The following is a 48,792-nucleotide window of genomic DNA, read 5'->3' on the forward strand; positions in this document are numbered from 1 at the left end:
GTGATACCGAGGACCGGCAGTACGTATTTCATGTGATGAGTCTGACAGACAAGGTAAACCAGCCCGACGTGCTGGAAGGCCGGATGCCCGAGAAGGTGGGCGAGTGTCTGATGGATGCGGATATGGGATATAAGGTGGGTGATACGGTGACGTTAAAGTCCGGCACCGGTGACCCGCTGGAGGATACGCTGAAGACAGATACCTATGAGATCGTCGGGCTGGCCAGCAGCCCCTGCTATGTCTCTTTTGAGCGGGGAAGCGCCACCATCGGAAGCGGAAGTATCAGCGGATTTATGCTAGTGCCGTCCAAAACATTTGCCATGGAGACCTATTCTGAAGCGTACATAAAAGTGGCCGGCGCGGCAGACGAGATTGCCTATACGGATGCTTATGAAGATAAGGTACAGAAAGTGTCGGACCGGATCGAGGAGATCACCGGTGAGCGGGGACGGATCCGGAAGCAGGAGATCCTCGCGGATGCGCAGGAAGAGATCGACGAGGGACAAAAGGAACTGGAGGACGGACGCGCGGAGGCGGATCAGGAGCTTTCTGACGCGGCCGCCCAGATTGCTGATGGAGAAAAGCAGCTTGCCGACGCCAAAGTACAGCTGGAGGATGGAAGAAAGCAGCTGGAAGACGGCAAAGCACAGCTTACCGCAAGCCAGAAAGAGATTGACAACGCAAGGAGCCAGTACGAAAGCGGCCTGTCGCAGTGGAAGGCGGGTCAGGCGGAGTATGAAAGCGGCCTGGCGGAATATGAGGCAAGGAAGCCCGGGGCCGAGGCCCAGATCCAGCAGGGAGAAGAGGAGCTTGCAGCCTCCCGGCAGCAGCTGGATGAGGGCTGGGCCGGGTATCAGCAGATGGCTGACGGACTCGCCGGGTATGATGCGGGGATCGCGGAACTGGAAGAAAATATACAGAAGATCAAGGATCTGTTGGCGGCCATGGGTGAGAATCCGGGCGGAGAGGCTGGTGAGAACCCAGGCGGAGAGACCGGTGAGAATCCGGACGGAGAAGGGCAGGTAACGCCTCCCTCTAAGGAAGAACTGGAACAACAGCTGGCAGTTCTGGAGGCAACTCTGACACAGACGCAGACAGAGCGGGCAGAACTTCAGGCGACGGCGGATACCGCGAAAACGCAGCTGGAGGAAGGCGAGGCTGGCTACCAGGCGGGACTTCAGGAAATAGAGGCGGCAAAGAAGCAGCTTTCTGACGGCGCAGCTCAGTTGTCTTCGGCAAAAGCCACCCTGGATGCTTCGAAAGCGCAGCTGGACAGCGCGCTTGGTCAGATCCAGTCCGGCCAGCAGCAGATCGATGATGGCTGGGCCGAGATTCGGACCCAGGAGCAGACGTTAAAGGACGGGGAGGCCAAGATTGCCGAGAGCGAGCAGGAGCTTGCCGATGCAAAGAAGGAATATGAAGAGGGAAAGGCGGAGGCGGAGGCCGAGTTTGCTGATGCGGAGCAGGAGATTGCCGACGCTCAGGAAGAGATCGATAAGATCGAAGACCCGGACTGGTATCTGTATGACAGAGGAAATCTGCCGGAGTACGACGGATACGGAGAGAATGCGGACCGGATGCGGGCGCTGGGACGGGTGTTCCCGGTGCTGTTTTTCCTGGTGGCGGCGCTGATCAGTCTGACCAGTATGACCCGTATGGTAGAAGAGCAGCGGATCGAGATCGGAACCATGAAGGCGCTTGGGTATGACAAATCCGCGATCGCCGCCAAATATCTGGGGTATGCGTTCGTGGCTACGCTGGGCGGAAGTATCCTGGGCGTGCTGTTTGGAGAAAAAGTGCTGCCATACATTATCATTTACGCTTATGGCATTATGTATCAGCACATTCCGGAGATCCTGGTGCCCTACGACTGGGGGTATGCGGCTATGGCCTCTCTGGCAGCTCTGGCCTGCACCATGTTTGCCACCTGGTACGCCTGCTACAAAGAACTGGGCGATCAGCCTGCCGCGCTGATGCGGCCGCCGGCGCCCAAGATCGGCAAGAGGGTCTTCCTGGAGCGTGTAACATTTATCTGGAAGAGATTGAGCTTCACCTGGAAATCCACGGTCCGCAACCTGATGCGTTATAAGAAGCGGTTCTTTATGACCATATTCGGGATCGGCGGATGTATGGGCCTGATGCTGGTGGGCTTTGGCCTGCGGGATTCCATCTATGAGATCGCGGACATTCAGTATGAAGAGATCCAGACCTATGACGGCAGCGCCTACCTGCAGGACGATGTGACGGAGGAAGACCGGGAGAATCTGGATGCATTTATGAAGAAAAATCCGGACATCAGCCATTATATGGACGGCTATATGATGAATGTAACCCTGGAGCATGGAAGATACGAGCATGACGCATATCTGACGATCCTCGCCGACACCGGCGAAGTGGGAAGATATTTTAATTTCCATGACAGAGTCAGCCAGGAGGAATATCATCTTTCCGACAACGGGGCTATTATCAGTGAGAAGACAGCGAAGCTTCTGAACGCGGAGGAAGGCGACACCATCGAGCTTGTGGATGAAGACACCGGAACCCATGAACTGAAGATCGAGCATATCTGCGAAAACTACATGGCACATTACCTGTACATGACGCCGGAGTATTACGAACAGGTGACAGGAGAAGCTCCGGAATATAACTGCATCTTCTTCCAGACGGACCCGGAGGATTCCAAAGAAGAGATCGAAGATGCCGGCGAAAAGCTTGTGGCACGGGACGAAGTGTTAAGCGTAACCTACATGCATGACATCGAAAAACAGCTGGACGACATGCTGGGAAGCCTGAACCTGGTCATTGTGGTACTGATCATCTCTGCGGGAATGCTGGCATTTGTGGTACTGTACAACTTAAATACCATCAATATCACAGAGCGGCAGCGGGAACTGGCAACCCTGAAAGTGCTGGGATTCTACGATCTGGAGGTAGCAGAATACGTCTACAGGGAAAATATCCTGCTGACCTTTATCGGCGCAGGCGTGGGCGTAATCCTTGGAAAAGTCCTTCACATCTTCGTGATCGAGACCGTAGAAGTAGACGCCGCCATGTTCGGCCGGGTCATCAACATGCCCAGCTACCTGTACAGTCTGGCCTTTACCATCGCATTCTCCATGATCGTAAACTTCGTTATGTTTTACAAACTGCGGAAGATCGATATGGTAGAGTCACTAAAAAGTATCGAATAAAATGAAAATATGGATGGGGACGGGGGATTTCTGAAAATCCCCCGTCCCCATCCATTGTTAGCACTCATTAAAAAAGAGTGCTAATTTTCTATTGACTTTTGTTTTTGCTGGTATTATCATATCCTTTAGATGAAAAAAACGGGAGTTTCCCGTGATGATCATAATGAATAATAGGAGTGATAATGATGGCAGCAAAAAAAGGTAGCTTATCAATTAGCAGTGAAAACATTTTTCCAATTATAAAGAAATGGGTTTATTCGGATCATGATATTTTCGTCCGTGAGATGATTTCCAATGGATGCGATGCGATCACCAAGCTGAAAAAGCTGGATGTGATGGGTGAGTACCAACTTCCGGACGACTATAAGCCGGCGATCAAGGTGGAGGTCAACCCAGAGGAAAAGACGCTGAAGTTTATCGATAATGGTCTTGGTATGACCGCTGACGAGGTGGAGGAGTATATTACCCAGATCGCATTTTCCGGCGCGACAGAGTTCCTGGAGAAATATAAGGACAAGACGACGGAGGATGACATGATCGGCCACTTCGGACTGGGTTTCTATTCTGCATTTATGGTGGCGGATGAAGTGCATATCGACACGCTTTCCTATAAAGAAGGCGCAAAGCCGGTGCACTGGGTCAGCCAGGGCGGCACAGAGTATGAGATGGACGAAGGCTCCAGAACAGAGGTGGGATCAACCATGACCCTCTACCTCAATGACGACAGCCTGGAGTTTGCCAATGAGTACCGTGTCAGAGAGGTGCTGGAGAAATATTGTTCTTTCATGCCGGTGGAGATCTTCCTGTCCAAAGAAAATGCGGATCCGGAGTATGAAACCATCGATGAGGCGGATCTGAAGGATGACGATGTAGTGGTTGAGCACATCCATGAAGACGCTAAAATGGAAGAAAAAGAAAATGAAAATGGCGAAAAAGAGATGGTAGAGGTAGAGCCGGCAAAGGAGAAGGTAAAGATCCAGAAGCGCCCGGTATCATTAAGCGATATCCATCCTCTGTGGACCAGACATCCCAATGAGTGCAGCGATGAGGATTACAAGGACTTTTACCGCAAGGTGTTCCTGGATTACAAGGAGCCATTGTTCTGGATCCACCTGAATATGGACTATCCATTTAATCTGAAAGGAATCCTGTACTTCCCGCGGATCAATACGGAGTATGACTCTATCGAGGGAACCATCAAGCTATACAATAACCAGGTATTTATCGCGGATAATATCAAAGAAGTGATCCCGGAATTCCTGATGGTATTAAAGGGCGTGATCGACTGCCCGGATCTGCCGCTGAACGTGTCCAGAAGCGCACTGCAGAATGACGGATTTGTTAATAAGATCGCGGATTATATTGCCAAGAAGGTGGCAGACAAGCTGGCCGGCATGTGCAAGACCAAGAGAGAAGACTATGAGAAATACTGGGATAGCATCAGCCCGTTTATCAAGTTCGGATGTCTGAAGGACGAGAAATTCTGTGACAAGATGAAGGACGCCATCCTCTTTAAGAACCTGGATCATAAATATCTGACACTGAAGGATTATGTGGAGGCAAACGGCGGAACTCTGGAGAAGCCGGAGGAAGAAAAGAAAGAAGAGACCGGCGAAGGATCTGGCGAGACCGGTGAAAATGGTGAAAAGGCGGAGGAGCAGAAGACCACGATCTTCTATGTGACCGACGAGATCCAGCAGAGCCAGTATATCAATCTCTTTAAGAGCCAGGGACAGGATGCGGTGATCCTGGGCCACAACATTGACTCCCCGTTTATCACTCTTCTGGAACAGAGATATCCCACAATCCAGTTCCAGCGCATTGACGCTGATTTGAGTGATCAGTCCAAAGAGGAAGTGGGCGAGGAAGAAAAAGAAGCATTCCAGAAGAAGGCGGACGATCTGACCGAGATCTTCCGCAAGGAGCTTGGCAATGACAAACTGGAAGTCAAGACCGAGAAGCTGAAAGATGAAAAAGTAGCTGCCATGATCACCCTGTCCGAGCAGAGCCGCCGGATGCAGGAAATGATGAAGATGTACGGCATGGCCGATATGGGCATGGGAATGGGCGGAGAGGTTACGCTGATCCTGAACGCCAACCATCCGCTGGTACAGTATGTATCTGAGCATAAGGACGGAGAAAACACCGGCATGATCTGCAAGCAGCTTTATGATCTGGCTATGCTGGCCCACAAGCCGCTGAGCCCGGAAGAAATGACTGCATTTGTACAGAGAAGCAATGACATTATGATGCTGTTGACAAAGTAAAATAACAGAACTTATAAGGGAAAAGAATCCCGGAAACGGAGTAAAATCGCTGCCGTTTCCGGGATTCTTTTATTGATGCCAGAGAACCAATCCCTTGACTTTCCTTTGTTTGACGGACAGTTCTCGTTATTCTTTATCCGTAACCGTGCTTCCAGCTGCTGCCATACGGTTATGTTCTGCCTTTTCGTTTAGCAGCCGTGCTCATTCGACCTGATATACGGTTGAAACTGAAATTTCTCGGATATGGCCGTACATGTTACGCTTTTTATACGGTTAGAAGTTTGTTTTGGATAACAAACCGTATTTTCCAAAAAAAAGTACGGTTAAATGAATCATTATATCAGCATAGCGGTATCTTTCAGGATTTGGTACGGTTTATATTGGAATCTTCTTCCAACGCGGTTCCCGGCGCCATTTTTTCCAGCATCTTTTCTGCGTACCGGTCCCATTCCCGCTCCAGATCCTTGTCCAGGCGGAAGGTGTGAAGGGATACGCCGGAGACGCAGGTCAGGCTGCTTCCGTCATAATGGAAGTTCAGGTACAGCCCCTGGACCTCTTCCGGACGGTAGGAAGAAAGGCTGCGGGAGTTAAGGAAGGCGGCAAACTGCTCCGGAGGCAGCGACAGAACGATCTTGAAGCTCAAAGGGGTCCGTTTCCCCTTGATGAGCCGGAAACAAAAGTCCCGCACATCCTTCCAGCGGGAGTAGGCGGATTCCGGCGGAGTGTCGAAAAAGTCTTTCTGCAGAAAACCGTCTATTTCAAAGGTATTAAAGGTTGTGATCTTTCCTTCGATAAAGAGGAAGCGGTCGAAGGTCTCCAGAAGAAGGAGATGGGACATACAGATTTTTGGTGATAAGGTGATGACATTCATGTGGTCGGGCTCCTTTTTGTATATCTGATAGATGTGGGATATGCACCCCATTTTTATGCTCATGTGGATTCTGACATTCTATTATAACATAAGTTTGACTTTTGTGGGAGTAAATAGTATAATAAAATGAAGTATGTGTATATGTCGTACTGTGTCGAAGAATCGGCGTATTGCATGCGGAAATAACAGGAGAAAAAGTGATCAGTCATGAAAATAGACAGAAGAAAACAAGCGGCCATCCGGGTGGTGGTCCCGGCGGCGGGAATCCTTTTGATCGTCGGGATCATTCTTTTGGTGGTCTGGCTGATGAATCAGAAAGTAGATACCAGCGAAGGCCTGAAACGTCTGGCGAAGATGGAAGAGACAGACGTAACAGAAGTCGATAAAAAGATCCAGGAACTGGAAGCAGAGGAACGGGAGTCGGATGAAGAATGGGCGAACCGGCCTCCAAGTGAAAAATTTGCCAATGCGGTGGTTCTTGGCGATTCGATTGCCCAGGGACTTTCTGCATATGAGGTGCTTAACACAAGCCAGGTACTGGCAGAGAAGGGCGCAGGAGTGGTAAATGGAAACGGCGACCTGATGAGAAGCCAGGTGGAGCAGGCAAAATCACTGGCACCTCAGGTAATCTTCCTTTCTTACGGAATGAACGACATGATGGTGACAGACCAGCAATCTTTCCTGGACGCTTACCGTCAGGTGCTGGAGGACCTGAAGTCCTCCCTTCCGGATACAGCCATCTATGTAAACAGTATCCTTCCGGTACAGCAGGCCAAAGCCGAGGCGGAGCCGCCGTATGCCAATATCCCTCAGTATAATGAGGGGCTGAAGGCGCTCTGTGAAGAACTGGAGATTACCTTTATTGACAATACAGACCTGGTGAAAGAAGAATACTATTCGCAGGACGGCGTACATATGGCGCCGGAGTTTTATACGGAATGGGTAAACCGTATGGTGGAGGTTGCAGGATTATAATGGGAGTACATAAGGACGGCAGGCTGGATCTGCTGAATATACTGAAATATTTTATGGTTCTGGTTTTTATCGGATACATCGTGTTCCTTCTTTCCAGAGAAAGTGCGGATGATGTGCCGATTAAAACCCTGGAGGAAAATACACTTGCGGTCATATCCCAGGAGGGGATGGATAAAGGGACCACACAGGATCTGAAGCGGTTCTATGGATTGAACGTCCAGGATCTTGACGGCGCGGCGCTCTATATTCCTAATGATATCATGAGTGTGGACGAGCTTTTGATCGTAAAGATGAAAGATGAGTCGCAGGCCGAGCAGATAGAGGCGGCGGCCGAGCAGAGACTGGAAACGCAGAAGACCAGTTTTGAAGGCTATGGCGTGAACCAGACGAAGCTTCTCAATGCCGCGATCCTGGATACCAGAGGAAATTATTTCCTGTTTGTAGTTTCCAAGGATGCAGATAAGGCGCTGGAAGCGTTTAAGAAAAGTTTGTAAAGGAATCAGGTTGGCATGTTATTCAGCAGTATCGTATTTTTATTTACGTTTTTACCAATTGTATTAATTTTATATTATGTGCTGCCAAGGCAGTTTAAAAATCCGGTGCTCCTTCTGGCCAGTCTTCTTTTCTATGCCTGGGGAGAGCCGATCTATCTGTTCCTGATGATGTTTTCTATCCTGTTTAATTACATCAGCGGACTGGATATCGCAAGAAATCTGGGAAATAAGCGGGCGGCCAGAAAAAGCCTGATCTTTAATGTGGTGGTAAATCTGTGCGTGCTTGGATTTTTCAAATATGAAGGATTTGTACTGAACAGCCTGAATGCGGTGCTCCCGGTGGAGATCCCGTTCCAGGAAGTGGCGCTTCCGGTAGGAATTTCCTTCTATACATTCCAGATTTTATCATACATTATAGATGTATACTGGGGAAATGTTCCCGTGCAGAAGAACCTGATGGATTTTGCCCTGTATGTTACGATGTTCCCTCAGCTGATCGCGGGACCTATCGTAAAGTATGCGGAGATTGACGAGCAGCTCCATGTGCGTGAGGAGAACTGGGGAAGGTTCGGAGAAGGCGTGATGTATTTTATCCGCGGCCTTGCAAAAAAAGTACTTCTGGCCAATACGGTGGGCATGATCTATACCAATGTATCCGGCATGGCGCCGGAAGATGTGTCCGTAGTGACGGCGTGGCTGGGATGTCTGGCTTATACCTTCCAGATCTATTTCGACTTCAGCGGATATTCCGATATGGCGGTGGGCCTTGGTAAAATGTTTGGATTTGAATTCCCGTGGAACTTTAACTATCCGTATATCGCCCAGAGCGTGACGGAATTCTGGAGGAGATGGCATATCTCCCTGAGCAGCTGGTTCCGGGAGTATGTCTATATTCCGCTGGGCGGAAACCGTGTGCCCGTACCAAAGCATATCCGCAATCTTCTGGTGGTATGGCTGTTGACCGGTCTGTGGCACGGAGCCGCATGGAACTTTGTGGCATGGGGTCTTTATTACGGTGTGATCCTGATTTTTGAAAAGTATTTCTTCCACCGTGTGCTGGATAAACTTCCGGAAGTATTGAGGCACATTTACAGTCTGGTCCTGGTTATGGTCGGCTGGGTGCTGTTTTTCAGTCCGTCCTTTGCAGGAGCGCTGGAGTATCTGAAGCTGATGTTTGGAGCAGGCGGCCACGGATTCATGGACGGGGAAGCGTTGTATCTTCTGATCTCGAACCTGGGGCTTTGGGTGATTGCGATCGTGTCTTCGACACCGCTGGTATACGGTGTATATGAAAGATATGTGGGACGGCGTAAACCGGTGGCAGATGTGGTGATCTATGCGGGAATGTTCCTGCTGTGCGTTGCATATCTGGTAACCGAAACCTATAATCCGTTCTTATATTTCAGATTTTAGGAGCAATTATGGAAGAGCGTAGAAAGAGAAGAAGAAATTCTAGGAATAAGAGAGCAAAAAGCAGAAAACTCTGGATGGCCAGGATGTTTCTTATCCTGCTGTTCCTGATCTGCCTTTTAAATATTGTATGGCCCAGCAGAGAATTTTCTGAAAAGGAAAACCGTATGCTGGAGCAAAAACCGGAGCTTACGCTTTCCGGCATTGAGAGCGGACGGTTCATGGAACAATACGAGTCTTACCAGTCCGATCAGATCGCCGGCCGGGATCTGTGGGTACAGTTAAAAACAAGGGTGGATCTTCTTATGGGCAAACGGGAGTCCAACGGCGTCTATAAAGGGAAGAGCAAGTATCTGATGGAGGACATCAAGACTCCGAATCAGGAGCAGATGGAGCATAACCTTGCGTCCATGTGCAGTTTCCAGGAAGCCTATCCGGATATTCCCATGTATATGATGCTGGTGCCCAACGCAGCAAATGTATTGTCAGATAAGCTGCCGTCTTTTGCGGTGACCAGAGATCAGGACAAGGATTTTGCCGAGATCCAGAAGGCGCTGAAAGGTCATCTGACCTGGGTGGACGTCAGCTCGGCGATGAAAGATCACAAGTCGGAAAATATTTATTATCATACGGACCATCACTGGACTTCACTGGGGGCGAAATATGGATATGAGGCGCTTGCTGAGGCGCTCCAGCTGGATACCTCCAAGGAAGTGGAACTTAAGCCTTACGCAGTCAGCGATTCCTTCAATGGCACCCTGTCTGCAACCAGCGGCTATGAGACCGGCTATGAGGAACCCATGTATGTATATCTTCCCAAGGAAGAGGGAACCGGGCCGGAGGTTGTAGTAAGTTATGTAGAGGAGCAGGAAAAGAAGGCAACTCTTTATGATACCTCCAAATTAAAGGAAAAGGATAAATATGCCATGTTCCTTGGCGGTAACAGCGGACTGATCGATATCCGCACCACAGCGGACAGCACAGACCGGCTGCTGATCGTAAAGGATTCTTACGCCAACAGTCTGGTGCCGTTCCTGACGCCTTACTACCGGGAAATCTTTATGGTGGATCCCCGTTATTATTATGGGGATATCCATGAGATTATGGAGAATAATAAGATTACCAGTGTATTGTTCCTGTATAACGGAAACACGTTTGTGGAAGATAACAGTATCAGCGGAGTGTTGGAAAATGCCGAGACTGAATAAATACCTAAGTGAAGCGGGGGTCTGTTCCCGCCGGGAAGCGGACCGGCTGATCCAGGCCGGCAAGGTGACGGTAGACGGCCGGAAGGCGGTGCCGGGCATGCAGGTGGAGCCCGGGCAGGTGGTGAAAGTCGGGAAAAAGGAGATCCGGGAGAAAAACCGCAAGGTTGTGCTGGCAGTCTATAAGCCGGCAGGGATCGTGTGTACCGAAGACCGCAGAGAAAAAAAGAATATTATCCGTTACCTGGACTATCCGATCCGGGTAACCTATGCCGGGAGGCTTGATAAAAATTCAGAAGGGCTTCTCATCATGACCAATGACGGGGATCTGATCAACGGGATGATGAGGGCCCGATTTCTGCATGAAAAGGAATATCAGGTGAAGGTAGACCGTCCGGTGACGGAGGAGTTCCTGAAAAAGATGCGGGAAGGCGTGCATATTCGGGATGAGGAAAAAGGACTGGATGAGGTGACCAGGCCCTGCCAGGCAAAGGCTATTGGAAAGTATACCTTTTCCATTACCCTGACCCAGGGGCTGAACCGGCAGATCCGCCGGATGTGCGAAGCGTGCGGATACAAGGTGGAACGGCTCCTTCGGGTGCGGATCATGAATATCCGCCTTGGAAATATGAAGCCCGGAGATGTCAGAGAATTAAGTGAGCAGGAGTTAAAGGAGTTATATGGAGAAATCAAAGCTGGCCAGGATGCAGGAACTGGTAGAGATCTTAAATAAAGCGGGGAAGGCGTATTATCAGGATGCCGAAGAGATCATGAGCAATTATGAGTACGACCGCCTCTATGATGAACTTCTGGATCTGGAGAAAGAGCTGGGGACTACACTTTCCAACAGTCCCACCGTCAATGTCGGGTACGAAGTGTTAAGTGAACTTCCAAAAGAACGGCATGAGAGGCCCATGCTCTCCCTGGATAAAACCAAAGACGTGGCGGAGCTGGAAGCGTTCGTCGGGGAACAGGAAGCCTTAATGTCCTGGAAGATGGACGGGCTGACGATCGTTCTCACTTACCGGGAGGGAGCGCTTTACAAAGCCGTGACCAGAGGAAACGGCGAAGTGGGCGAAGTGGTGACGGCCAATGCCCGGGTGTTCCGCAATATTCCCCTGAAGATCCCCTATCAGGGAGAGTTGATCCTCCGGGGCGAGGCGGTGATCGGCTACCGGGATTTTGAAAAGATCAATCAGGAGATCGCGGACGCCGACGCAAAATATAAGAATCCGCGGAATCTCTGCAGCGGTTCGGTGCGGCAGTTAAATAACGAGATCACAGCCAGGAGAAATGTAAAATTCTACGCATTTACGCTGGTACAGGCGGATGGCGTGGAGTTCCATAATTCCAGGAAGGCGCAGATGGAGTGGCTGAAAAGCCAGGGGTTCCAGGTGGTAGAATACCGGATGGTGACAAGAGATACGGTGCGCGCTGCGGTGGAGGAGTTTGCGGCCAGGATCGCAGACAATGATTTCCCTTCCGACGGACTGGTGCTGACCTATGATGACATTGCCTATGGCGCGTCCCTTGGAAGAACTTCCAAGTTCCCCCGGGATTCCTATGCCTTTAAGTGGGCCGATGAAGTGCGCAAGACCCGGCTTCTGGAGATCGAGTGGAGCCCTTCCAGGACCGGGCTTATCAATCCGGTGGCGATCTTTGAACCGGTGGAGCTGGAAGGAACCACAGTCAGCCGTGCCAGTGTCCACAACATCAGCATCATGGAGGATCTGGAGCTTGGCGCAGGCGATACCATCGAAGTCTACAAGGCCAACATGATCATTCCGCAGATCGCCCGGAATCTGACCAGGAGCGGAGTAAAAGATATCCCGTCTGCCTGTCCGGTCTGTGGCGGCAAGACAGAGATCCGCCAGGATGGAAACGCCAGGACTTTGTATTGCACCAATCCGGACTGTCAGGCCAAGCATGTAAAATCCTTTGCGCTGTTTGTCAGCCGGGACGCCTTAAATATCGAGGGGCTGTCAGAAGCAACACTGGAAAAATTCATCGGGATGGGTTATATTAAAGAATATGCAGACATTTTCCATCTGGACCGTTACCAGGAGGAGATCTGTCAGATGGAAGGATTTGGCGAAAAGTCTTATCAGAATCTGATGGACAGCATTGAAAAGGCCAGAACCACCACTCTTGCGCGGGTGATCTACGGGATCGGGATCCCGGGCATCGGCCTTGCCAATGCGAAAATGATCTGCAGAGAATTTCATAACGATGTGGAAACGCTGCTCCAGGCAAAAGAAGAGGATCTAAGCGCCATTTCCGGTGTGGGAGAAGTGCTGGCAGGCGCCTTTACCGGGTATTTTGCCCAGAAAGATCATGTGGAAAGATTCCGGAACCTGTTAAAGGAACTGGTGATCCCGGAGGAAGAGGCCGGCGAAGCAAAGCAGATCTTCGCAGGAGTGAATTTCGTCATTACCGGAAGTGTGGAGCATTTTGCCAACCGAAGCGAGGCCAAGGAACTGATCGAGAGCCTGGGGGGAAAGGTGACCGGTTCGGTGACATCCAAAACCAATTATCTGATCAATAATGATGTGACATCCACATCTTCCAAGAACAAAAAAGCAAATGAACTGGGGATTCCCATTATCTCAGAAGAGACCTTCCTTCAGATGGTCCGCGAAGGAGGGACCGCGCAGGCCGGCGAGTGATGGGAAGCGGCTGGAAAAGAACCAGATTTTAGAAAGAGGGTTAAACATGTCAGAACAGGATAAAAATGAACAGACAGAAGTAGAAACCATCGATACTGCCGGGAAAGAGACCGGAGAAGAGAATCACCATAAAGAAGACGCATATGAAAAGATCTGTTCCGTCTGCCACCGGCCGGAAAGTGTGGCCGGTAAGATGATCGACCTGCCGGGAGGATTTTCCGTGTGCAGCGGCTGTATGCAGAGAAGCTTTGACGCCATGAAAAACGGGCAGATCGATTACAGCCAGCTTCTGAATATGCCGGGTGTGCATTTTATGAATATGGCGGATCTGGAACAGGCGATCCCGAAGCAGCAAAAGATCAAGAAGAAAAAAGAGGGCGAAGAGCACAAGCCGCTTATTGATATCCGCAAGATCCCGGCGCCGCACAAGATCAAGGCCAGCCTGGATGAATATGTAGTGGGTCAGGAGTACGCTAAAAAAGCCATGTCCGTGGCTGTTTACAATCATTATAAGCGGGTGGCGACGGACTCTATGGATGATATTGAGATTGAGAAGTCCAATATGCTGATGATCGGTCCCACTGGTTCCGGCAAGACCTACCTGGTCAAGACGCTGGCCAGGATCCTGGATGTGCCTCTTGCCATTACGGACGCCACTTCTCTTACCGAAGCCGGTTACATCGGCGACGATATTGAAAGCGTAGTCTCCAAGCTTCTGGCGGCTGCGGATAATGATGTGGAGAAGGCGGAGCAGGGAATCATTTTCATCGATGAGATCGACAAGATCGCCAAAAAGAAGAATACCAATCAGCGGGACGTCAGCGGGGAATCGGTACAGCAGGGTATGCTGAAGCTGCTGGAGGGAAGTGACGTGGAAGTGCCGGTGGGCGCGAACAGCAAAAATGCCATGGTTCCGCTGACTACAGTGAATACCAGGAACATCCTCTTTATCTGCGGCGGAGCGTTCCCGGATCTGGAGGGTATTATAAAAGAGCGCCTGACCAAGCAGTCTTCGATTGGATTTGGCGCGGACTTAAAGGATAAATATGACCATGACAAGACCATCCTTTCCAAAGTGACTACGGAGGATCTGCGGAATTTCGGTATGATCCCGGAATTTCTGGGAAGACTGCCTATCGTCTTTACGCTGGAGGGCATGAATGAGGAAATGCTGGTCAAGATCTTAAAGGAGCCCAAAAACGCGATTCTGAAACAATACCAGAAGCTGCTGGCGCTGGACGAGGTCAGGCTGGATTTTGACGAGGAAGCGCTGACAGCCATTGCCAGAAAGGCGATGAAAAAAGACACCGGGGCCAGAGCGCTTCGGGCCATCATTGAAGAATTTATGCTGGACATCATGTATGAGATCCCCAAGGATGACAGCATCGGCCAGGTGACTATCACAAAGGAATACATAGAAGGGACAGGGGGACCTGTGATCCAGCTGCGGGGCCAGGAGGTGCCGAGGCTGAACGGCTAACCGGTCTGCCCTGAATGTTACAGAAGAAAGCCTCATATATTTTATACAGCCGGAGGAAGAAGATCCGGCAGTATAAGATGTATGAGGTGTTTTTATGGGATCATTGACATGTCGGGAGAAGATTCTTTCGGAGGATTACTGGGATTTTCTGCTTCCGGACTACCGGGAAGATCCGGTCGGGCCCTTTCAGGAACGGGACGGCTGTGTGCAGGAAGGAGATTTCGGGTACCGGGTATCCTATCTGGAGCAGGAGGAGCGGGAGTCGTTGTCCTTTTCCCGCTATGGCTATTACTCCATTCCTAAATGCTACACGCCTCTGGATATGGACGCGGTGAATGTGGCCGGGATCACAGCAGTACAGAATTATCCGGCGCTTCAGACTATGGGAGAGGGAGTGCTGATCGGCTTTGCAGATACAGGCATTGACTGGAGAAGCCCGGTATTTCAAAGGCTGGACGGAAAAACCAGGATCTTGGGTATCTGGGATCAGACCGCTCCTGCCGGGGACGGGGCAGATTCTTCCGGGGCAGCATATGGCAGGGTGGTGGATGAGGCGGAGATCAACCGGATGCTGGAGGAGATGGGAACTGGCGCTGGAGAAAACCGGTATGCGGATCCCGGGGAAGCGCCGGGGATCGATCCGGACGGGCACGGCAGTTTTCTTGCCAGTGTGGCGGCAGGAAGCGCGGACCCTGAGAACCGGTTTATCGGGGCTGCGCCGGAGGCTTCGATCGCCATGGTAAAGCTGAAGCCTGCCAAGAAGTATTTGAAAGATTTTTATGGGATCCCGCAGGAGGTGGTCTGTTATCAGGAAAATGATATCCTGCTGGGGCTTGCGTATCTGAATCGCCTGGCACAGGAAAGAGGGATGCCGCTGGTGCTGTGTCTTGCGATGGGAACGAATTTTGGCGGCCACAACGGTTCCTCGGTGCTGGCCAGAGTCCTGGACCGTTATGCGTATCTGACAGACCGCGCCGTAGTGGTGGGTGCCGGGAATGAGGCGGCGCAGCGGCACCATTTTTCCCACCGGTTCCAGAAGGATCAGGAAACGGTGACTGCGGAGATCCGGGCAGGCGAGGGAACCGGCGGATTTTCCGCGGAGGTGTGGGCGAGGCTGCCGGATGTGGTGACCTTGTCGGTGGTATCGCCGTCCGGGGAGCGCACCCGGCCCATTTCCCTCAGACAGGGGCAGAAATATGACTGGGTGTTTACCTTTGACGGTACAAAGGTTACGGTGGAAGACCGCATTTTGCTGGAAAATAATGATTCCCAGGTGATCTTCCTGCGGTTTGAAGACCCGGCGCCCGGGATCTGGAAGCTGGAACTTTTGTCCATACAAAGAGCCGCGGGCGAGGTACACATTTGGCTTCCGGTGCGGGAATTCTTAAGACGCGAGGTGTTTTTCCTGGAAGCGGACGCGGACCTTACGATGACAGAGCCCGGGAGCGCTTCGGCGGTTATGACTGCAGCCTACTACAACGGAAAGGATAATGGAGTTGATATTCATTCCGGGAGAGGGTATACTAGAAATGGAAAGATTAAGCCGGATTTTGCGGCGCCGGGCGTCGGGATCACAGGCCTTGGAACGGATGGAAATTTTACAGTCAGAACCAGTTCCAGCGCGGCGGCAGGCATTGCGGCAGGCGCATCCGCCCTTCTGATGGAATGGCTGAGAGCGCAGCCGGATACGCTGGGCGTGACCTCTGTACAGATCCGCAATATCATCGTGCTGGGAGCCGGGCAGAGAGAGTTTATGGAGTATCCGAACCGGGAGTGGGGCTACGGGACGCTGAATGTATACCAGTCCCTGGACCGCCTGCGGCAGCTGTAAAGAACGGCGTATGATAAAGGAGAGAAAAGGTATGGCAGATTTTTTTAAAGATATGGAACAGAAATTATCAGGAGTCATCAGTGATCTTGGAAAGAAAACGGAAGACACCATAGAGATCCAGAAGATCAAGAGCGATATCCGTTCCCTGAAACGGGCCAATGAAAGAGACCTGATCGATATCGGACGCATGGTCTATGAGAAATTCCAGCACGGAGAGATCCGGGACACAGATTATATCACGTTCTGTGAAGCGATCGAGAAGCGGGAAGAGACCATCGAAAGACAGGAAGAAGAGATCGTGCGGATCCGCGAGGGCCGCTAGATGAAGATCCGGAAACATCCGCAGAAAAAAAGCCTGTGGAATATTCTTCCACGGGCTGTAAAAAAGCGGATCTGGATGCCGGGGCTTTTTGCCCTTCTTCTTGGGACGGATGAAGCGCTGAAGCAGTATGCGCAGGAGTATCTGGAACCAGGGGAAGAGCGTGTTCTTCCCGGCGGAAAACTTCTGTACCGTAAGGTTTACAATCCGGGATTTGCATTTGGAACCTTTGCACAGCATCCGGAAGCGGTCTGGAATCTGTCTCTGGCCGCCGGAGTGGTTGTGATTGGAGACTGGGTCCGGAATCTGTGCAGGAAAGGGCATCTGCTTGCAAAGACAGGCACGACCCTGACGGCCGCCGGAGCGGCAGGCAATCTTCTGGACCGCCTGCTCCGCGGCAAGGTCGTAGATTATATCGGATTTCGTTCCGAACATGCATTTCTGGCAAAGCTGACGGCTAATCTGGCAGATTTTTATCTGGCCGCCGGAGCTTTGCTTATGACTCTGCGAAAAATTCTCGGATCTGCTGGTAAATAATACCCATCAGCCGGGTTCTTGCCTCTACGCTGGCCCAGCCGATATGCGGTGTGATAAATAACCGTCTGCTGTCCCTGATGGCGTAGAGCGGATTGTCTGCGCTCATCGGTTCTTTGCACAGCACATCCAGGCCGGCAGCAGCGATCTGTCCTTCCTTCAGCGCGTCTGCAAGATCCTGTTCCACAACGATGGGTCCCCGGCCGAGATTCAGAAAGATGCAGGCCGGTTTCATTTCTTTCAGCGCGTCTGCGTTGATCAGATTTTCTGTATATTGATTTAAAGGCGCATGGACGGAGATAATGTCCGAACTCTTAAGCAGGGTGTGAAGCGGCACCTGGTGATATCCGGGCTGTGGCGCGCTCCCCGACGGGGAAGAATAGATCACATCCGCGCCGAATGCTTCTGCGATGGCGGCCACCCGCCGCCCGATATTTCCCAGACCGATGATTCCCCAGGTTTTTCCCTTGATTTCGTAAAAATGTTCTGCAAAATGTGTAAAGATGGTGTCGTTGATATAGCGGCCTTCTTTTACATATTCGTCATAATAGCGCAGCTTTTCCAGCAGGAAAAACAGCATGGCAAAGGTGTGCTGGGCCACGGATTCTGTGGAGTAGTCCGCCACATTTCGCCAGGCGATGCCACGGCTCTCCAGATATGCTTTATCCAGGTTATTGGTGCCAGTGGCAGTGACACATACCAACTTAAGATTCCGGGCGTTCTTTACAGCGGCTTCGTCGATCCGGATCTTATTGACGATGAGCACGTCTGCATCTGTAACCCGTTCCGGGACTTCTTCCGGCTGGGAAAAAGAATATTTCACCACTTCCCCCAACTGATCAAAAGCAGAGAGATCGATATCATCCCCGATGGTTTTTGCGTCAAGAAATACAAGTTTCATAATGGAACCTCCTTCCAGATTTCCAGATGATGGATAGAATATATTTGGGTATAGAAAAAAGCGGGTGATGGGAATCGAACCCACGTATCCAGCTTGGAAGGCTGGTGTTCTACCATTGAACTACACCCGCAAAATGATGAATTATGAAATTTCCCGTGAACGTGTTATATCATATCATCTTTGATAACAAAAAGCAAGAGGGAAATTAAGATTTGTTTAAGTTGTTTTTGAACGAGAGAATATTATATAATGGCAATACAGAATAAGGATGAAATAGAAAAAACGAGGTGAACGACAGATGATTTTCAGGCAGGAAAAGCACCCCTCGAAGAGAAGGCAGCAGGTATACCGTTATTATGTGATTATTGCGGCCGCTGCGCTGGTACTGATCGGCGGCGGTCTTGGGATTGTCCTTTCCAGAAACAGCCGGCCGGAAACAAAGGAAGCGTCGCTGACCAAGGAACAAAAAGAGCTTTACCGTCTGGCCGGCCCGCATATTGAGACGCAAAAGGAACGGATTGAGCGGGTGCGCATGGAGGCAACAGCGGCCGGCTATCCGGAAGGCGTGATCGAACTTCTTGATAAGAATCCGGCTACTGTGTCCTATGTAGAAGATTACGGGGAAAAACAGGGACAGATATATGCGGAAGATATTGGAGATGACTATGTGGATGGGCAGATCCCGCTTCTGATCCAGTGGGATGAACGCTGGGGGTATGCGCCTTACGGGACCAGTGTGGTTGCAGTCAGTGGCTGCGGGCCTACCTGTATGGCGATGGTGGCGGCAGGACTGCGCCATGATCCGACTATTACACCGGCAAAAGTGGCAGAGTATGGAACACAGAACCAGTATGTAGATGAAGAGAATAATACGTACTGGGCTTTTATGCAGGAGGCAGGCAAGAACTGGGGGCTTTCCTGCTACAGCGGTTTTTTGTCAGAAGAGGAACTTTCGGCAGAACTTTCGGCCGGGCATCCGGTCATCTGCAGTATGGGGCCCGGGTATTTTACACAGAACGGCCATTTTATTGTTATGACCGGATATGAAAATGGACAGATCAGGATCAACGATCCGTTCAGCACAGAAAACAGCGGGAGAACCTGGACATATGGAGAGATCCACGACCAGATCAAGGCTATGTGGGTCTACCAGATAGATCAGGGGTAGGAAAAACCAGGAGGAGAAAATGACAGAAGAAAAAGCACAGATTAAGAATCACGGGAATATCGGATTTCGTTATGCAAAAGGGAAAGACGCCGGCCTTGTCCTGGAGTTCTTAAAACGTCTTTCTGAATATGAAAAGGCAGAGGAACATCTGGTCTCCACGCCGGAGCTGTTACAAGAAGAACTGGAGCGGGACAACGGGGCGAAGGCTTTGTTTGTTCTGGCAGATGGAAAAGAAGTGGGTATGGCTCTCTTTTTTAGAAACTTTTCCGGGTATCTCGGCCGGGCGGGGATTTTCATCGATGCCCTTCTGGTGCTGGAAGAATACCGGGGAAAAGGCTACGGCAGAGCATTGTTTGAGGAATTGAAAAAGGAAGCGGCCCGGATGGGCGGAGCCAGGATGGAGTGGCTGTGTCTTACATGGAATACTCCTTCCATGGAATTTTATCGGAAAAACGGCGGACAACTTATGGATACCTTTGCTACTTACCGGCTGCCGCTGGAGTAAGAGAGCAAGGATTGCAAGAAAAATGTATTGCTGTTGTGCGGACACATGTGTATAATAAAGAAAAAGATATGCACGAGAAAGGAGCGTTGTTATTATGGCAAAGTCAGCAAATTTATATGCGAGAATAGAGCCTGAAATTAAAGAGCAGGCTGAAAAAAATTCTCTCTACACTTGGTATTCCGGCTTCTAACGCTATCAATATGTTTTATAAACAGATTATCTTACAGCGAGGACTTCCCTTTGAAGTAAAAATTCCAGACAGAACGTCCACAGATATAAGCATGTTGGGAACAGACGAATTGCACACAGAACTGGAGAAAGGATATGCGGATATGAAAGCTGGTCGAACCAAAGACGCAAGAACGGTTTTTTCTGATATTCGCAAAGACTATGGTTTATGATTTTTAATGTAGCCACATCAATACATTCCAGATATAGAAGAACAGGTAGTAACAGTTTTACGTGTCATGTACAGCGGACGCAACATGGAAGAAGAGCTAAGTGCCCATATAAAGCAATAGATAATTTCATATTCCACATAAAAAGCGGTTACTCCGTTGGAGATCAATCGCTTTTTCTATACTCAAATTTCAGATTGGAGCGATTGATTGAAAGATATTTTTACCGATATGCAGGCAAAAAATAAAGAAAAAATTAGCACTCGTCTCTTGACTCTGCTAACAACAAGTGTTATATTACCACTAGAACAATGAAAACAACCGATCTCAAAAAGGAGGCGTATGGTTATGAATATTAATAAATTTACACAGAGTTCTATGGCGGCGGTCCAGGGCTGTGAGAAGGCGGCAATGGATTACGGCAATCAGGAAATTGAGCAGGAGCACCTGTTCTATGCGCTGCTGACGATTGATGACAGTCTGATCTTAAAATTATTTGAAAAAATGGGGATTACAAAGGAGACAGCTGTCAACCGGGCGGAGGAGGCCCTGCGGAAGCGCCCGAAGGTGCAGGGGGGCCAGATGTTTATCGGCAAGGATCTGAATAACGTGCTGGTCTACGCAGAAGATGAAGCTAAGCAGATGGGTGACGAGTATGTTTCCGTGGAGCATCTGTTCCTGTCCATGATCAAACATGCAAACCGGGAAATGAAGCAGCTGTTCCGGGAGTTTGGCATTACAAGAGACAGCTTCCTGCAGGTTTTGTCAACCGTGAGAGGCAATCAGCGCGTGACCAGCGATAATCCGGAAGCCACTTACGATACTTTGAACAAATATGGTCAGGATCTGGTGGAGCGGGCAAGAGAGCAGAAGCTGGATCCTGTAATCGGAAGGGATGCGGAGATCCGCAATGTGATCCGGATCTTGTCCCGTAAGACAAAGAATAATCCGGTGCTCATCGGCGAACCTGGAGTAGGAAAGACTGCGGCTGTGGAAGGACTGGCGCAGCGGATCGTCCGGGGCGACGTGCCGGAAGCATTGAAAGATAAAAAATTATTTGCCCTGGATATGGGAGCCCTGGTGGCCGGAGCCAAGTACCGGGGAGAATTCGAGGAGCGTCTGAAAGCGGTCCTTGAGGAAGTAAAAAACAGCGATGGCAATATCATCCTCTTTATCGATGAGCTGCATACTATCGTGGGAGCGGGAAAGAGTGACGGCGCCATGGACGCCGGAAATATGCTCAAACCCATGCTGGCCAGAGGAGAGCTTCACTGTATCGGCGCCACGACGCTGGACGAATACCGGCAGTATATTGAAAAGGATGCGGCTCTGGAGCGGCGGTTCCAGCCGGTGATGGTAGATGAGCCGTCGGTGGAGGACGCCATTTCGATCCTCCGGGGGCTGAAAGAACGCTACGAAGTCTTCCACGGCGTCAAGATTACAGACAGCGCCCTGGTGGCGGCAGTTACTTTAAGCAACCGGTATATTTCCGACCGGTTCCTGCCGGATAAGGCCATTGACCTGGTGGATGAAGCCTGCGCGCTGATCAAGACGGAACTGGACTCCATGCCCACTGAGCTGGACGCTTTGAACCGGAAGATCATGCAGCTGGAGATTGAAGAGGCGGCGCTGAAAAAAGAGGATGACCGCTTAAGCCAGGAGCGGCTGGCAAAACTGCAGCAGGAGCTGGCGGAAGAGCGGGAAACATTTGCAAAACAGAAGGCACAGTGGGATAATGAAAAGAGATCCGTGGAACATGTGCAGAAACTCCGCGAGCAGATCGAACAGCTGAACCGGGAGATCGAGACCGCCCAGCAGAACTACGACCTGAATAAAGCGGCGGAACTGCAGTACGGACGGCTTCCGCAGCTGCAGAAACAGCTGGAGGAGGAAGAAGAGAAGGTAAAGGATGAAGATCTGTCGCTGGTACACGAAAGCGTCACAGAGGATGAGATCGCCAAGATCATTTCCCGCTGGACCGGCATTCCGGTAGCGAAGCTGAATGAAAGCGAGCGGAGCAAGACGCTGCATCTGGCGGACGAACTCCACAGGCGTGTCATCGGACAGGACGAAGGCGTGACCAAAGTAACAGAAGCCATCATCCGTTCCAAGGCGGGGATCAAGGATCCCAGCAAGCCGATCGGATCCTTCCTGTTCCTTGGACCGACCGGCGTGGGCAAGACGGAGCTTGCCAAGGCACTGGCAGAGAGTCTGTTTGACGATGAAAATAATATGGTGCGGATCGATATGAGTGAGTACATGGAGAAGTATTCTGTGTCCCGGCTCATTGGAGCGCCTCCGGGATATGTGGGTTATGACGAGGGCGGCCAGCTGACAGAGGCGGTCCGGAGAAAACCCTATTCCGTGGTACTGTTTGATGAGATCGAGAAGGCCCATCCGGACGTATTCAACGTGCTGCTGCAGGTGCTGGACGATGGACGGATCACAGACTCTCAGGGACGTACTGTGGACTTTAAGAACACTATCCTGATCATGACTTCCAATATCGGTTCTGCCTATCTGCTGGACGGCATCGATGAAAATGGAAATATCAGGCCGGAGGCAGAGGAACTGGTTATGAACGATCTGAGGAATCATTTCCGGCCCGAGTTTTTGAATCGTCTGGACGAGACGATTATGTTCCGTCCGCTGACCAGGGACAATATCCATGCGATCATCAAACTGCTGGTGGATGATGTGAACAAACGGCTGGCAGATAAGGAAATCCGCATCGAACTGACTGAAAATGCCAAACAGATCGTGGTGGAGGGCGGCTATGATCCGACCTACGGCGCACGGCCCCTGAAACGGTATCTGCAGAAAAACGTGGAAACCCTGGCCGCGAAGCTGATCCTGGAAGGAAACGTAGGCACCGGAGACACCATTTTGATCGATGGCGTGGACGGACATCTGGACGCAAGGATCAAGCAGCATCTGCAGGAGATTTAATACAGGAGAAAACGGATGAACCGTGTCATATTTCATATTGATGTGAATTCCGCCTACCTGAGCTGGACGGCGGTAGAACAGTTAAAAAGCGGCAGCAGCCTGGATATCCGGACCATCCCCGCCATCATCGGCGGGGACCGGGCGTCCAGGCACGGCGTCGTTCTGGCAAAATCCATTCCTGCAAAGAAATATGGCATCGTTACCGGCGAGCCGGTGGCAAATGCGCTGAGGAAATGTCCGAACCTCCATATGGAGCCGCCGGATCACAAGATGTATCACCGGTACAGCCAGGCGCTGATGGAATTTTTGAAAACATATTCCAGGGAGATCGAGCAGGTCAGTGTGGACGAGTGTTACATGGATTTTACGGAGGCTGCGAAGCGGTATTCTTCCCCGGTGGAAGGAGCCCTGGAACTGAAAAATGAAGTGAAACACCGGTTTGGATTTACGGTAAACGTGGGGATCTCCAGTAATAAGCTGCTGGCAAAGATGGCTTCGGATTTTGAAAAGCCGGACAAGGTACATACTTTATTTCCACAGGAGATCCAGGTGAAAATGTGGCCCCTGCCGGTGCGGGATCTGTACATGGCGGGAAAATCCAGTACCGAGACCTTAAAGAAGCTGGAGATCTATACGATCGGAGATCTGGCAAATACCGATCCGGCGATCCTGGAACTGCATTTAAAAAGTCACGGCCGCAGGCTCTGGGAGTTTGCCAACGGCATCGGGGATGATCAGGTTATCTCGGAACCGCCGGAGGCTAAGGGGATCGGGAATTCCGTGACACTTCCCAAAGATGCGGAGACAGAAGAAGAGGCAGAGGCGGTGCTGGAGCAGCTGGCGCAGAGCGTGTCCCGCAGGCTTAAGAAAGCGGGGCAGAAGGCGGGGATGCTGAGTGTGGAGATCAAATATTACACCTTTGAAAGCGTATCCCATCAGCGGCAGCTGGCAAAGCCCACCTATGACGCCCGGGACATTTACCAGGAGGCTGTGAGCCTGTTTCTGGAGCTGTGGAATCATCAGCCGATCCGTCTTCTTGGCATCCGGAGTTCCAAATTGTCGGAAAAAGGAGAGCCGGAGCAGTTAAGCATCTTTGATATTCAGGTGGAGCCGGAGGAGAAGCGCAGGAAAAAGCGGCAGTTAAAAGAGGCCATGGAGCAGCTCAAAGGGAAATATGGAAAAGAAGTAGTCCGCAAAGGAACCGGCTCCCTGCCCAAACAGGGTGTTGACAAATTTTGACGGAATCATTATACTTAAATGCATAAGAGCATCGGCGAATTATATTTTTATAGTTTGCGGGTGTTCTTTTTTTGCGGATATGATACAGAAAGAATACAGACAATAACAAAGGAAAGAGAGGAACGATTCGATGAAAAATGTGGATTGGAAAGAAATTGGCCTGGATGTTCTGGTAGACATTGTGGCGGGTATGCTGATTGCAGTGGGTGTCTATAATTTCGCGCTGAACGCGAATTTCCCGGTGGCAGGTTTCTCGGGAATCGCCATTATCATGTATCACCTGCTGGGGCTTCCGGTAGGTATCGGAACCATTATCCTGAATATCCCGGTTTCGATCTTCTGTTATAAATTCCTGGGAAGGACATTTTTCCTGAAGTCCGTGAAATCCATGGTGATTTCTTCTGTACTGATGGACTATGTCGCGCCGTTACTTCCTGTCTATGACGGCAGCCGGTTCCTGGCGGCCCTTTGCATGGGAGTTCTGTGCGGGATCGGATACGCCATGATCTTCATGAGAGGATCTTCTACCGGCGGCCAGGACTTTATCAGCGTATCGATCAAAAAGGTAAAGCCGCATATTACCCTGGGCATCATTACATTTGTACTGGATATGGTGACCATCGTTCTTGGTACGGTGCTGGTATTCGGCGATGTGGACGGCCTGATCTATGGTATTATCGTTACTTACCTGATGGCGATCGTAATGGACCGGATCATGTACGGTATTGATGAAGGAAAGCTGACCTTGATCGTGACGGAGCGGGGCGAAGAAGTGGCGGAACGGATCGATGAGTATTCCGGCAGAGGTTCTACCATTCTGAAAGGAATGGGAAGCTACAGCAAGGCGAAAAAAGACGTGGTTATGTGTGCCTGCAACAATAAGCAGATGTATACCATCAAGAAAATGGTGCACAAGATCGACCCCAAAGCATTTACCATTATTATGGAATCCAATGAAGTAGTGGGAGAAGGATTTAAAGAAGAAATTTCAGAACTGTAAATATGGGAAAAGTGTGATATAATTTTGTAATCACATGAATGCAGAAGAAAAGGAGCAGACCATGCCAGTTTTTGATTTTAATAACGCGCCGGCAAAGGATCAGGAGCCGGAGTGCACTTATGAAGTATTCTATTCCAACGAAAGGACCGCTTCTGCGGATCATCCGATGCTGGTCCTTGGTGATAAAGAGGCGGGACTTTCCCATCACGCCTGCGGAGTATTTACCAATCCGGTCCGGAAGACCGCTTTTGAATGGAAAGAGGGCGGGGAGACCTGCAGCGTGGATATCGTAAAGATTGACGCCCGGTTTGTCAGCCTTCTGAAGTGGCTGGGGGAAAATCATATCAATGTGTGCCTGTCCGGAGAGGAGAGGGAGGAAGGCTATTGTGTCTACCGGATCCGGGAGATGGCTTTTGGCGGAGGGTCCAAGCTGTCTGCAGAAGACGGATTTCTCCAGTTTATGATTGAACGGCTTCTTTCCAGTGATGCGCCTTCCATGGAGATTCCGGAGGAGGAAGAAGAGGAGGCCGGCGACAGCATGAAGCTGACCAGCATCCAGAGTATTACAGACTTTATGAACTGCGCGGGCCGGACCCTGCCGGATAATATCCGTCTCTGGGCCAGACGGAATCTTGCGGTGGCCCGTTCCAGCGAGGTGTCGGCAGAAGAACGCCGTCATGCCCAGCGGGCGTTGTCGATCATGATGAATATTCAGTGGAAGGGAAATTATTTTCCGGCGGTGGATCCGAAAGAGGCCAGAAGGATCCTGGATGAAGAACTGTACGGTATGGAACAGGTCAAGCAGCGGATCATTGAGACCATTATCCAGATCAACCGGACCCATACTCTTCCGGCTTACGGAATCCTGCTGATCGGACCTGCGGGAACCGGGAAGTCCCAGATCGCCTATGCGGTGGCCAGGATTTTGAAACTCCCCTGGACCACGCTGGATATGAGCTCCATTAACGATCCGGAGCAGCTGACCGGAAGCTCCAGGATCTATGCCAACGCCAAGCCCGGAATTATCATGGAAGCATTTTCCATGGCAGGCGAGTCCAACCTGGTCTTCATCATCAATGAGCTGGATAAGGCGGCGGCCGGGAAGGGAAACGGCAATCCGGCGGATGTGCTTTTGACTCTTTTGGATAATCTTGGATTTACAGATAATTATATTGAATGTATGATCCCGACGGTGGGCGTGTATCCCATCGCAACGGCCAATGACAAGGATCAGATCAGCGCGCCTCTGATGTCCCGGTTTGCGGTGATCGAGATCCCGGACTATACACCGGAAGAAAAGAAAGTGATCTTCTCTAATTATGCATTGCCGAAAGTTCTCAAGCGGATCGGCATGGAGAAGGATGAATGCACCCTTACGCCGGAAGGATTGGATGCAGTGATCGAGATCTATAAAAAGACCAGCGGCATCCGCGACCTGGAACAGGCGGCCGAGCACCTGGCGGCAAACGCCCTGTATCAGATTGAAGTAGATCACTTAAGATCCGTCACCTTTGACGGGGAAATGGTACGGAACCTGCTGGGGTAGTTCGGTATTGCAATTTTGGCGTCATGGTTTCAGACTCTGCAGCTGGAGAAAAGAAGAACAAAAAAGACATGAAAAAATCCACTGTATCGAAGTTGACATTTCGTACAGTGGATTTTAATTTGTTATTTCATCCAATGGACTATACCTCTCTTTTCATTAGATTATGAATGTTAAGCTTAAGTTTTTGGTGGTCCGTCCTCCTTGTTATTTGATGGCTTAATAATAACTCGCAAAACACAAAATGTCAATACAAAAACTGAAAAAAATATAATAAAATTAAAATATACAGAATATTTAGCTTCGGAATATTCTGTTTGTGTTGAAGAGGGAGACAGATCCATGATAAGATGATTCTAATTATAAATGTGTGTTAGGGATGTGTAAAAAATGATCTATTATTTATTCGTGATCAACGTGATAACCTTTGCGGCCTTCGGGCTGGATAAAAGAAAAGCAAAAAAACGAAAATTCCGGATCAGGGAGAGCGTATTGCTCGGGCTGGCGCTGATCGGAGGATCCCTTGGAGCAATGGCAGGGATGTTCCTGTTTCATCATAAAACAAGAAAACCCGCATTTCGGATCGGGATTCCCGTCCTCTTTTTGCTGCAGGGAGTCATATGGATCCTGATCGCCGGAATGGAAATGGGGACGTAGACCTTTTGCAAAGGTCTACGTCCCCATTTCCATTTGCTTACCATTTTATTTCCATTATTGAGCATTTATGGTATAGTCGTTTTCTTCTGTTGTTACAGGTACATCTGCATGAACAGAGCTGTTGTCGATCTCGACGGAGTAGGTTTTGTGGATCATGCAGTTTACCGGATCCTCGGTGGCGATGACGATGGCCAGGCTGTGGCCGGGCTCTACTGTATACCGGGTTGCGTTCAGATAGATGTGGTAGTCGTGGTACTCGTCTTTCTTTAATTCGATGCTGTTTGCCGCGGTTTCGGGCTCGTATCCGGCTTCCGGATTGCAGAGATCTGCGAATGCGCGGGTGATGACGCGGTATTTTTTATGTACGGTGGTGAATTCTGCCTCGTCGAATGCCGGAAGGTCTCCGCCGTTTATGATACCGCCTTCTTTTACGGTGGTTACCGGAATGATGTTTCTCTCCGGGTCTGTGGTCTGGATGCTGTCAAATTCGGTGTCGCAGACATCGCAGAGAAGTACGGCGATTTCCACATCGTCCATTCTGCCGGAGATCCTGGAGGCGCCCAGTTTCATGGTCAGGGTGTCCACGTCGTTGCGGTTTTCGGGATGGAAATCTGCCTCTGCATCGCCGTCTTTTAATGCGGCTTTCAGATGCAGGCATACCGTACCCTGGATGGTGACTGCCTTCTCAAATGGGCGGGTGACATAGCGCTGTCCCATATTGGTGGAAGTGGTGCCCATCACATCGTCGAAGTTTTTGGCGCTGATTCCGGCAGCCTCCCAGTCGGTGTCGATCACGGCAGTTCCGGTGGATCCGCTGGTCAGCTTCATGCTGTGTCCGGTGTCCCAGGAGTCGGAAGTTTCCCATTTTCTCTGGTCATGGTTTGTCTGTACCAGGACGGCGGGCATGTCTTCTGCCTGATTCTCTACACCGTACAGATAATGGGTGATCCATTCATTTACGATGTCGTCATAAAATTTTCCGTCGATAAGGATACCATAGCCTTTGTTTGGCATGGTCGGTGTGATATGGGGACCCTGGTGCAGGATGGCCTTTACAGTCTGTCCGGCTTTCTGGAAGGACTTCAGCATCATTTCAAATTGTTTGGTAGAAACATTTTCGTCGTTGAGTCCCTGAACGATCAGCGCGGGGCACTTTATCTTGTCTGCGTTTAAGCGGTAATTTCCGCTTCCCCAGAATTTTTCATCGTAATCGAAACCGCATTTTAACTGCTGAAGGCTGAGTTCATGATGAAATGCGGCGATGTCGTCCAGCTGTTTTTCGGAAAGGGTGCTGTCGTTGTAGCGGCTGGAGCAGTAATAAGCCAGGAAACTGTTCAGCATTTCCTTTGGCCAGTAGCGCTGTGCGCCCTGCATGTTCTGCTGGCTGTACCAGTCGGCGATTCCTGCTACGGGAACGATGGTTTTCAGCCCTTCCACACCTGTGGTTGCGACTGCGAAAGGCATGGTGCCTGCGTAAGAACGTCCGGTCATGGCTACATTTCCATTGGCCCAGTCGGCTTTAGTGGTGATGGTGCCTTCCCGGTCTGCATAGGCCACCCGGTCGCCGTGGATCCACTCTACCACGGATTTGAAGGCGTCTCTTTCATACTCAGAACCTACATAGTTGAATCCGTCGGAGCCAAGGGCGCCAAATCCTGCGCTGACGATGACTGCAAATCCCCGCACCAGATAATAATTGAAACTGTCGATATTTTCATAAACCATGCTGTTGGTGCTGCCCTTGTCTTTATAGTACCAGTCGGAAGGATCCGCCTTTAAGGCCAGATCCATGGCGCTTGCGGAACCGGAAGGAACCCGGGGCGCGGCCTCATGATCCAGGTCGGCGAGATCAAATTTGCGGTATTCTTTTTCCGCCACCTCTTTCATGTGGTCGTAACCGTCCTCCTGGACGCCGGCGCAGTAGGGACGCGCCTCAAATAAGGTGGCAGCTTTGTAATTCCCTTCTACGGCGCTTCTTGGTACCTGGACAAAGACCTTGACCAGATCCCGTTTTCCGTCCCCGTCCATGTCGTAGTCGGATTCCACGTATACGCAGTATCTGACAATGTCTGATGTGGCAGGATCATATTTTTCTCCGGTTTTTCCGTCAGTAAAGGGGAAGACCGGCTGTGCCAGACCGTTTTCAAAAACCGGCACTTTGCTGTAATGCTTGTTTTCCATGATAAACCTCCCAAAAATATGATATGTGTTCTGATTGAACTTCTGATAAATAGTATAGATTTTCTTTTGGTTCTAGTCAATCACTCTGATATTTAAAAAAGATACCAAAAAGTTTCCGGTATGTGTTAGAATAAACAGGAAATCATTTGGGAGGTTTTAGAGATGAAGATAGCAGTAACTTATGATAATGGAAACATATTTCAGCATTTTGGAAGAACCGAATCGTTCAAGGTATACGAAGTGGAAAATAATCAGGTCATTTCCAGTGAAGTGATTGGTTCTAACGGCGTTGGACATGGCGCGCTGGCCGGACTTCTGGCGGAACAGAAGGTAGATGTGCTGATCTGCGGCGGCATCGGCGGAGGAGCCCAGGCGGCTCTTGCAGAGGCAGGTGTGGAACTTTGTTCCGGAGCCGAAGGAGACACCGATCAGGCAGTAGAAGCATATCTGAAGGGCGAACTGGTATCTACAGGAGCCAACTGTGATCATCATCACGGAGAAGGCCACAGCTGCGGGGATCATGAGGAAGGTCACAGCTGCGGAGATCATGAAGAGGGTCATTCCTGCTCAGGCGGCTGCGGGAGCAGCTGCGGCGGGGGATGCGGTACACAGCCGACACTGACCGGACGAAATGTGGGAAAGACCTGCCGTACTCACTATAAAGGCACATTTAACGATGGAACCAAGTTTGACTCTTCATATGACCGGGGAGAACCGCTGGAGTTTGTCTGCGGAGCCGGACAGATGATCCCTGGATTTGACGCTGCTGTTGCGGATATGGAAGTGGGACAGATTGTGGATGTGCATCTGATGCCGGAGGAAGCATATGGCATGCCGGACCCCAATGCAGTATTTACCGTGGAGATCGCACAGCTTCCGGGATCCGAGGAAGCACAGGTGGGACAGCAGGTTTATCTGACCAATCAGTATGGACAGCCATTCCCTGTGAAAGTGGCGGCAAAGGGAGAAACGACAATCACTTTCGATGCAAATCCTGAGATGGCTGGAAAAGAATTGAACTTCCGGATTGAGCTGGTTGAAGTACTGGAAGGGTGATGAGGAATTTGTTTCCTGTAATTGATAAGAAGAAAACCGGGATCCATTTGCGCAGGATTATGGATGAGCGTGCGCTGTCTGTAAAAGATGTTCAGGAATATCTGGGGCTTGCCAGTATCCAGAGCGTTTACCACTGGCTGAACGGAATCAGCATGCCAACCATTGACAATCTATATGCACTTAGCGAGTTGTTTCAACTCCCGGTAGATGAAATGTTGTGCGGAACCAGGCGATATGACTACAAGACGCCCGGTAAACAGAACGCCTGGGTGAAACGCCTGCAGGCATATCGTGAAAAGCTGCAGGAATATAAAGCAGCGTAAAACATTTATACTACAAGTTCAATGACAAAAATAGGATCCTCCCTTAAAATGATTCCTATAGAGATCAGGAGTTGTTTTAAGGGAGGAATTTTTATGGGCGAAAAGATGCTTGTGACGCAGGCTCTGGATGAGAGAGATCTGCTGGTAAAGAAGATAGGTGATAAGATTGAGAAGGCGAGCTTTGTAGATACGATCCGGCCAAATGAGGACAAGGTTTATGCGAAGCGGGTCGACAGGGCAGAATTTGCGAAAGAGGCGGAAGCTTCTTATCAGCAGATTCATGACTTGATCAAACGGTTCCAGAAGATTGACGCCGCGATCGTAGATTCCAATGCCAGGACAGAAGTGAAGACTTCTTACGGAACTTTTACAGTAGCAGGCGCCATTTCTTTGAGAAGCAGGCTTCATGGCATGGATTCATACGAAGGAGACGCTGATTTTGAAGGAAAACTGCAGGATAAATTAAATAGCGAATACAATGAACGCGTACGTTTTTGTGATCTGAAGAACAGCCAGCTTCAGACCACTGCCGAAAGTATGCGGCTGAGTATTTTAGGGCGTGATGCAAAGGCAAAAGATGACAGGCCGTTAGACGTGGTTGATACATACGTAAAGGAGAACACGACAGAGCTTGTAGATCCACTGGATGTAAAGACGAAGCTGGAAGAACTTGAGGAAAAGAGAAATATCCTTCTTGCGGAACTGGATACACAGATCAAAGTATCTAATGCAACTACGTTTATTGAGATTGTATAGAGGCATTGCTTACATTACGAAAATTCCGGACTCAGTTCCCCTGCAGCAGGGTAATGCTGCCTGGTGAAAACACCAAATTTGATTAAGTTGGGAAACTCAATAAAGAAGTGGCGCAGCTGGTAGCGCACATGGCTTGTAACCATGATGTCGCAGGTTCAAATCCTGTCTTCAGAAGATTGAGGGAATGAATGATGTGAAAGAACATCGCAAATCGTTAATCGTTTTGGATTTTGTCTGAACTGTTAACTGTGAATGGTCAATTGTTTTCTTCTTCAATAGTTTTGGGTAAATGGGGAACTTTTCTTCAGGCATAGAAATGTGCCGAAATCCATGGGACAGGTTAAGGCGCTGAACTGATTGGCCGGGAATAAACCTCATGGCTGTAATGCAGGCAATAATATCAGAGAAAGGCTGCGGTGTATGCCGCAGCCTTTCTATACACGGGAGGACAGTGATGAAACGAAAGAGAGAGACGTCTGCTAATAGCATCTGGAACAAAGAAGGATTCCTGATGTGTGGTCTGGGAGAAAATTTTACGAACGAAGAGGGGATTTTAGTTAATGATACTTGTTATGAAGAATGGGATAAAATCTTAGACCGTATGATTTTTTTGTGGAAAGAATCGAATGAGTATACATGTGCCAGACAGAATCCTTACGAAGAGGAATACGCGAAAGCGCATGAGGAATTTACGGAAAAATATGGCTTTCATATCGGAATACATCGAAGGATGAAGCGCTGAATATGTTAAAAGAGTATTTCTTCTGCCTGTGGGATTAGAGGGGCGAATCGCCTGCCCCAGTTTCAAAGGGAATACGAAATTTATTGCTCTCGATGTTCCATTCCCCATACGCATAATTGATCCAGCACCGCCATAAGAGAGTGTCCCTTTTCTGAAAGAGAATATTCTACTTTCGGCGGGATCTGTGGATATACTTTGCGGATGATCAAATTGTCGGATTCCAGTTCCTTCAGATTCTGACTCAGGGTTTTATCGGATACTTTCTTTAAATAGCGCTGCATTTCATTAAAACGGACGGGTTCATATTCCATCAGACAGTAAAGGATGACAGGCTTGTATTTTCCTGCTATCAGTGAAAGCGTGTAACTATATCCGGTATCATTAAAATTAGCGTTTTCAATATCTTTTTTACTCATTAAGCTTACCTCTGAGAAAGTACCTTACATTTACGAGGGTACTTTTAGTTACTTCGGTGCTATGTTATCATAGATTTGAAACAAAAACAATAAAAACAGGAGGCTGATATGATGAGAAAAGATATTAAAACAACGGAAGGTATTTTCCCGATGCCTGTACTTATGGTGGCTACCTATAATGAAGATGGCAGTGTGAATGTGATGAATGCCGCATGGGGGACTATGCAGGCAAGAGATCATGTAGCCCTGAACCTGACGGAAACACATAAAACTGTTCAGAATATTAAGGCCCGGAAAGCATTTACGGTCAGCATAGCAGACGCTTCGCATGTAGTGGAGGCGGATTATTTTGGCGTGGAATCCGGAAATAGAACACAGAAAAAATTTGAAAACAGCGGATTGACCGCCGTAAAATCCGAACACGTTGATGCGCCTGTTATACAGGAATTTCCGCTGTGCCTGGAATGTGAATTTATAGAGTATCAGGAGGGAGAATATGGTTGTGGAGTTATTGGGAAAGTGGTAAACACAACTGCTGATGAGAGAGTCATGGATGACGATGAGGTTGATATCTCTAAGGTTGATGCAATTGCATTTGACCCATATACACACGGCTACTATAGGGTTGCGGAGAGAGTCGGCGAAGCATTTAAAGATGGACTGCAGTTAAAAAAATAAGCGGGGCAACAGACTTGATACTATTTCAAAAATAAAAACAGGAAATCCGTTGATAAATTTTGAATCTGGAGGTATACTACCGATAGAGGGAATTTATTAACGGAAAAACTGTTTTTAATTTGGAGGGACTCAATATGAAACTTTTGAGAATCACAGCAGAGGGGTTGCCGCTTTTTAAGGAAAAGCTTGATATATGCTTTTATGCTCAGCAAAGAGTGGCGGAGGACCAGAAAGATATCCTTTATTCCTTGTTTTCAAATATATATTTGAATCCAGCTAATGGTTTTATAGGAATCAATGCTTCAGGAAAAACATCTGTCTTAAAAGTTATACTTTTGTCATTGGGGGTAATCAATAATGAGCCGATCAACCACATCGAAACCAGGGATATTCTTGGAAACGCGGAAAAGGCAGTATTGAACATTTTTTTCTACTCAGAGTTAAATAAAGAGATATGCCGTCTTGAAACCATGATAACTTCGAAGCAGACTAAGACAGAGGGGATTGTATATAGAATTTTGTCTGAAAAAATATGGTCAAAGCAGACGGACGAGGTAATCACACGAAAATCCATGCTTGATTTTGATGACAAGGAGCCTGTAATGTTTAGAAGCGGACAGGAGGATTTCCTGTCAGATGATGTCAGTATCATGATCGCCCGGAATAAGAAAACAGGGGAAAATATGAGGGTGGTGAATTTACTGCAATTCACAAATATAAATGTCCTTCCTTTTTCTGACAATATACCGGCAGAGGTTATTACCTATTTGGATCCAACAGTTGAACGCCTGGAGTTCGATGAGAAGGATCAAAAAACAGTCATCCGCCTGAAGTTCAAGGGGAAAGACGAGATTGTGATGAATGATCCGATCCAGTTGAATAATTATCTCTCTTCTGGTACTGTGAAGGGCATGATTACTTTTACGTTGGCTCAGGAAGTGCTGCAAAAGGGCGGCTATATTGTAGTTGATGAGATAGAGAACCATTTTAATAAAGAAATCGTAACTACATTGATGCGTTTCTTTATGGATAGCAAGTTGAATAAAAATGGCGGTACCTTGATTTTTTCAACGCATTATCCTGAATTGCTGGATGAATACGACAGAAATGACAGTATTTTTATAATCAGAAACAGAGACGGGATTACAGTTGAAAACCTGAGCACAATTTTGAAAAGGAATGATATAAAGAAGAGTGACGCATATCAGAGTGGCTTCCTGGAAGGAACAACTCCTATGTATGAAGCCTATATGCGGCTGAAGAAAAGTATGGCTGCAGCACTTAAGTAGGAGGCGGTCTATGGAATTAGCAAAATATAAAGCCTGCATATGTGAGGGGGCAGCTAAAAATGCTATCATAGACATTCTTTTGGATCATAATCTTTTGATTTTTACAAGAGAGGAAATGTTGGAAGAAGAAGTTATTCGCTGCAGGGATGGCAAGCACTTTGAAGAGAAGTATTTGCGAAAAGGTTTCCTGGATAAGATCTCAGTAATTCGGATTCTTGACTCGCGACGCGAGAACTTTAAACTTAGCAAGTCCATCCAGCCAGATTGAACACACTGATACTGACCGGAGAATTGTGGACATATCTTGCAGACCTGAACGAACAGGCACAGGAACGGTTAGACACTATCATGGAGCAGATGAAAGCTACCGAGGGCGTGACAGAGGAATTAAAGCGTACTTCTCAAATGGAATGGGTGCAGCGTTGCAATAACATCCGTAACCGGGCAGAAGAAATTGTTCTGCATGAGATGATCTATTCATAAGGGTATGATATAGGGAAACGATATCTGAAACATGGTATCGTTTCCTGTTTTTATAAATATTTGTGTAACAGAAAATGGGTGTAAGGTTGACATTACAAGAAAAAACATATATAATTATTGTAATGTTAACCTTACTTTTGGAGGAACTATGAAAAACAGAATAAAAGAATTGCGAGAACAGCGAGGGCTGACGCAAGAGCAATTAGGAGAACTGGTTGGAGCTTCAAGGCAGGCGATAAATGCCATAGAAACAGAAAAATTCGAACCATCTATCTGGCTTGCATATGATATTTCTAAAGTGTTTGAGTGTGCCATTGAGGATGTATTTTTATTTGATGTAAGTCCTAGAAAATCAAGAGCTGACAGTAGCAGACAGGAGGTAAAAAGTGGCAACAAGATTTCTTCGCTATGACAGCGACCCTATATTAAGAAAAAAATGTAAAGCTGTCCTAAAAGTTGATGATAAAATCAGGCAGCTCTTAGATGATATGCTTGATACATTACATGAAACAGAAAATGGAGCTGCACTGGCAGCAAATCAGGTTGGTGTTTTGAAACGGTTGGTTGTCATTGATTTTAACGACACACGATTAAAACTTGTAAATCCGCAAATGATAAGCCAAAGCGGTGTGCAGGAATGTGTTGAGGGATGCCTTAGTTTCCCGAACCGTTTTGTAAAAACAATCCGTCCGCAAAAGGTCACGATTCAGGCACTCAATGAATATGGAGAGGAAATTATAGTTGACGGAGAAGATGAAATGGCAAAATGCTTCTGCCATGAGCTGGAACATCTGGACGGTATGATTTTTTTAGATAAAGCGATTGAAGAACTTTCTGCTTTGTAGTACAAATTGATAGATGCCATTTCGGAAAAAGAAAAAGGGGTTTTATGAGCAAGGTTATTATGATGTGCGGCGTATGTGGTTCTGGAAAGACTACTTACGCCAAGAAAAAAGAACAGGAAGGATATATCAGACTTTCCATTGATGAAGAAATGTGGAAACTTTATGGGAGAAAGGGAATTGATTATCCGGAAGAACAATATGAAAAATTGTCAGAGCAGGTGGAGACTGCGCTTCAAAAAAAGCTGCTATCTCTGATTCAGCAGGGAAAAGATGTTGTGATTGATTTTAGTTTCTGGAGTAAGGAAAATCGGAATTTTTATAAAGAGCTGATCCAAAAAGCAGGCGCTGAAACGGAACTTGTCTATATGAAAGCCAGTAAAGAGCTTTTGCAAAAAAGACTATATAAAAGAAATCAGGTCTTAAATGCCAATTCGCCGTTTGTGATAACAGATGAAATATTGGAACATCATTATCACGCATTTCAGGAGCCATGCGGCGAAGGAGAAAAAGTAATTTTGCAGAAAGAGGATATTATGTAATATTCAAATTTCAACTGAATAACCACAGCACAAACCGCTGTTACATGGAAGCTAACAAACCATGCAACAGCGGTTTTTCTTTACCGTTTTTTCCTCTGACTGATAGGCGTTCCCATTTTCTTTGATTTTTTGAGAATCCGAATCAGCCAGCGAAATTCTTCATCTGACAGATTTTTATAGTTGATACCAAGGTGCTTGCAATAAAGAACAACCAGCTTTTCATCCCGACTGCCTTTGAAATTTTCGACCGCTTCCAGATTTTCTTTCAGTTCATCGGCAACAGTGGTCTGGGGCGCACTCTCACTGTCCTTTTTGTGGGCTTCCCGAATATCCCGGATAATCCGGTTGAGGTCATCCAGAACCATGTGGCTGAAATACTCATCATCGCTGATATGGGCAGCTTGCAGCACCTTCAAATGTGGGTCATCTTCGCCGGGGCGATACCGTTCAATGATTTCATGCCGGACAGTATCGACAAGTGCATTGAGGTTTTGAATCTGCATGGTGGCAATCCCGTCTACATAAATCTCAATATCTGCAAGAAACTTGATAAAATCTTTATGTGTGGCAAGCTCACAGAGCAGACGGTTGTTAATCCGACCGCTTTTCAGAAGTGCGACCATCTCATCATTCAAGTGCAGCTCCGTCAATGGCGTGTTGATCTGCTCCCTGTTCTCTGTCCGGCACAGCAGATAATCAACGGAAACTCCATAGAAGTCTGCCAGCGTGATAAGGTTGCCATGATTGATTTCCTTATAATCCTCTTTTTCATAACTTCCAAGAGCCGGAACGCCTGACAGATGATGATGTCATGCTGTTGTTGAAACTCATTTTTCACAGACAGGACACGCAGGAACTATTGAAAAAAATGCTGGAACGGGAGAAGCCGGAAACCCCTTAGTTTACTAAGGGCGCAATTATACACCACCCAAAGGTTAGTGCATTGCGTTCTCCGAAGGCTCCTTGCCGGAGGGCTGTGATTTTTCGCAGTCATGGTCTACTCCAAATCATACAGGGGACGCTACGCCGTCTCCGCTCCGCTTCGGTCGGTGCAGGGCAAACGTCCACTGGACGTTTTGCACCCCTGCGCTGGCTGCCGCCAGCTACCCTTTTGTGGACTTGCCATCTGGGGACACCTTGCGTTGCAAGCTGTTCCCAGCCGACAAGTTTCATAAAATATGCTATCTTTTCGATAGGTAATAAAGTATAATAAAGTCAGCAATAAATCGTAATTTATCAGAAAATGAGGAATAGTTGAAATGGAGGCGCTATAATAACATGAAGATTGAAGGGAACCAGAAAGAACTGGATGCAATGGTAGAATTTCATAAGGGAAACCGTGTCGAGGGGCTGAGACTGCAAGAAGAATTTGCAGCGGAATTTCGTAAGGAGTATAAAGACAAAGATCACTGTCCTTGCCTGAAAGCCTGTCGTTATCACGGAAACTGTAAGGAATGTGTAGCAATCCACAGAGCGCATCAGGAACATGTTCCTAATTGTATGCGACCATTGATTAATAAAAAATTGAAATTGATGTCAGAATTAACAGAGCATACCTTGGCAAATGAAATAGAAGCTTCACATGAGATTTTAAGAAAATAGGCAAGTCAAATTTCAGCAGGATTTTTGTTTCTGGATAAAAACGATATGCCGATGGTTGCCCTTCACTGGGAAAAGTATCTGGAGCATATCATTCAGAAATACAACAGGATTTACCGTATCCAGATGCCGAAAGTTACCCCTCATGTATGCAGGCACACCTTTTGCTCTAATATGGCAAAATCCGGGATGAATCCGAAAACCTTGCAGTATATCATGGGTCACGCAGACATCAGTGTAACCTTGAACACTTACACCCATGTGAATTTTGATGATGCAAAGGAAGAAGTATATCGGATAGCGAATAGTTAAAAAAGCCCGTTGGTAAGGACGCTTGCTTTACCAATGGATTTACCAAGATTGCAGGGAAAAACATAAGAAAATATGAGAAGATTTGAGAAGATACCTTGAAAAGAAAGGAAAACTCAAAAGTCGGAAAATCCTGAAATATCAAGCGTTTGAGAAGAAATACAAGACTTAAATGGAGATATAAAAAGATGATAAAAATACTTTTCATTTGCCACGGCAATATCTGCCGCAGTACCATGGCACAATTTGTTTTTCAGGATATGGTAAATAAAGCCGGCCTTTCGGACCGGTTTCACGTTGACTCCGCGGCCACCAGCCGGGAAGAGATCGGCAATCCGCCCCACCACGGGACAGTCCGCAAGATGCAGGAGGTTGGAGTGCCCGTCCTGCCCCACCGGGCGCGGCAGATGACAAAAAAGGATTATCAGACTTACGATTACCTGATCGGTATGGATGCGTGGAATATCCGCAACATGCAGCGCATTGCCGGCGGAGATCCGGACGGCAGGATCTGCATGCTGCTGGATTTCACAGACCGCGCGGGCGAAGAGATCGCAGACCCCTGGTACACCGGTAATTTTGATGTTACCTACCGGGATGTAAAAGAGGGCTGCGAAGGTCTTCTGAGTAAGCTTACTGCGCAGATTTATTGATCGTATCCTGGATCAGGCAGTAAGAAACAATGCCAAGGCCGAAAAGGCCGAGGATCAGGAACAATATATTGGAATTGCCGTAAGGATTTCCCTTGATCCGGTCGCAGCGTTCGCCCATTTTATAGAGCCAGTACCAACCATAGATGCCGCAGGTAATAAAGGTAAAGAGAAATACCATGCCGCCGGTGGTGGCATTGGTCTCTCCGGCAAGTCTGTTGACCTCATCATTGATCATGATCATCCAGTAGATGCCATAAATCCCGCAGGTGATAATGGTAAAGAGGATGCAAAGAGCAATGTTGCGCGGTGAGATCCCCGGATAACCTCCGGAGGGCTGCTGCGCGTATCCTGCCTGGCCGTTATAATTCTGCTGATACTGATAGTTCTGTTGATAGTTTTGCTGATAGTTTTGCTGATAATTCTGCTGATTCTGCTGCTGGCCGGCATTGTGAAGATCCGGGATCGGACTTCCGCATTCGCGGCAGACAGAAGCAGCGTCTTCGTTTTGTGCTCCGCACTTCGGACAATATTTCATGAGATGCCTCCTTTGTATTGAAAAAGAATTTTCCTCATCATACCACAAAAGAGGATGCAGTACAATACGTGCGGTAGAATGCAGATACAGAGCAGAAGAAGAAATATAAAAATGAACAGCAAAAACCCCGGTGGCTGGCCGGGGCTTTTGCTGTTGTCGTTATAGTTATCTAAAGGAATGAGAGAGAAAGTGCAGCACCTGGGAACTTCTCCCAAGTGCATTTACTTTATGAGGGGGAGATAGTTGATGTCTTGTTCAACTATCTGAGTCATATTATAAAAGGTAATTATGTCCAAAGTATGTTAAATCCCTAAAAGAAAACGAAAATTTCTTAAGCAGCTATTAAGAAATCATAAGGAAAAACTGATGCCTGCTTGATTCTTCCAATAATTGTGAGTATGATAGATGTAAATGATCTGGGAATGTGAGAGGAAATGTCATGGAGGATTCATATGTATTAGAGCTGACAGAGCCGAAATTCAAGGATTTTCATCTGGTATACTGCGGCTATGCGCAGTGCGAGGCCTGCCACAGCTACGGACCGGCCACCCGGCCCAATTATATTATCCATTATATTCTGGAGGGAAAGGGCGTTTACCAGGTGGGCGAACGGAAATACCAGTTGTCCGCAGGACAGGGATTCCTGATTGAACCGGACACGCTGACCTTTTACCAGGCTGATCCGGAGGAGCCCTGGAGCTACCTGTGGGTAGGCGTTGGCGGAGAAGAGGCTGGAAAATACATCCGGGATATCGGGCTGAACGGAAACCAGCTGATCTTTCAGTATGAAGACGGGGAACGACTGAAAAGGATCGTGCTGGATATGCTGAGACATACGAAGGTCACAATGGCAAATCTTTACTATCTGCAGGGGCGGCTCTATGATTTCTTCTCCGCGCTGACGGAAGATGAAGTGATCGATTCCTGCGTGGATATTTCCAAGGAGAGTATTTATATCCAGAAGGCGGTGACCTTTATCCGGAATAATTATTCCAGAGGTTTGAATGTGGCGGATATCGCAGTTCATATGAATGTGAACCGCAGTTATCTGTATACGCTGTTTAAAAACAACCTGGGCATGTCTCCCAAGGATTTTCTGACAAAGTTCCAGATTTCCCAGGCAAGGGAGCAGCTGAACCTGACAGATCTGTCCATCGAGGAGGTGGCGGAGGCCTGCGGCTACCGCAGCTGTCTGGTCTTTTCCAAGGCATTTAAAAAGGAAAACGGAATGACGCCCACGGAATACCGGAAACGCCGGCGCCTGGAGACGAAGCACAGACCGTCTGCAGGTCCGGAAGAATGGAAGGGGATCGGACGAAAGGTCCGGTTTACAATAGAAGAGGAAAATGAGGTGACAGACAAATGGGAAAATATGTAATGGCGCTGGACGCAGGGACAACCAGCAACCGCTGTATTTTGTTTGATAAATCCGGTAAGATCATCAGCATCGCGCAGAAGGAATTTACTCAGTATTTTCCGCAGCCCGGATGGGTGGAGCATGATGCGGACGAGATCTGGTCCACGCAGCTTGGTGTGGCGGTAGAAGCCATGTCCAAGGTAGGGGCTTCGGCGGAAGATATTGCGGCGATCGGCATCACGAACCAGAGAGAGACGGCCATCGTATGGGATAAGAAGACCGGAGAGCCGGTGTGCCGCGCGATCGTCTGGCAGTGCCGGCGGACAGCCGCATACTGCGACCAGTTGAAGGAACAGGGCTATACCGATATGATCCGGGAGAAAACGGGGCTGATCATCGACGCGTATTTTTCAGGGACAAAGATCCGCTGGATCCTGGATCATGTGGAGGGAGCCAGAGAAAAAGCGGAAAAAGGAGAACTGTTATTTGGCACTGTGGAAACCTGGCTGATCTGGAAGCTGACAAAGGGAAGAGTGCATGTGACGGATTATTCCAATGCTTCCAGGACCATGCTCTTTAATATCAATACGCTGGAGTGGGATCAGGAGATCCTGGATCTTTTGCAGATCCCGAAGGCCATGCTGCCAGAGCCCATGCCTTCCAGCTGCGTGTACGGACATACAGATCCGTCTTATTTTGGCGGGCCGATCCCGATCGGCGGCGCGGCAGGAGACCAGCAGTCCGCTCTGTTCGGGCAGGTATGCTTCCATCCGGGAGCTGCCAAGAACACCTATGGTACGGGATGCTTCCTGCTGATGAATACGGGAGAGAAGCCGGTATTTTCCCAAAACGGGCTGGTAACCACCATCGCCTGGGGACTGGACGGGAAAGTGGAGTATGCCCTGGAAGGTTCGATCTTTGTGGCCGGGGCTGCCATCCAGTGGCTCAGGGACGAGATGCGTCTTATTGATTCGGCGGCGGATTCGGAATATATGGCAGGTAAGGTGAAGGATACGAACGGCTGCTATGTGGTTCCCGCATTTACAGGCCTTGGAGCGCCCCACTGGGATCCTTATGCCAGAGGTACCATCGTTGGCATCACCCGCGGCGTGAACAAATATCATATCATCCGGGCAACGCTGGAATCCCTGGCTTATCAGGTCAATGATGTACTGGGAGCCATGGAGGCGGATTCAGGGATCCCGCTGACATCACTGCGTGTGGACGGCGGGGCAAGCGCCAATGATTTTCTGATGCAGACCCAGGCGGACATCATCGGCGCGCCGGTCAAGCGTCCCAGATGCATTGAGACCACGGCCATGGGAGCCGCCTATCTGGCGGGTCTTGCGACCGGCTACTGGAAGAGCAGAGAAGAGGTAAAAGAAAACTGGGCCATTGACCAGGTTTTCGAGCCGGCCATTGACGAGGAAGAACGGAAACAGAAGATCAAAGGCTGGAATAAGGCAGTGCGCTGTTCTTATCACTGGGCAAAAGAAGAGGAGTAATCAAGATGGAAAAGATAAAAATGACCTGTACAGGCTGCCGGAACGGCTGCCTGATGACCGTCACGGTGGAAGACGGAGAAGTGGTAAATGTAGACGGAAACGGGTGTATGCGGGGATATGCCCGCGCGCAGGAGAATGTTTCCTTTTCCGAAAATGCAGGGGAATAATCTGTAAAACTGCATAAAAAAATATTGTTTTTGTGGACTTTTTTGCCACAATATACTAATATAGTAATATCGACGCAATTTGAAAGAAGGAAGGGAAAGAAATACTATGAAAAGAAATGTTATCGTAGGACAGTCCGGAGGCCCGACTGCCGCTATTAACTCAAGCCTTGCAGGTGTATACCGTACAGCCAAGGACCGTGGAGCAAGCAAGGTATACGGCATGCTTCACGGCATTCAGGGACTTCTGGAGGAAAAATATATTGACCTTGCAGATCACATCAAGACAGAACTGGATGCAGAACTCTTAAAGAGAACACCGGCTGCGTTCCTTGGATCCTGCCGTTATAAACTGCCGGAGATCCATGAGAACCGGGAAGTGTATGAGAAGATCTTTGAGATCCTGGATAAGCTGGATATCGAGGCATTTATTTACATCGGCGGAAATGATTCCATGGATACGATCAAAAAATTATCCGATTATGCGATCATTACCGGACATCCTACCAGATTTATCGGATGCCCCAAGACGATCGACAATGACCTGGCTCTGACAGACCATACACCGGGTTACGGAAGCGCGGCAAAATATATCGGAACCTCTATGAAAGAGATCATCCGCGACGGATTCTGTCTGGAATATGAGAAAGGTATCGTGACTATCGTAGAGATCATGGGAAGAAACGCAGGATGGCTGACCGGAGCTTCCGCACTTGCAAGAGGCGAGGACTGCGAAGGACCGGATCTGATCTACCTGCCGGAGATCCCGTTTGACATTCATGAATTCAGCAACAGAGTGAAGAAGCTGATCGAAGAAAAGCCGTCCATCGTGATCGCAGTATCCGAGGGAATCCGCACACCGGACGGAACCTATGTATGTGAGCTGGGCAACAGCATTGACTTTGTAGATGCTTTCGGCCACAAACAGCTGTCCGGAACCGCATCCTATCTGGCAAGCTTTATCGCCGGAGAGCATGGATGCAAGACCCGCGCCATTGAGCTGAGCACCCTGCAGCGTTCCGCTTCACACACAGCTTCCCGTGTAGATATCCTGGAAGCATATCAGGTAGGCGGCGCGGCAGTAAAAGCGGCTGACGAGGGAGATTCCGGCAAGATGGTAGTTCTTCAGAGACTGTCTGATGATCCGTATCAGTGCGGAACAGAAGTGAAGGATGTACATAAGATCGCCAATGACGAGAAACTGGTTCCAAGAGAATGGGTGAACGCAGACGGCACTTATGTAACCAATGAGTTTATTTCCTATGTACGTCCGCTGATCCAGGGAGACGTGTCTCCGGTTATGGTAGACGGTATCCCGAGACATCTGTACGCACCGAAGGAATTAAGCCACAGATAAGAACAGACGTCCTTTTTCAGGCGGCAGAAAAAAGTTCTGCCGCCTGTTATTTTTTACTTGTTTTTTTCAGCGGAATCCAGTAATATAGAAATTACTCTAAATGCATTTCCAGAGTTCTTAATTAAGATTCAAAAGACAAAATCTTTCATCAATTCAATTAGTTCCAATTATTTAACCAATGGAAAACAATTTAAAAACGAGGTGATGTAAGTGGCAGTCAAAGAAGGCTATGACGTACTGCGTCTCATTGAACACGGGCAGGTCTGCTATATCAGTTCTGAGTATGTTGCCGGAAAGCCGCTGGCCGTATGGCTGAAATACCATCCCCGCCTGCCAAAAGAGCAGCTGATTGGCTGGATCCTGTGTATGGCGCGGCAGCTGGAGATGCTGCACAAGTGTAAAAATCATCCCTGCTGCCGGTATGTCAATCCCTACAGTATGATCATTTCTGAGGAAGGCGGATTGTATCTGGCGGATATGCAGGCAGGCTCCAACGAAGACCTGCTAAGGCTGATGCGCAGAAAAAGTATCCGGGAGCATTTTCTCCCGCCGGAAGAGCCTTACTACCGCAAGGCTTCTGTAGCGCTGGACGCTTACGGACTTGGACGGACGATCCAGTATCTTCTTGCGATGTCGGAACCGGACCCGCCTCTGGGGAGAAGGGAAACGGCAAAGCTTCAAAAATTAATCTCCCGCTGTCTGAAACTCTCATCAGGCAAACCCATTCAATCCATTTCAGAAATTCGAAAATATATCCCGGTTTATCAGGAAACGCAGAAGCGTGCCATTCAAAAGGGGCGTAAAATCCTTGTGGCTGCAGCACTTCTTACGGCTCTTGGCGCGCTGGGAAGATGGGGAATATCCGGAATCCGGGACGGGGACGCCAGGGCTCTTGCGGCAGGAGAGGAGGTGGGAGAAGGATCTGGAGAAAATGTAAATGAAGCAGAAACTTCCGGAGAAATAAAAGCAGACGGAGACAAAGAGAAGGACCGGAAGGAAACGGAAAAAGAGAGGATCCGTCTTGCGCTGGCGTATTTTCTGGAGATCGGTGATTATCAGAAGGTACAGGAAACCCTGGAACCAGTCCTTCAAACAAGCCGGACGGCAGAAGAGTTATCTGCGGTGGCAGAAGCTTTCCTTTCACCGGACACTTTTGCGGAGGAAGAGACAGAGACAACACAAAAGGATACGGAAACCTCCTGGGAAGCGTGGAAGCATCATCTGGAACAGCTGGAAGAGCTGGCATCGGAAGGCGGCTGGAACGAGGAAGAAGAGGTGGCGTTTTGGAGATGCCTGATCCGGGGATACCAGCTGTCTGACGAAGATGAAGCGGCAAAAGAAGTGATCCGGCTGGGCGAATCCTGTCTGGAACAGGATGTTCTTGAGGAAGCCGCAGAGCAGGAGGTCCGGGCAGATATGGCAGGCGCCTATGAACGGACAGGCGAAGAAGAGACGGCGGCCGAATGGTATGCCCGGCTTTTGGAGCAGGCAGAGGAAAAAGAGGAGAGAAAAGAATACTTCACGAAAGCGGCGGCCCTGTATGAGCAGTGTGGCAGAACGGATCTGGCGCTGGAACTCTGCGCCCAGGGGATCAAAGAATTTCCGCAGGAACGCGCCCTTCAGATTCAGCACATCCGCCTGCTCTGCCAGGATCCTTCTGTGGACCGGGGGATCTGCGCACAGACCATTCGAGAATATCTGAGCCGCGACAACACGCTGGCGGACAGCGAAGAGTTTCAGAAACTACAGAAAGAATACGGGATCAAAGTGGAAGGAGAAGAGGTATGGGTCGGAGAATGAAGAGCATTGTGGCTTTACTGATGGTGCTGGCGCTGCTGTACTGGCAGCAGGACGAGCTGGGCTATGAGATCAGTTACGCGGCGGAAGAAGAGACGGAAGAAAAACCGGAAGAGAAACCATCCCCCTCAGAGGGAGAAGAGACCGGAGAGGAAGAACCGGAAGGAGAGAAGCCGGGAGATTCGCAGGAAGAACCAGAGGAAAAACCAGAAGAAAAACCACAGATTCGGAAATATGAGATCGTGATCCCTGAGGCGGATGGACAGAACGGATATTATATCTCCTGTCCTGTCATCAAGATCCGCCATGTCAGTGAAGCCGGAAAAACACTGTGCCGGCTGACGGATCATACAGGACGGATCTTCGAGCAGACACTGGAGCATACCGGCGACATGGCAGAGTTTGGGAAGGAGCATTTCAGCGAAGGGGAAAACAGGCTGGAAGTGTGGATGACGGACGAAGACGGAAAGGAGCTGGAAGAATTCCGCTTCCAGAAGACGTTTCAGATCGATAGAAAAGCGCCGGTTATCAGCATGCAGGCGCCTCAGGGATTTGATCACTGGTACGCAGGAGAAGTTTCTCTTTTGGTAAAGGCGGCGGACGGGGCAGCAGGAAGCCGGGTGGCAGGGATCCGGTGCAGCTCCAACGGGCAGGTTCTGGGGCAGACCGGTGAGGCGGAAGCGACGTTTACCGTACCTTTCTTTTCGCAGAACGGTCAGCCGGTGCGTGTGGAAGTGCGGGCAGTGGATCATGCGGGAAATGTGGCCTGGCAGGAGTGTGAGCTTCTGATCGACGGAGAAGCGCCGGAAGCAATGATCGAGGGAGTCCACGACTATATGATCACCAGTCAGCCGGTAACAATCCGCTGCGTGGCACGGGATGAGAATATACTTGCGAAGACTGTGGCAAAGGCAGAACAGGAAAGCCCGGACGGGGCGCTTACAAGCCGGGAGATTACCGGGTGGACACAGACAGAAGCCGGAACGGCGGCAGAAATCCTTCTGGAAACGGACGGAAGTTACCAGATCTCTATGGAAGCGGAAGACCAGGCAGGGCATAAATCTTCGGCTTCCAGGAAACTGACAGTTGACCGGCATAATCCGGTAATCCGGCATGTGGATGAACTGGACGGAACGTATCAGAAGAGTTTTTGCCTGGAACACAGCGGCAGTGATCTGATCTGGGACTTCACTACATTTACCTATTCGGTCACGCTGGACGGGAAACTCTATCCTTCCGGTGAGACGGTGGACCGGGAAGGCGTGCATGTTCTGGAGGTAAAGGCTGTAGATTCAGCGGGGAATACGGGCACGGCAAGGGCACAATTTGTCATAGACCATACCGCGCCGGTGGTAGTGTTCCAGGATGTGGAGGAAGGCGAAAGCTATGAGGAGAAAAAGAGTTTTCAGGTCACGCTGGAAAATCAGGCGGATGAGATCCAGGAGATCCGGATCAACGGGATCCGTCAGAAAACCAGCCCTTCCGGCAAGATCTACCGGTACACTGTGGAAGAAGAAAAGGCTTATGAAATATCTGTAAAAGCTGTTGACAGGGCGGGAAACCAGACAGTGCAAAGACTGACCTTTGAGGTTGTGCCCAAAATGACACTGGCGGAAAAGATTTTGGAACCGGTGAAGAAAACGCTGGGAATGGAAGAGACCAGGGCCAAAGAAAAGGACGAAGATCTGCAGGAAGATCCGGGAAGAGAAAAGACAGGGGAATGGCAACTGGTGCTTGGATCCTGCGCAGGACTTGCGGCCATCGGAGGAGCAGGATGGATCGTCCGGAAGAAGAAAAAACTGAAAGCATAAGAAAAGCCCCTGGCTGTATGATGTAAGAAGAATTATATGGAGATTATACAGGAATTGAAGTATAATAAAGAAAGCATCAGACATCAGCAGCGGGGGTGATCTTAAATGGGTAAATATATGAAGAGAAATGTATACGACCAGATGCTCCGATGGAAACAGCGTCCGGAGCACACTACGCTGGAAGTGTCAGGGGCCCGGCAGACAGGGAAAACATACATTGTAAACAAGTTTGCGGATGAACAATATATTGTCATTATAGATGAAATCCAGGAGTCTGCGGCGATTTATAACCGGATACGGGAATTTACCCGCCGGCTGAAAAGTGATTTTATTATTACAGGAAGTTACCTGGGGCTGACCAGTTATTTCCTGACGCATATTGGATGCCCGGAAAGCGCGGTATCAGGAATCGTAAATGAGAATTTTGTGTTTCTGGATCTGAAACAGCGGATCATACCGCCTGCCGGTATTGCGTTGGAGACGCCAGCGTTTGCAACAATGGGCAATTGTTTATGCCAAAGGAAATACCCATGGCGGGGTAAAGGATCAGGTGTTTACCATTCCAGTTTATGGAATCGGGAAGTTTGAATTCTAGAGCGGCGGGAAGTGGTGTAGTAAAAGGGATGGTAAAAGACCTGAAAACAAAGTATAATAAGGAAAAATGTGGCGATATAGTGATTGTAAAGAAGGTGACAAACTATAAATAGTCAAGAGGTTTATAGATTTTTTCTCTGTAAAAAAAGGGTAACTTTAATAGACCATCTGAATACATCGTATTTCAGATGGAACAAAGT

The 48,792-nt window shown here is 48.8% G+C and carries 44 protein-coding genes, 2 tRNA genes and 4 pseudogenes; 43 read left to right on the forward strand and 7 right to left on the reverse strand.

Translation table 11 applies throughout. The annotated features are described in order from the left end of the window. Both H6A13_RS06515 and htpG read left to right on the forward strand, forming a co-directional pair. A partial coding sequence (locus H6A13_RS06515) for an ABC transporter permease (protein WP_204908811.1) occupies positions 1-3,191 on the forward strand: 3,191 nt, incomplete at its 5' end. A 185-nt stretch (positions 3,192-3,376) separates the two neighbouring features. Then, positions 3,377-5,458, forward strand: a complete 2,082-nt coding sequence (htpG, locus tag H6A13_RS06520) for a molecular chaperone HtpG (protein WP_204908812.1) — start codon at positions 3,377-3,379, stop codon at positions 5,456-5,458. Positions 5,459-5,816: 358 nt separating this feature from the next. Here the strand turns inward: htpG and H6A13_RS06525 are convergent, their stop codons facing one another. After that, entirely contained in the window at positions 5,817-6,329 is a 513-nt protein-coding gene (locus H6A13_RS06525; RefSeq protein WP_243424748.1) for a DUF5721 family protein, read from the reverse strand. A gap of 207 nt (positions 6,330-6,536) precedes the next feature. Between H6A13_RS06525 and H6A13_RS06530 the strand changes: the two genes are divergently transcribed. From H6A13_RS06530 to H6A13_RS06575, 10 genes are all read left to right on the forward strand, one after another. Continuing rightward, positions 6,537-7,304, forward strand: coding sequence for a GDSL-type esterase/lipase family protein (locus tag H6A13_RS06530; RefSeq protein WP_204908813.1), 768 nt, complete (start codon positions 6,537-6,539; stop codon positions 7,302-7,304). Further along, complete coding sequence (locus H6A13_RS06535; RefSeq protein WP_204908814.1) at positions 7,304-7,798, forward strand: DUF4358 domain-containing protein; 495 nt, start codon at positions 7,304-7,306, stop codon at positions 7,796-7,798. The genes H6A13_RS06530 and H6A13_RS06535 overlap by 1 nt, the downstream gene beginning before the upstream one ends. A gap of 15 nt (positions 7,799-7,813) precedes the next feature. After that, positions 7,814-9,211 (forward strand): MBOAT family O-acyltransferase, encoded by a 1,398-nt coding sequence (locus H6A13_RS06540; RefSeq protein ID WP_204908815.1) that lies wholly within the window; start codon positions 7,814-7,816, stop codon positions 9,209-9,211. A gap of 8 nt (positions 9,212-9,219) precedes the next feature. Further along, complete coding sequence (locus H6A13_RS06545) at positions 9,220-10,416, forward strand: DHHW family protein (protein WP_204908816.1); 1,197 nt, start codon at positions 9,220-9,222, stop codon at positions 10,414-10,416. Further along, a complete protein-coding gene (locus H6A13_RS06550; protein ID WP_204908817.1) occupies positions 10,400-11,146 on the forward strand; it encodes a pseudouridine synthase in 747 nt (248 codons plus the stop codon). The genes H6A13_RS06545 and H6A13_RS06550 overlap by 17 nt, the downstream gene beginning before the upstream one ends. Then, positions 11,094-13,079, forward strand: coding sequence for an NAD-dependent DNA ligase LigA (gene ligA, locus H6A13_RS06555; protein ID WP_204908818.1), 1,986 nt, complete (start codon positions 11,094-11,096; stop codon positions 13,077-13,079). Before H6A13_RS06550 ends, ligA begins: the two co-directional genes overlap by 53 nt. A gap of 46 nt (positions 13,080-13,125) precedes the next feature. Further along, positions 13,126-14,559: an ATP-dependent Clp protease ATP-binding subunit ClpX gene (gene clpX / locus H6A13_RS06560; protein ID WP_204908819.1), complete on the forward strand. Its 1,434-nt coding sequence runs from the start codon at positions 13,126-13,128 to the stop codon at positions 14,557-14,559. Between the two features lie 94 nt (positions 14,560-14,653). After that, on the forward strand, positions 14,654-16,390 hold the full coding sequence (locus tag H6A13_RS06565; protein WP_204908820.1) for a S8 family peptidase: 1,737 nt from the start codon (positions 14,654-14,656) through the stop codon (positions 16,388-16,390). Positions 16,391-16,421: 31 nt separating this feature from the next. Further along, a complete protein-coding gene (locus tag H6A13_RS06570; protein WP_204908821.1) occupies positions 16,422-16,712 on the forward strand; it encodes a hypothetical protein in 291 nt (96 codons plus the stop codon). Continuing rightward, a complete protein-coding gene (locus tag H6A13_RS06575) occupies positions 16,713-17,246 on the forward strand; it encodes a signal peptidase II (protein ID WP_204908823.1) in 534 nt (177 codons plus the stop codon). It begins immediately after the preceding gene. On the opposite strand, the gene H6A13_RS06580 is transcribed toward H6A13_RS06575, so the two are convergent. Next, entirely contained in the window at positions 17,206-18,144 is a 939-nt protein-coding gene (locus H6A13_RS06580; RefSeq protein WP_204908824.1) for a D-2-hydroxyacid dehydrogenase, read from the reverse strand. The genes H6A13_RS06575 and H6A13_RS06580 overlap by 41 nt on opposite strands. A 59-nt stretch (positions 18,145-18,203) precedes the next feature. Next, positions 18,204-18,274 (reverse strand) — tRNA-Gly (locus H6A13_RS06585). Positions 18,275-18,442: 168 nt separating this feature from the next. Between H6A13_RS06585 and H6A13_RS06590 the strand changes: the two genes are divergently transcribed. The 8 genes from H6A13_RS06590 (at position 18,443) to H6A13_RS06625 (ending at position 27,603) form a co-directional block, all read left to right on the forward strand. Beyond that, on the forward strand, positions 18,443-19,312 hold the full coding sequence (locus tag H6A13_RS06590; RefSeq protein WP_204908825.1) for a C39 family peptidase: 870 nt from the start codon (positions 18,443-18,445) through the stop codon (positions 19,310-19,312). A gap of 19 nt (positions 19,313-19,331) precedes the next feature. Next, the gene (locus H6A13_RS06595) at positions 19,332-19,817 is read left to right on the forward strand and encodes a GNAT family N-acetyltransferase (protein ID WP_204908827.1); all 486 of its coding nucleotides are present in this window, start codon (positions 19,332-19,334) and stop codon (positions 19,815-19,817) included. A gap of 194 nt (positions 19,818-20,011) precedes the next feature. Continuing rightward, on the forward strand, positions 20,012-20,218 hold the full coding sequence (locus H6A13_RS06600; RefSeq protein WP_338043024.1) for a hypothetical protein: 207 nt from the start codon (positions 20,012-20,014) through the stop codon (positions 20,216-20,218). Positions 20,219-20,563: 345 nt separating this feature from the next. After that, positions 20,564-23,164 (forward strand): ATP-dependent chaperone ClpB, encoded by a 2,601-nt coding sequence (gene clpB, locus H6A13_RS06605; RefSeq protein WP_204908829.1) that lies wholly within the window; start codon positions 20,564-20,566, stop codon positions 23,162-23,164. A gap of 15 nt (positions 23,165-23,179) precedes the next feature. Further along, positions 23,180-24,403 (forward strand): DNA polymerase Y family protein, encoded by a 1,224-nt coding sequence (locus tag H6A13_RS06610; RefSeq protein ID WP_204908830.1) that lies wholly within the window; start codon positions 23,180-23,182, stop codon positions 24,401-24,403. 130 nt (positions 24,404-24,533) lie between these two features. Beyond that, the gene (locus H6A13_RS06615) at positions 24,534-25,403 is read left to right on the forward strand and encodes a YitT family protein (RefSeq protein ID WP_204908831.1); all 870 of its coding nucleotides are present in this window, start codon (positions 24,534-24,536) and stop codon (positions 25,401-25,403) included. Between the two features lie 61 nt (positions 25,404-25,464). Then, positions 25,465-26,949 carry an AAA family ATPase gene (locus H6A13_RS06620; RefSeq protein WP_204908832.1) on the forward strand — a complete coding sequence of 495 codons (1,485 nt, stop codon included), beginning with the start codon at positions 25,465-25,467 and terminating at the stop codon, positions 26,947-26,949. 387 nt (positions 26,950-27,336) lie between these two features. After that, on the forward strand, positions 27,337-27,603 hold the full coding sequence (locus H6A13_RS06625) for a DUF1294 domain-containing protein (protein WP_204908834.1): 267 nt from the start codon (positions 27,337-27,339) through the stop codon (positions 27,601-27,603). 54 nt (positions 27,604-27,657) lie between these two features. On the opposite strand, the gene H6A13_RS06630 is transcribed toward H6A13_RS06625, so the two are convergent. Next, entirely contained in the window at positions 27,658-29,784 is a 2,127-nt protein-coding gene (locus H6A13_RS06630) for a CocE/NonD family hydrolase (RefSeq protein ID WP_204908835.1), read from the reverse strand. Between the two features lie 162 nt (positions 29,785-29,946). Here H6A13_RS06630 and H6A13_RS06635 point away from each other — a divergent pair, with 162 nt between their 5' ends. The 5 genes from H6A13_RS06635 (at position 29,947) to H6A13_RS06655 (ending at position 32,661) form a co-directional block, all read left to right on the forward strand. After that, positions 29,947-30,840 (forward strand): FKBP-type peptidyl-prolyl cis-trans isomerase, encoded by an 894-nt coding sequence (locus H6A13_RS06635; protein WP_204908836.1) that lies wholly within the window; start codon positions 29,947-29,949, stop codon positions 30,838-30,840. Continuing rightward, complete coding sequence (locus H6A13_RS06640; protein ID WP_204908837.1) at positions 30,840-31,163, forward strand: helix-turn-helix domain-containing protein; 324 nt, start codon at positions 30,840-30,842, stop codon at positions 31,161-31,163. Before H6A13_RS06635 ends, H6A13_RS06640 begins: the two co-directional genes overlap by 1 nt. Positions 31,164-31,256: 93 nt before the next feature. Then, entirely contained in the window at positions 31,257-31,919 is a 663-nt protein-coding gene (locus H6A13_RS06645) for a hypothetical protein (protein WP_204908838.1), read from the forward strand. A 101-nt stretch (positions 31,920-32,020) separates the two neighbouring features. Then, positions 32,021-32,089 (forward strand) — tRNA-Thr (locus H6A13_RS06650). A gap of 284 nt (positions 32,090-32,373) precedes the next feature. Next, entirely contained in the window at positions 32,374-32,661 is a 288-nt protein-coding gene (locus H6A13_RS06655; RefSeq protein WP_204908839.1) for a hypothetical protein, read from the forward strand. A gap of 80 nt (positions 32,662-32,741) precedes the next feature. Here H6A13_RS06655 and H6A13_RS06660 read toward each other — a convergent pair whose 3' ends face one another. Next, the gene (locus tag H6A13_RS06660) at positions 32,742-33,077 is read right to left on the reverse strand and encodes a winged helix-turn-helix transcriptional regulator (RefSeq protein ID WP_204908840.1); all 336 of its coding nucleotides are present in this window, start codon (positions 33,075-33,077) and stop codon (positions 32,742-32,744) included. A gap of 108 nt (positions 33,078-33,185) precedes the next feature. On the opposite strand from H6A13_RS06660, the gene H6A13_RS06665 reads away from it, so the two are divergent. From H6A13_RS06665 to H6A13_RS06695, 7 genes and pseudogenes are all read left to right on the forward strand, one after another. Then, the gene (locus H6A13_RS06665; protein WP_420827221.1) at positions 33,186-33,755 is read left to right on the forward strand and encodes a flavin reductase family protein; all 570 of its coding nucleotides are present in this window, start codon (positions 33,186-33,188) and stop codon (positions 33,753-33,755) included. 134 nt (positions 33,756-33,889) lie between these two features. After that, positions 33,890-35,044: an AAA family ATPase gene (locus H6A13_RS06670; protein ID WP_204908841.1), complete on the forward strand. Its 1,155-nt coding sequence runs from the start codon at positions 33,890-33,892 to the stop codon at positions 35,042-35,044. A 10-nt stretch (positions 35,045-35,054) separates the two neighbouring features. Further along, a complete protein-coding gene (locus H6A13_RS06675) occupies positions 35,055-35,312 on the forward strand; it encodes a hypothetical protein (protein ID WP_243416535.1) in 258 nt (85 codons plus the stop codon). Then, a pseudogene (locus H6A13_RS06680) lies at positions 35,291-35,527 on the forward strand (TnpV protein); the annotation flags it as partial. The gene H6A13_RS06675 and the pseudogene H6A13_RS06680, both read left to right, overlap by 22 nt. Before the next feature lie 148 nt (positions 35,528-35,675). Further along, entirely contained in the window at positions 35,676-35,939 is a 264-nt protein-coding gene (locus H6A13_RS06685) for a helix-turn-helix transcriptional regulator (protein ID WP_204908843.1), read from the forward strand. Beyond that, positions 35,914-36,372 carry a peptide deformylase gene (gene def, locus H6A13_RS06690; RefSeq protein ID WP_204908844.1) on the forward strand — a complete coding sequence of 153 codons (459 nt, stop codon included), beginning with the start codon at positions 35,914-35,916 and terminating at the stop codon, positions 36,370-36,372. Before H6A13_RS06685 ends, def begins: the two co-directional genes overlap by 26 nt. 44 nt (positions 36,373-36,416) lie before the next feature. Beyond that, positions 36,417-36,911 carry a P-loop nucleotide/nucleoside kinase family protein gene (locus H6A13_RS06695; RefSeq protein WP_204908845.1) on the forward strand — a complete coding sequence of 165 codons (495 nt, stop codon included), beginning with the start codon at positions 36,417-36,419 and terminating at the stop codon, positions 36,909-36,911. 80 nt (positions 36,912-36,991) lie between these two features. Here the strand turns inward: H6A13_RS06695 and H6A13_RS06700 are convergent. Beyond that, positions 36,992-37,696, reverse strand: a pseudogene (locus H6A13_RS06700) (helix-turn-helix domain-containing protein); the annotation flags it as partial. Here H6A13_RS06700 and H6A13_RS06705 point away from each other — a divergent pair. The 4 genes and pseudogenes from H6A13_RS06705 to H6A13_RS06720 all read left to right on the forward strand — a co-directional run. Next, positions 37,690-37,812 (forward strand): annotated as a pseudogene (locus H6A13_RS06705) (DUF3847 domain-containing protein); the annotation flags it as partial. The pseudogenes H6A13_RS06700 and H6A13_RS06705 overlap by 7 nt on opposite strands. Positions 37,813-38,189: 377 nt before the next feature. Next, positions 38,190-38,513 carry a hypothetical protein gene (locus tag H6A13_RS06710; RefSeq protein WP_055290862.1) on the forward strand — a complete coding sequence of 108 codons (324 nt, stop codon included), beginning with the start codon at positions 38,190-38,192 and terminating at the stop codon, positions 38,511-38,513. Positions 38,514-38,528: 15 nt separating this feature from the next. Next, a pseudogene (locus tag H6A13_RS06715) lies at positions 38,529-38,822 on the forward strand (tyrosine-type recombinase/integrase); the annotation flags it as partial. 185 nt (positions 38,823-39,007) lie between these two features. Continuing rightward, positions 39,008-39,472 carry a low molecular weight protein-tyrosine-phosphatase gene (locus H6A13_RS06720; protein WP_204908846.1) on the forward strand — a complete coding sequence of 155 codons (465 nt, stop codon included), beginning with the start codon at positions 39,008-39,010 and terminating at the stop codon, positions 39,470-39,472. Here the strand turns inward: H6A13_RS06720 and H6A13_RS06725 are convergent. After that, a complete protein-coding gene (locus H6A13_RS06725) occupies positions 39,453-40,007 on the reverse strand; it encodes a DUF4234 domain-containing protein (protein ID WP_204908847.1) in 555 nt (184 codons plus the stop codon). The genes H6A13_RS06720 and H6A13_RS06725 overlap by 20 nt on opposite strands. Before the next feature lie 439 nt (positions 40,008-40,446). On the opposite strand from H6A13_RS06725, the gene H6A13_RS06730 reads away from it, so the two are divergent. The 7 genes from H6A13_RS06730 (at position 40,447) to H6A13_RS13490 (ending at position 48,586) form a co-directional block, all read left to right on the forward strand. Further along, complete coding sequence (locus H6A13_RS06730) at positions 40,447-41,385, forward strand: AraC family transcriptional regulator (RefSeq protein ID WP_204908848.1); 939 nt, start codon at positions 40,447-40,449, stop codon at positions 41,383-41,385. Next, complete coding sequence (gene glpK, locus H6A13_RS06735; RefSeq protein ID WP_204908849.1) at positions 41,370-42,869, forward strand: glycerol kinase GlpK; 1,500 nt, start codon at positions 41,370-41,372, stop codon at positions 42,867-42,869. The genes H6A13_RS06730 and glpK overlap by 16 nt, the downstream gene beginning before the upstream one ends. A 5-nt stretch (positions 42,870-42,874) precedes the next feature. Further along, positions 42,875-43,036, forward strand: a complete 162-nt coding sequence (locus H6A13_RS06740; protein WP_204908850.1) for a molybdopterin-binding domain-containing protein — start codon at positions 42,875-42,877, stop codon at positions 43,034-43,036. A gap of 106 nt (positions 43,037-43,142) precedes the next feature. Continuing rightward, complete coding sequence (locus H6A13_RS06745) at positions 43,143-44,390, forward strand: 6-phosphofructokinase (protein WP_204908851.1); 1,248 nt, start codon at positions 43,143-43,145, stop codon at positions 44,388-44,390. Between the two features lie 210 nt (positions 44,391-44,600). Further along, positions 44,601-46,190: a serine/threonine-protein kinase gene (locus H6A13_RS06750; RefSeq protein WP_204908852.1), complete on the forward strand. Its 1,590-nt coding sequence runs from the start codon at positions 44,601-44,603 to the stop codon at positions 46,188-46,190. Next, positions 46,175-47,998 (forward strand): Ig-like domain-containing protein, encoded by a 1,824-nt coding sequence (locus H6A13_RS06755; protein ID WP_204908853.1) that lies wholly within the window; start codon positions 46,175-46,177, stop codon positions 47,996-47,998. The genes H6A13_RS06750 and H6A13_RS06755 overlap by 16 nt, the downstream gene beginning before the upstream one ends. A gap of 105 nt (positions 47,999-48,103) precedes the next feature. Beyond that, on the forward strand, positions 48,104-48,586 hold the full coding sequence (locus H6A13_RS13490; protein WP_338043023.1) for an ATP-binding protein: 483 nt from the start codon (positions 48,104-48,106) through the stop codon (positions 48,584-48,586). Positions 48,587-48,792: the final 206 nt, after the last annotated feature.

It is taken from the genome of Mordavella massiliensis (assembly GCF_016902415.1).
Classification (GTDB): Bacteria; Bacillota; Clostridia; order Lachnospirales; family Lachnospiraceae; genus Merdimonas; species Merdimonas faecigallinarum.

Excerpts from the sequence above, each read along its gene's own strand:
- H6A13_RS06665 (WP_420827221.1), top strand. The coding sequence starts at position 33,186 with ATGATGAGAAAAGATATTAAAACAACGGAAGGTATTTTCCCGATGCCT.
- clpB (WP_204908829.1), top strand. The coding sequence starts at position 20,564 with ATGAATATTAATAAATTTACACAGAGTTCTATGGCGGCGGTCCAGGGC.
- H6A13_RS06745 (WP_204908851.1), top strand. The coding sequence starts at position 43,143 with ATGAAAAGAAATGTTATCGTAGGACAGTCCGGAGGCCCGACTGCCGCT.
- glpK (WP_204908849.1), top strand. The coding sequence starts at position 41,370 with ATGGGAAAATATGTAATGGCGCTGGACGCAGGGACAACCAGCAACCGC.
- H6A13_RS06660 (WP_204908840.1), bottom strand. The coding sequence starts at position 33,077 with ATGAGTAAAAAAGATATTGAAAACGCTAATTTTAATGATACCGGATAT.
- H6A13_RS06675 (WP_243416535.1), top strand. The coding sequence starts at position 35,055 with ATGGAATTAGCAAAATATAAAGCCTGCATATGTGAGGGGGCAGCTAAA.
- H6A13_RS06645 (WP_204908838.1), top strand. The coding sequence starts at position 31,257 with ATGGGCGAAAAGATGCTTGTGACGCAGGCTCTGGATGAGAGAGATCTG.
- H6A13_RS06570 (WP_204908821.1), top strand. The coding sequence starts at position 16,422 with ATGGCAGATTTTTTTAAAGATATGGAACAGAAATTATCAGGAGTCATC.
- H6A13_RS06615 (WP_204908831.1), top strand. The coding sequence starts at position 24,534 with ATGAAAAATGTGGATTGGAAAGAAATTGGCCTGGATGTTCTGGTAGAC.
- H6A13_RS06535 (WP_204908814.1), top strand. The coding sequence starts at position 7,304 with ATGGGAGTACATAAGGACGGCAGGCTGGATCTGCTGAATATACTGAAA.
- H6A13_RS06575 (WP_204908823.1), top strand. The coding sequence starts at position 16,713 with ATGAAGATCCGGAAACATCCGCAGAAAAAAAGCCTGTGGAATATTCTT.
- htpG (WP_204908812.1), top strand. The coding sequence starts at position 3,377 with ATGGCAGCAAAAAAAGGTAGCTTATCAATTAGCAGTGAAAACATTTTT.
- H6A13_RS06545 (WP_204908816.1), top strand. The coding sequence starts at position 9,220 with ATGGAAGAGCGTAGAAAGAGAAGAAGAAATTCTAGGAATAAGAGAGCA.
- H6A13_RS06550 (WP_204908817.1), top strand. The coding sequence starts at position 10,400 with ATGCCGAGACTGAATAAATACCTAAGTGAAGCGGGGGTCTGTTCCCGC.
- H6A13_RS06580 (WP_204908824.1), bottom strand. The coding sequence starts at position 18,144 with ATGAAACTTGTATTTCTTGACGCAAAAACCATCGGGGATGATATCGAT.
- H6A13_RS06755 (WP_204908853.1), top strand. The coding sequence starts at position 46,175 with ATGGGTCGGAGAATGAAGAGCATTGTGGCTTTACTGATGGTGCTGGCG.
- H6A13_RS06610 (WP_204908830.1), top strand. The coding sequence starts at position 23,180 with ATGAACCGTGTCATATTTCATATTGATGTGAATTCCGCCTACCTGAGC.
- H6A13_RS06530 (WP_204908813.1), top strand. The coding sequence starts at position 6,537 with ATGAAAATAGACAGAAGAAAACAAGCGGCCATCCGGGTGGTGGTCCCG.
- H6A13_RS06685 (WP_204908843.1), top strand. The coding sequence starts at position 35,676 with ATGAAAAACAGAATAAAAGAATTGCGAGAACAGCGAGGGCTGACGCAA.
- H6A13_RS06625 (WP_204908834.1), top strand. The coding sequence starts at position 27,337 with ATGATCTATTATTTATTCGTGATCAACGTGATAACCTTTGCGGCCTTC.
- H6A13_RS06710 (WP_055290862.1), top strand. The coding sequence starts at position 38,190 with ATGAAGATTGAAGGGAACCAGAAAGAACTGGATGCAATGGTAGAATTT.
- H6A13_RS06540 (WP_204908815.1), top strand. The coding sequence starts at position 7,814 with ATGTTATTCAGCAGTATCGTATTTTTATTTACGTTTTTACCAATTGTA.
- H6A13_RS06640 (WP_204908837.1), top strand. The coding sequence starts at position 30,840 with ATGAGGAATTTGTTTCCTGTAATTGATAAGAAGAAAACCGGGATCCAT.
- H6A13_RS06670 (WP_204908841.1), top strand. The coding sequence starts at position 33,890 with ATGAAACTTTTGAGAATCACAGCAGAGGGGTTGCCGCTTTTTAAGGAA.
- H6A13_RS13490 (WP_338043023.1), top strand. The coding sequence starts at position 48,104 with ATGGGTAAATATATGAAGAGAAATGTATACGACCAGATGCTCCGATGG.
- H6A13_RS06630 (WP_204908835.1), bottom strand. The coding sequence starts at position 29,784 with ATGGAAAACAAGCATTACAGCAAAGTGCCGGTTTTTGAAAACGGTCTG.
- H6A13_RS06635 (WP_204908836.1), top strand. The coding sequence starts at position 29,947 with ATGAAGATAGCAGTAACTTATGATAATGGAAACATATTTCAGCATTTT.
- H6A13_RS06720 (WP_204908846.1), top strand. The coding sequence starts at position 39,008 with ATGATAAAAATACTTTTCATTTGCCACGGCAATATCTGCCGCAGTACC.
- H6A13_RS06655 (WP_204908839.1), top strand. The coding sequence starts at position 32,374 with ATGAAACGAAAGAGAGAGACGTCTGCTAATAGCATCTGGAACAAAGAA.
- H6A13_RS06695 (WP_204908845.1), top strand. The coding sequence starts at position 36,417 with ATGAGCAAGGTTATTATGATGTGCGGCGTATGTGGTTCTGGAAAGACT.
- H6A13_RS06590 (WP_204908825.1), top strand. The coding sequence starts at position 18,443 with ATGATTTTCAGGCAGGAAAAGCACCCCTCGAAGAGAAGGCAGCAGGTA.
- H6A13_RS06620 (WP_204908832.1), top strand. The coding sequence starts at position 25,465 with ATGCCAGTTTTTGATTTTAATAACGCGCCGGCAAAGGATCAGGAGCCG.
- clpX (WP_204908819.1), top strand. The coding sequence starts at position 13,126 with ATGTCAGAACAGGATAAAAATGAACAGACAGAAGTAGAAACCATCGAT.
- H6A13_RS06565 (WP_204908820.1), top strand. The coding sequence starts at position 14,654 with ATGGGATCATTGACATGTCGGGAGAAGATTCTTTCGGAGGATTACTGG.
- H6A13_RS06595 (WP_204908827.1), top strand. The coding sequence starts at position 19,332 with ATGACAGAAGAAAAAGCACAGATTAAGAATCACGGGAATATCGGATTT.
- H6A13_RS06740 (WP_204908850.1), top strand. The coding sequence starts at position 42,875 with ATGGAAAAGATAAAAATGACCTGTACAGGCTGCCGGAACGGCTGCCTG.
- H6A13_RS06725 (WP_204908847.1), bottom strand. The coding sequence starts at position 40,007 with ATGAAATATTGTCCGAAGTGCGGAGCACAAAACGAAGACGCTGCTTCT.
- H6A13_RS06730 (WP_204908848.1), top strand. The coding sequence starts at position 40,447 with ATGGAGGATTCATATGTATTAGAGCTGACAGAGCCGAAATTCAAGGAT.
- H6A13_RS06525 (WP_243424748.1), bottom strand. The coding sequence starts at position 6,329 with ATGAATGTCATCACCTTATCACCAAAAATCTGTATGTCCCATCTCCTT.
- ligA (WP_204908818.1), top strand. The coding sequence starts at position 11,094 with ATGGAGAAATCAAAGCTGGCCAGGATGCAGGAACTGGTAGAGATCTTA.